Genomic DNA, 57,671 nt, shown 5'->3' with positions numbered 1-57,671 from the left:
TCTCGCGGGGGCCCGCCCCGATCGTCCGACGGCGCTGCCGCTCGGGCCGACGACGGCCGCGGGCGACGCCCCGCTCGAGCACCGGCCGGGCACGGCCTCCCCCGTCATGACGGGGGCCGCGATCCCGCGGGGCGCTGACGCGGTCGTGCCGGTCGAGGCGACGCTGCCGCCGCAGTTCCCCCGGCTCCGCCGCGCGGGCGAGCTCGAGGACGGGGCGGACGCCGACCTCGGCTCGACGGGTTTCGCCGGCCCCGTCGCCGCCGGCGCGTTCGTGCGCAGGCGGGGCAGCGACCTGCCCGAGGGGGCCGAGATCGTCGCGGTCGGCACGCGTCTGACCCCGGCCCGCATCGGGGCGCTCGCCTCCGCCGGGGTGGTCGGGATCGCGGTGCGACGCCGCGTCAAGGTGCTGCTGTGCTCGACGGGCGACGAACTGGCGGGCGACGCGCAGGCGAGCGGCGAGCCGGCGAGCGGCGAGCCGGCGGGCGACGCGCAGGCGCTGCGCCCCGGTCGGATCCACGACGCCAACGGTCCGATGCTCGCCGCCGCGCTGCGCGGGGCGGGCGCCGAGGTGCACTCCGTGCGCACGGGCGATGGCGCGGCGGAGATGCTGACGGCGCTCGCGCGCGAGGGAGCCTGGGCCGACGTCGTCGTCACCTCGGGCGGCATCAGCGCGGGCGCCTACGAGGTGGTGCGCGACGCGCTCGGCGACCGCGGGGTCGGGTTCCACCGCCTCGCGATGCAGCCGGGGGGTCCGCAGGGGCTCGGGGTGCTGCGCCTCGACGGCACCGGTGCTCACGAGGGCGATGCTCACGACGGCGTGCTCGGCGAGCGGGGCGAGCAGGGTGAGCGGGGCGAGCAGGGTGAGCGGGGCGAGCGGGGTACTCCGATCCTCTGCTTCCCCGGCAATCCCGTGAGCGCCATGCTCTCCGCGGAGCTGTTCCTGCTGCCGCTGCTGCGCGCGTACGCGGGCCTTCCCGCCGAGCGTCCGCGCGAGGAGCGCCTGCTGGCCCACGACGCCGACTCCCCCGCAGACAAGCTGCAGCTCAGGCGCGGCACGATCGCCGACGACGGCCGCATCGTGCTCAGCGGCCCGAGCTCACACCTGCTCGCGGGCCTCGCGAGCGCCGAGGTGATCGCGGAGATCCCCGTCGGCGTCGCGTCGATCCCCGAGAACACCCCCGTCACCGTCTGGAGCATCGATGACTGACCCGGCCGCGGGCGAGCAGCCCGCCCTCACCCACCTGCGCGCCGACGGCAGCGCCCACATGGTCGACGTCACCGAGAAGGCGACCACCAGGCGGACAGCGCGCGCGGAGGCCTTCCTCGTCACCAGCCCCGAGACCGTCGGGCAGCTCGTGGAGGGCACGCTGCCCAAGGGCGAGGCCCTCGGCACGGCGCGCGTCGCGGGCATCATGGCCGCCAAGCGCACCTGGGAGCTGATCCCGCTCTGCCACCCGCTGCCGCTGAGCAGGGTCGCCGTCGATTTCGAGCCGCTCGGGGATCGGGTCCGGATCGTCGCCTCGGTCACGACGAAGGGTGTCACGGGCGTCGAGATGGAGGCGCTCACCGCGGCGAGCGTCGCCGCGCTGACCCTCTACGACATGATCAAGGCGGTCGACCGCCACGCCGAGATCACGGGCACCCGGGTGCTCGCGAAATCGGGCGGCAAGAGCGGCGACTGGACGATCGAGTGAGCGGACACGGCGATCCGGAGCCGCACGCCGGGGCAGCCGAGCACGGTCGCTCGGGAACCCGAGGCGGCACCGGGCGTCGGGCCGTCGTGATTGTCGCCTCCACGAGCGCTGCGGCCGGCCGGTCGGTCGACGGCACCGGTCCGGTCATTCGCGACTGGCTCGTGGAGCGGGGGTTCACCTGCGCGGAGCCGGTCGTGGTCGCCGACGGAGCGCCCGTCGGCGAGGCGCTGCGCGCCGCGATCGAGGCGGGGCAGGAGGTCGTCGTCACGACGGGCGGCACGGGCGTCTCGCCGAGCGACACGACCCCCGAGCAGACGGCGCCGCTGCTGGACGTCCAACTGCCCGGGATCGTGGAGGAGCTGCGCCGCCGCGGAACGACGCACACTCCGACGGCGCTGCTGACCCGCGGCTGCGCCGGCTTCGCGGGCGCGGCGTTCGTGGTGAACCTTCCGGGATCCCCCGGCGGCGTGCGCGACGGCCTGGCCGTGCTCGATCCCGTCCTCGATCACCTGCTCGAGCAGCGCGCGGGCGGCACGCGGCACTGACGCGCGGCGCCGCTGAGGCGCCACGAACCGCCGAGCGTCAGGCCGCGACCATCGAGGGGGTGATCGAGGTGACGGCCCCGACGGGCGCCTCGATCGTCAGCGCCTCCTCGGCGAACGCCGCCGAGACGAGGATCGGCAGGTGATCCGACGTGCCGCGGTCGAGCGTGCGCACGCTCGAGATGGCGAGACCCGCGGAGGTGGCGAAGTCGAAGTGCCCGCGGAACATCTTGTACCGGGTGTAGGTGCGCTTGTCGCTGAGGCTCAGGTCGTAGCCCGCCGTCCGCATCTCGGTGTCGAGGCGCCCCTTGAAGACCGGATAGTTGTAGTCGCCGACCATGAGCGCCGGCAGGTGCGGCCCGATCTGGCGCAGCTCGCCGAGGGCGGCGTGGATCTGGTGGCGGCGCAGCGAGTTGAGCGCGGTCAGCGGCGCCGCGTGGAAGGAGGCGGCCACGAAGTCGCGCCCCGTCTCCTGATCGTGCAGTCTGGCGCCGAGCAGGCGCTCGTGCGCCGGGGCGAGCAGCCGATCGTGCAGCGACTTCTTGAGCTGGAACGCGTGGGCGGAGCGAGCGATGAAGCGATCCTCGCGCACGTACATCGCCAGCCCGAGGCGGTTGCGCTCGGTCGCGTGCACGAGACGCATGTGCCCGAGGTGCGACGGCAGGGCGACCGAGTCGGCCTCCTGCAGGCAGAGGATGTCCGCCGCGTGGGCCTCGGCCAGGGCGTCGAGCTCGCTGACGGCCCGGTTCTTCCTCAGGTTGTAGCTGATGATCTTCATTCGCCACCTCTCGGATTCTGCCGCACCGATACCCTTCGCCGACGCAACAGTGACAGCGTACGCCCGAGTGCTGGAAACCGGAACCGCTCCCTCCTGAAAGGAGGGGATTCACACGTCCGCCGGAGGAAAGCCACGGCGAACCCGGTCAGGCGAAGCTCAGCGCGGCGGCCTCCTCGGCGAGGGCGGTGCGCACCGCGGCGAGCGCGGGGTGGCCGCCGCTCGCCGCCCGCGCGGCCGTGAAGATGCGGCGGCGGGGCGCGCCCTCGAGCTCGACGAGGCGCATCCGGTGCTCGGCCCCGACGTGGACGAGGCCCGGCAGCAGCGCGACCGCGTTGCCCGACTCGATGAGGCGCACATGGGCCTGGAGGTCGGCCGTCTCGTAGCGCACGTCGGGCTCGAATCCCGCGCTGCGGCACGCCTGTTCGGCCCAGTGCCGGGTGGCGGCGCCGTGGGGTTCCATGACCCACGGCAGCTCCGCGGCATCGGCGAGGGTGCGCACGGCGTCGAAGCGGTCGTCGGATCCCGAGCCTCCCGTGCCGGGCACCGGCAGGCCGAGCCTGATGGGGTCGCGGGTCAGCGGTTCGCGGTCGAGGCCGGCGAAGTGCTCGGTCGAGTGCCCCGGATACTGCTCGGCGATGACGAGGTCGAAGCCCCGGGCCCAGGTCTCCCGGAGCGCGGCCCCCGGCTCGTGCTGCACCACCTCGACCCGCAGCCGCGGGTACTCCTCGCGCAGCCTCCGCAGGGCCCGGGGCACGATCGCGAGCATCGCCGTCTGGAACGCGGCGACCCTGATCGTTCCCGTCACCTCGGCGCGCACGCGGTGCAGCGCCGCCTCGGCGCGCTCGAGGCCGGCGAGCAGCTCCTCGGTCTCCGCGACGAGCGCCTCCCCGGCGGGGGTCAGCTCGAGGGCCCGGCCCACCCTGCGCAGCAGCGGCACGCCGGCCTCGCGCTCGAGGATCCCGAGCTGCTGCGACACGGCGGAGGGGCTGTAGTTGAGCGCCTCGGCCACGGCGGCGACGGTGCCCCGCGCCCCGAGCTCCCAGAGCAGGCGCAACCGCTTCATCTCGAGCACGGACTCCTCCCATCATGAAGTTCTCCTTCATGATATTCGGAAATAACCATCGCTTTACTTCACGCTTCCGAGGATCGACACTGGCCTCATACGCATCACGGCCGCGCCCCGCGCCGGCCCCGCCGCCCGACGCAGCGCGAAAGGTTCAGAACATGAGCGCACCCGCAGAGTCCACTCCCACCCGCCCCCAGGATCTCGCCGAGCAGGCCGTCGCACTCGTGCGGCGCTGGCTCGCGGAGGCCGCCGAGTTCCCGGTCGACGCCTCCGCAGCCCGCCTCGCGGGGGTGCTGAAGGACCCGAACGGCCTCGACTTCACCGTGGGCTTCGTCGACGGCGTCGTGCGCCCCGAGGATCTGGGCGCCGCGGCCAAGAAGCTGCAGGAGCTCGTCCCGCTCACGCCCGGCTTCCTGCCCGGCCCCATGCGGGGCGCCATCGGCCTCGGCGGCGCCGTCGCGAGGCCGCTGCCCGGCGTCGTCGTGCCGATCGCGCGCCGGGTGCTGCGCCAGATGGTCAGCCACCTCATCATCGACGCGAGCGACGCGAAGCTCGGCCCCGCCATCGCGAAGATCAAGCGGGACGACGTGCGTCTCAACATCAACCTCCTGGGCGAGGCGATCCTGGGCGAGCACGAGGCCGAGCGCCGACTCGCCGGCACGCACCGCCTGCTCGCGCGCGACGACGTCGACTACGTCTCGATCAAGGTGTCGTCGACCGTCGCCCCGCACAACCACTGGGCGTTCGACGAGGCGGTCGCCCACATCGAGCGGCAGCTCGTGCCCCTCTTCGAGCGGGCCGCGGGCGCGAGCCCGCAGAAGTTCATCAACCTCGACATGGAGGAGTACAAGGACCTCGACCTCACCATCGCGGTGTTCACCGCGATCCTCGACCGCCCCGAGTTCCTGCATCTCGAAGCCGGCATCGTGCTGCAGGCGTACCTCCCCGACGCCCTCGCGGCGATGATGCGGCTGCAGGAGTGGTCGGCGGCCCGAGTCGCGCGCGGCGGGGCGCCCATCAAGGTGCGGGTCGTGAAGGGCGCGAACCTGCCGATGGAGCACGTCGACGCCGCGATCCACGGCTGGCCCGCAGCGACCTGGGGCACGAAGCAGGAATCGGACACGAGCTACAAGGCCGTGCTCGACTACGCGCTGGATCCCGAGCGGGTGCGGAACGTGCGCATCGGCGTCGCCGGCCACAACCTCTTCGACGTCGCGCTCGCCTGGCTGCTCGCGAAGGCGCGCGGGGCGCAGCACGGGGTCGAGTTCGAGATGCTGCTCGGCATGGCGACGGGCCAGGCGGAGGCGGTGAAGCGCGAGGTCGGCTCGCTGCTGCTCTACACACCGGTCGTGCATCCCGAGGAGTTCGACGTCGCGATCGCGTACCTGATCCGCCGGCTCGAGGAGGGGGCGAGCCAGGAGAACTTCATGTCGGCCGTCTTCGAGATGGGCGACAGCACCGCGCTGTTCGAGCGCGAGAAGCAGCGCTTCCTCGCATCCCTCGACGACCTCGAGGCCATCACGGGCGACGGCTCCGTCTCCTCGTACCGCGTGCCCGCCCCGAATCGGCGGCAGGATCGCCGCACCGTCGAGGGAACGGACGCCGCAACCGGAACCCGGTCCGGAGGCGAGGCCGCCGCCGCGACCGGAGCCGAGGCGCGCGTGGACGCCCTCGTCGAGTCCGGGCGATCCGGCGCCTTCGACAACACCCCCGATACCGATCCCGATCTGCCGGGCAACCGGGAGTGGGGCCGCGCGATCGCCGGCCGCATGGTCGGTTCGAGGCTGGGCGCCGACCTCGTCGAGTCGTCGCGCATCGGCGACGAGCGGGCGCTCGACGAGACGGTGGAGCGCGGGATCGCGGCCGCGGAGGCGTGGCAGGCGCTGGGGGCCGACGCGCGGGCGCGCATCCTCTACCGCGCGGGCGAGCGGCTCGAGGCGCACCGCGCGGATCTGCTCGAGGTCATGGGCTCGGAGTGCGGCAAGACGCTCGACCAGGGGGACCCGGAGGTCTCCGAGGCCATCGATTTCGCGAACTACTACGCGATGCTCGGGCAGCTGCTCGAGCAGGTCGACGGCGCGACCGCCAGGCCCGTGCGCCTGACGGCGGTGATCCCGCCGTGGAACTTCCCCGTCGCGATCCCGGCCGGCGGAGTGCTCTCCGCCCTCGCCGCCGGATCGCCGGTGATCATCAAGCCGGCCTCGAGTTCCGCGCGCTCCGGCGCGGTGATGGTCGAGGCCCTGTGGGAGGCCGGCGTGCCGCGCGACGTGCTGCAGTTCGTCCAGTTCTCGGATCGCGAGCTCGGTTCGAGGCTCGTGGCCGACCCGCGGGTCGACCGGCTGATCCTGACGGGCGCCTACGAGACCGCGGTGAGCTTCCGCGAGCTACGGGAGGACCTGCCGATCCTCGCCGAGACGAGCGGCAAGAACGCGATCATCGTCACCCCGAACGCCGACCTCGACCTCGCGGCGAGAGACGTCGCGCAGTCGGCCTTCGGTCACGCGGGGCAGAAGTGCTCCGCCGCCTCGCTCGTGATCCTGGTCGGGTCCGTCGCGTCCTCGAAGCGCTTCCGCGGCCAGCTGCTCGACGCGGTCCGGTCGCTGAGGGTCGGCACCCCGGAGCACCTCGAGACGCAGATGGGCCCCGTCATCGCGGCCCCCGACGGCAAGCTGCTGCGCGGGCTCACGACGCTCGGCCCCGGCGAGAGCTGGCTCGTCGAGCCGGCACCGCTCGAGAGTGACAGCCCGCTCGCGCGCGACGGGAAGGGCGGCAACAAGCTCTGGAGCCCCGGCATCCGCGACGGCGTGCGACGCGGATCCGAGTACCACCTCACCGAGTACTTCGGCCCGATCCTCGGCGTCATGACCGCCGACACCCTCGACGAGGCGATCGACATGGTGAACGAGATCGACTACGGGCTGACGAGCGGCCTCCACTCGCTCGACCGCGACGAGGTGGCGCGCTGGCTCTCGCGCATCGAGGCCGGCAACCTCTACGTCAACCGCGGCATCACCGGCGCGATCGTGCGCAGGCAGTCGTTCGGCGGCTGGAAGAAGTCGGCGATCGGCGCGGGTACGAAGGCCGGCGGCCCGAACTACCTGCACGGCCTCGTCGACTGGGCCGATGCCCCCGCGACGGCCGAGCTGCGGGCACCGCGCCACCGGGCCGCGGGTCTCCTCGTGGCCGCCCAGCGGGCGGGCGTGAGCGGCGAGGAGCTCGAATGGCTGCGCGCGGCCCTCGGATCGGACGCCCTGGCCTGGGAGGACGAGTTCGGGATCGCCCGCGATGCGTCGCAGCTCGGCGTCGAGCGCAACCTGCTGCGCTACCTGCCCCTGCCGGTGACGATCCGGATCGCCGCCGACGCGCCCCTTCACCACGCCGTGCGCGCGATCGCCGCCGGTCTCGCCGCCCAGGGATCGCCGGTCGTGAGCACGCCGGTGGCACTCCCGAAGCCCCTTCTCGACGCGCTCGCGACGGCGCGGGTGCCCGTGCACTTCGAGGACGAGGCGGCCTGGCGCGAGCGGCTCGCCGCGCTCGCCGCGCAGGAGGGGCCCCGCGCGAGCGCCCGCGTGCGCGTCGTCGCCGGCGCCTCCCGGCCCGAGCAGGTCGCCGCCGTCTTCGCGGCGACGAGCGGCAAGCCCGACGTGGCCGTCTACGGAGGCGAGGTCGTCTCGGCGGGCCGCGTCGAGATGCTGCCCCACCTGCACGAGCAGGCCGTGTCGATCACGGCCCACCGGTTCGGCACGCCGAACCACCTCTCCGAGGGGGTGATCTAGCCCCTCATGCCTCCGCCCTGTGCCAGGGTGGAGGCATGATCCCGGTTCACCCCGTCTCCGGCGGCCCCGCGCCGCTTCGCCGCGGCCCCGCCCGGCTCCCCGCAGCCCCGGCTGCTCAGCACCGTACCTCTCAGGAAGGACAATGATGTCCGACAGCGTCTATCTCTACATCGCGCTCGGCGTGTACTTCGCCGCCATGCTCCTCATCGGCTACCTCGCGTACCGCCGCACCTCGGGCCACGAGGGCTACATGCTCGCGGGCCGCGGGCTGCCGCCGTGGGTCGCCGCGCTCAGCGCCGGCGCATCCGACATGTCGGGCTGGCTCATCATGGGCCTGCCGGGCGCCGTCTACCTCGCCGGCCTCATCGAGGCGTGGATCGCCATCGGGCTGACCCTCGGCGCCTACCTCAACTGGCTCGTGGTGGCCCCCCGCCTGCGCGCCTACACGCAGGTGTCGAGGAACTCGATCACCCTGCCGAGCTTCTTCGAGAACCGCACCCGGGACAAGACGCGGCTGCTGCGCATCGTCTCGAGCGTCATCATCCTGGTCTTCTTCACGCTCTACGTCTCCTCCGGCATGGTCGCGGGCGGGGTCTTCTTCCAGAGCGCCTTCGACGGCGACTACATCTGGGGCATGGTGCTCGTCACGGTGGTCACGCTCGGCTACACCCTCTTCGGCGGCTTCCTCGGAGCCTCGCTCACCGATGTCGTGCAGGGCCTCATGCTGGTCATCGCGGTCGTCATCGTGCCGGTCGCGGCGGTCGTCTCGGTCGGCGGAGTCGGAGAGGCGATGTCGCTCGTGCGCGATCTCGACCCCAGTCACTTCGACCTGTTCGGCGGCACCGGCCTCACCTCGGTCACCATCATCGGGGTGCTCTCGGGCCTCGCCTGGGGTCTCGGCTACTTCGGCCAACCGCACATCGTGGTGCGGTTCATGGCGCTGCGCACGCCTCAGGAGGCGAAGAGCGCGCGCCGCATCGGCGTGACCTGGCAGGTGATCTCGCTGGCCGGCGCCGTTTTCTCGGGTCTCGTCGGCGTCGCCTACGTGTCGCAGAACGATATCGATCTCGCGGATCCCGAGACGATCGTGCTCATGATGTCGCAGGCGCTGCTGCACCCCCTCGTCGCCGGGCTCGTGCTCGCGGCGGTGCTCGCCGCCATCATGAGCACCTTCTCGAGCCAGCTCATCGTCTGCTCCTCGGCCCTCGTCGAGGATCTCTACAAGGTCGTGCGCAAGACGCCGCCGTCCGAGAGGTCGCTCGTCATGCTGGGACGCGCCTGCGTGCTCGCGGTCGCCGTCGTCGCAGCGCTGCTCGCGATCAACCCGAACGACTCCATCCTGGGCCTCGTCAGCTTCGCCTGGGCCGGCTTCGGCGCCTCCTTCGGGCCGATCGTCCTGCTGAGCCTGTACTGGCGCAAGCTCACCAACTGGGGTGCGCTCGCGGCGATGGTCGTCGGCTCGTTGACCGTCTTCCTGTGGAGCGCCCCCGAGGGTGGCATCTTCGATCTCTACGAGCTGCTGCCCGGGTTCGTTTTCGCGGGCCTCGCGGCGATCGTCGTCAGTCTCGCCACCTACAACCGCAACGAGGAGATCGAGGACGAATTCACCGCCACGGGCACGATGCTCGTCGTCGAGAAGCGCTAGGGCGGGGAGCCGGGGTCGGCTCCCCGCCCCCGGCGTCGGGCTGCACTGCCGCGACCGCGGAAGCCGGCGGAGCCGGTCGCCGGAGCCGCTCGGCGGAGCCGGTCGGCGGAGCTGGTTGGCGGATCCGCTCGGCGGAGCTGGTCGGCGGAGCTGGTTGGCGGAGCCGGTTGGCGGATCCGCTCGGCGGCTCGACCGCGAGGGCTCAGAACGGCGGCGGCGCGGGCTCGCGTCGAGGCGGAGCGGGGCCTCGCGGCTCGACCGTCGTTCTCGGCCTCGCGGCATTCCCGGTCGGCTCCCGTCCCCCGGTGCCGCTTCGCCTCGATCCGGGAGTCGCTCCCGCTTCGGGCGCTTCCCGGACGGCCCGGAACATCACTCGCGACACCGGGGTGTCCCGAAGCCTCCTCCGCAGGCTCGACGTCCACTCGAGCGCACCGCCCGGAGATTGCGCGACCGTCATCCCGGTGCGGTGCTTCAGCACGTGATGCCGGCGGCAGAGCACCGCCAGGTTCTTCGTCGAGGTCGCGCCACCCTGTGCCGCGTCGACCGTGTGGTCGAGGTCTGCGCGGTGCGCGACCACGGTGCAGCCGGGGAACCGGCACTGCGTGTCCCTCGCGATGACGAAGCGGCGGACCTGCGCCGAGGGTCGATAGCGATCCACACCGAGGACGCCGCCGGTGATCGGATGGCAGCTGATGCGATCCCACCCCGCCGAGAGACCGGCCAGCAGACGTGCGGTCGCGGCGTCGATGGGCCCGTAGCCCGCCAGCACGGCCGCGCCCTGCAGGCCTGCGACGCGCAGGTAATGGCGCTCGGATGCGGCATCGCCGCGCTCACCATCTCCACCGCGCGCACCGGCATCGCCGCGCTCATCGGCATCGCCGCATGCACCGACGCCGCCGCGCTCACCATCGCCACCGTGCGCACCGGGATCGTTGTCCCCTGCTTCAGACACGGCGCGCGTGGCGGGCAGGAGGGACAGCACGGGCACCGTGACCTGGACACGAGCCCGGATGCTGCTCAGATCGATCTCGCCGAGGTCGTTGGACGGGGCTCCGTGCAGCAGGATGTCGGCCGCGAGATCGGCCCGGATGTGGTCCAGCGGCCGAACGCCCGGCACGTCGACCCCGGTATCCCGGGTCGCGGCACGCTTCGCCTCCGCCGCGGACGCGCGTTCGGCGTCCTGCACGAGCCGAGCCTGCTGGCAGAGCCGATCATAGATCGCGTGCGCGCTGCTCGCGTCCATGATCGCCTTCAGTTCCGCCATCCCATCGTCAACGGGCGTCACCGAGATGAGGCGCCGCTCTCTGGCCGTCTGATGACGTTCCTCGAACGTGGTCGCCGCGTACTTGTCCGCGAGGATCTTCGCGATGCGGCGGGTCCGGTTCGGCGACTCCCGAACCGCATAGGCGAGCGCCTCCGCCTCATACGCTCGTCGCGCACCGGCGTCTCGGATCACCGCTCCCGCATCCGCGATTCCGGTCGTGTGGCCCAGCGCGATCCGGCCCGCCGCAAGGGCGGCATGCGTCACCGGGTAGTCGGTCATGACCCGGTCGGCATGATCGATCTGCCTCGCGACCGCGCGATCCGAGACCCCGAGAGCGAAGGCGACCTCTGCTTCTGCAGCACGGTGCACGACACCGTCGTGCTCGTATCCGAGCCGACGCCCCTCCGAAGCCGCCTCGGCGCGAGCCGCATCGGCCTCCTGGTGCGCGATCTCCCGGACGCGCGCCAAGCCCGCCATTCGCCGCGCCTCGAGCCGGCGGATCTGACGATCGATATCGACGAGTTCCGTCACCGCCGCACCCAGCAGCCGGTGCTGCTCGGTGCCGGAACGGAAAGGGATGCTCATGTCCGAAGTATGGACCGGACCACTGACATTCGCCCCGCCCGGAGCCGCGGAATCACGCCGATCTCGGAGGACGTGAGAGAAGTGTTTTCCGGTGAATTTTGGAGGAGGAATCACTTGGCTGCGCGTCCGCGATGTGCATCTGTGGATAAGCTCCGGTTATGCACAGGAGCTGGACCTCACCGTCCCGCAGCATAGGCTCGACCCGGATCGAGGACAGGGTCGAAGCGCGTTCAGGTCGGGTGGGACAGGCTGACGGGCGGAGCGGACCGACGGACCGGTCGGAACGGCCGGTCGGCACGGGCGGAGCGGACCGACGGGCCGGCCGGACGGGACGGGCGGAACGGTCGGGCGGACGGGACGTCCACGACAGCCGACAGCTGACAACCGACAGCCGACCGCCGGCCGCCGACAGCTCGTCCCTAGCCGAACGCCAGCACGGCGACGCCCCAGAGGCCGAAACCCGAGACGAGGATCGCGGCGGTGTAGCAGGCGAGTGTGACGACGCGCCTCCGCCTCGTCCGCCGCTCAAGTGAGGGCAGGGCTGGGCGCGGTGCCTGCTCGGCGGCGAGGGGAGACGCCGGGGCCGCCGGAGGGGGGCCCAGCCTGCGCCGGATCCCGTCCGGCTCTTCGGGCCCGCCATCCGCGGGCGGCCGGGCGCCGTACACGACGGGAAGCCCCGGTCGCACCCCGGGTTCGGGCACGGGCGTCGACGCCCAGGGGACATCGCCGGGCACAGCGGGGATGCGCCGCGAGGGATCGAGGCCCTTCCCCGTGCGACGCCCCGTGGACGGCGCCGATCCGGCACCGCTGCGAGTCCCACGGAACGATCCGCCGGCAGCCCGATCATCCGGCTCATCGCCACGCGACCGGTCCGGCTCATCGCCACGCGACCACCGGTCCCGCTTCTCGCCCCGCGGCTCGGAGGGCGCAGCCGCGTCACGGGAACGCGAGGCGACGACGGTGCGGCCGAGCCGGTCCGAGACCACCGTGCGGTCGAGCTCGTCGGCCGACGGGGCCCGCCGCGCCACGACGACGGTCTCGTCGAGCCGCGAGGCCACGACCGTGCGATCCTCCACCGGATCCTCGTCGTCCCCGCCCACCGGGCCCGCATCCCGGCCCACCGGCTCCTCGCCGCCCCGGCTCACCGGTGCCTCCCCGGGAGCGTGCGCTCCAGCGTGTCATCGTCGGCCCCGGTCGGGCCGACGGTGCCCGTCTCCCACGGCCGAGCGCCGGCCCCCTCGCCGCTGCCGCCCGAGACGGTGTCGACGACGATCAAGGAGATGTTGTCCCGGCCGCCCGACTCGCACGCCCGCCGCAGCAGCTCGTCCGCGACGGAGGCCGGCCGCCCGCCGACGGTCAGCACCGCGAGCAGCTCGGCATCGGAGAGCTCGGTGGTGAGACCGTCCGAGCAGATCAGCAGGCGCGCGCCGGTCTGGATCGGGAGCAGCCAGGCGTCGTGCCTCGGGTCCTCGGATCCGAGCGCGCGGGTGATGACGTTGCGGGGGGTCGTGTCGGCATCGGTGATGCCCCTCGCCAGCAGTTCCTCCCGCAGCGAGTGGTCCGCGGTCAACTGCGTCAGCTCGGTGCCGCGGTGCAGGTACACCCGCGAGTCGCCGACGTTCAGCACGTACCAGAACGGCTCGCCCTCGTGCTCGACGCGCACCACCCCGGTGAGGGTGCACCCCGCGCCGCGAGCCGAGTGCCGGGCGATGTCCGCCACCGCGTAGCGCGCGTTCTCGATCGCGGTCTCGACCTCACCGAGGCCGAGCGGTCCCGCACCGGCGGCCAGGAGCTCGACGAACACGTCGATCGCCGCCCGACTGGCTCGGTCTCCCGCCTCGTGCCCGCCCATGCCGTCGGCCACGAGAAAGCACGGATCCTGCGCGAGCACGGCGTCCTCGTTCACCTCGCGGCGCAGCCCGGGATCGGTGCGCGAGGCGTAGTCGAGCACCGGGGCCGTCGCTGCCGCGGTCATCAGCGCGCGTCACCGGCCCTTCGCAGGGCGACCTCGAGGGTGCCGATGATCATCTGCTCGGTCGCGAGAACCGCCTGCCCGGGCACCGCCTCGATCTCCTCGCCGCTTTCCGCGACCAGGACGAGCCCGTTGGTCGAGCCGAGATCCTCGATGGTCCAGCTCTCGCCGTCGAAGCGCATGCGCGCGTGCGACTTGGAGAGCGTCCTGGTCGGATCGGGGATCGCCAGCACCGTCGAGCCGGCGACAGCCTGCGGTTTGCGTCCGACGACGACGTCGCCGCCGGGGAGCGGGATCTCCTCGCCGTCGGGCAGCACGAGCACCCAGTTCTGCCGGGGCGGGCGCGCCGCGACGACGGTGCGGTCGAGGTCGTCCTCCCGGGCGAACAGCTCGTCGATCGAGGAGGGGGCGGGCGCCGCAGACTCGGGATCCCGGCGCGCCTCGGAGTGCACGGCCCGGTCGTCCCGCTCGACCGGCGCCTCGGCCCGCTTCGGCACCGGCGCCTCGGCCGGCTTCGGCGCGGGCGCCTCGGCCTGCTTCGACACCGGCGCCTCGGCCGCGGCGGGAACCGCCGGTCGCCGGGGCGCGGCGGGACCGGTGTGGCGCGGCGGGGAGGTCGTCGTGTGACGGGAAGCAGCCGGGCCGGTGTGCTGGGGCACGGCCGCCGGGTGCACCGGAGGCACCGGCGGCGTCTGCGCGGCCCCTGATGGCGCCCCGGGCGCCGCAGTAGCCCCGGTCGCCCCGGTCGCCGTGGGAGGCGCGGGGGGCGCCGGGGGCAGCGGAGGCTGCGACGCGGAAGTCGCGGCGGGCTCGGGCGCTGGAGCAGCGGCGGGCTCAGGGGCCGGAGGCGGCGCGAGCTCGGACCAGGCCGCTGGGCGCGGCGCCGGGGCCGGGGCGAGCGGGGCCGCGGGCGGCGCCTGCAGATCCTCCGAGGCGAGGCGCTCGAACTCCCGCTCGGTCGTGGAGCTCAGGCCCCACCGGTCCGTCGGCGTCGGCTCCTCGAAGACGGCCGGCTCGGCGACCGTCTCCCAGGGCAGCGGGGCAGGCCGCGCGGGCTGCTCCGAGGGCTGGGGCGGGAGCGGCGCCGGCTGCTGCGAAGCCGGCTGCTGCGCGGCCGGCTGCTGCGGAGCGAGATGCTGCGGCGGGACCGGCGGCAGGGCGTGGGCCGGTGCAGGCGCCGGAGGCGCCGGAGGGGCGCCGTACCCCTGCTGCGCCTGGGCGGCGGCACCCGGACCTGCGGCATACCCGCCGCCGGAGCCGCCGTACCCCCCGGTGCCGCCGTACCCCCCGGAGCCGCCGACGCCGGCGGGCTGCCGGAGCGGCGCCGTCTCGGCGAAGGAGTTGGCCGCGAGCGTGGCCCACAGGGGCGGGATGAAGGCGCCGAGCACCGTGTATCCCGCGCCGAGGCCGGCCTCGGTGTTGATGCGGTGGATCGCGATGACGCCGAAGACGAAGGGCACGACCCCGAGCCCGGGCACGAGCACCAGCAGGCTCACCCAGCCGGGGAGGCCGGTGCGGTTCATGAGCTGCCACAGGTTCCAGATCGGGATCCAGCCGTGCGAAGCGGGCAGCCCGATCCGGGGGAACAGGCGCGCCATGGCCCAGAGGTACCAGACGAAGAATGCCAGGCCGACCACGCCCCAGATCCCGATGAGTGTCAGGAGCGGCCCGCTCATGTTTCCGAACATCGTGTGTCTTCCTTACCCGTTCCGCGGGGCATCCGCCCCAGCTGATTGTCTGCTACTTCTGCGCCCCGCGCCAAACCGTGCGCCCCGCCCCGGACCGCTCGCCGGGACCGTCCCCCTCGCCGGGACCGAGCCGTCCGAGCCGCCCGAGCCGCCCGCGCCGCCCGCGCGCCCGGAGGCCGTAGGAGCGCAGGGAGTACGCCTCGCGCATACGCTGCCCGCGCGTGCGACCGGCGGCGCGCTCGGTCCGGTCGGCATCGGCCGCCGCCCAGAGCAGGTCGGCGTCGGCGTCAGTGATCCCGCCCGGCGAGAACACGGCCCGGTCGGTCTCCGCCGCCGCCCAGACCGCGGCGCGCGTGCCCAGCGCGAGCGCGACGTCGCGCCGACTGCCGCCCTCGGGCACGTCCACGCCCGCATCCCGCGCCCGATCGACCATCTCGTCCCACGCGCCGAGCGCCCGGAGCTCTGCCTGGGGCTCCGCGCGCCGCCCGCGGGCCCTGGCGCGCTTGGCGAGCGGGAGGAACACCACCGGAAGCGCCAGCAGGGCGAGCGCCGCCAGCGAGAGCCCCGCGATGCGCAGCACGGGCCAGATCCAGGCCGCCACGGGCTCCTCCTCGGGCTCCTGCGGGTCTCCGTCGGAGTCGCCGAGCCCGAGCGGCGGGTCGACCTCGTGCGCGTCGCGCTCCTCGGGAACCGTGGGGAACTCGGGCAGCTGCTCGCCCTCCTCGGGGGTGGTGGGCCGGATCTCCGCCTGCGGCGTGACGTCGACGGGCACCCAGTCGCCGCCCTCGCCGCGGAGCTCCACCCACGCGGCGACGTTCTCGCCGGAGCACTCCCCGTCGCAGGCGGGGACGCCGGGCACCCCGTCGCCGAGCCGCACCCCGACGACGACGCGCGACTCGAAGCCGACCGCGCGCGCCACGAGCGCGGCGGCGGCGGCGAACTGCTCATCATCGCCGACGCCCGCGACCAGCATCGCGTCGCCCGCGTTCTCTCCGGCCGCCCGCTGCTGCGCGTTGAGCTGCCCGAACAGCTCCTCGAGACGCGTCACCGAGTGCCCGCCGGCGCTCGGCTCGAACACGGTGCCGTACTCCTCGGAGAGGCGCTGGAGCCAGAGGCGCTGCCCCTCGCCGGCGCTGAGCGAGTGGCTGAGGTACCCGCGATCCCGCAGGCGCTGGATGAGCTCGAGCACGCCCTCGCCCGAGGCCGGCAGCCCCTGCGCCTCGATCCAGCGCGCGAGCTCCGGGGTCTGCTCGAGATCAACGAGCGGCGCATTCGACGCCGGTCGCTCGGACAGGCGGCCGGGGTCGGCGGCGCTCACGACCGCCGTGTAGGCGTCGCCCCGGGCGAGCCCGCCGCCGTCGGGCACGACGATGGCGGCGTCCGTCTCGCGGTTCACGTAGAACGCGTCGGCGAGCTCGGATGCGCGCGGGCCCGAGAACGAGGGCCGGTCTCCGAGCCGGGCGGAGGGGGCCCAGATGTCGGAGTAGCCCTCCGCGACCTCGACGGTCAGGCGGCTCTCGTCGGGGATCCGGTCGCCGCTCGGGAAGCGGCTGAAACGGCCCCCGGCGTCCGCTCCGACGTGGAAGTCGACCCCGTCGTAGACGTCGAGCACGGCGAGTCTGAGCCGCTGCGGCAGCCGCCCCTCGGCGCTCACTTCGAAGAGCGGCCGGTCGAGGGCGTCGTCCCGCTTCGCGTTGCGGTACGCGGCGAGGGGGCTCGGCCGCTCCCGGACCACGATCTCCGGATCGACCCGATCGCGCGGCACCTCGCGGCGGTCGGGGGTGAGCGAGGGCGCGAGCAGCGCTCCCGCGACGAGGGTCGCGGCGAGGGTGCCCGCCGCGATCCCTGCGCGGGCGAACCGGCCGCGGGCGACGGGGGAGCCCGAGGCCGCGCGACCGCGCCGCAGCGCCGCCCGGCGCTCGGCGCCCGCCGTCCACGCCACCCAGACCGCTCCGAGCAGCCCCGCCAGCAGCCACGCGCCCAGCTCCCGGGGCGCGACGAGCGAGACCGGACCGAGGCGCAGCGGGTCGCTCACGGCGGAGGATCCGAAGACGGTGCCGAACGCGACGGGGGCGAGCAGCGGGATCGCGGCGAGCGACGCCCACCTGCCGGGACGGAGCGCGATCGTCGTCGCGAGGAGACCCGTCAGCGAGAAGACCAGGTAGGCGGGCACCAGCACCGTCTGGTAGGTGCCCACCGGCAGCGTGAGCGTGAGCAGCTGCTTCCAGCCGAGCGCGACCGCCGCGACGCCGTCGACGAACCCCCGCCCGAGCCCCGGGAGCCCGCCGTCCATCGCGGAGGGCACCGCCACCGGCACCAGCGTCACGAGGAACGCCGCGAGCCACACCGCGACCAGCACGGGCGGCGACCATCTCCACCGGGCGCGCGCCCACCCCAGGCCCGCCCCGAGGAGGAGTCCGGCGACGGCGACCGCCCACAGCCAGGGAGTGCGGTAGATCGGCCAGGCGGCGAGCGCGCCCAGCGAGATCGCCGCACCCGCGGCCGCCACGGCGCCGACGAGGCGCGAGACCTGCGTCACAGTCCGCTCCTGACCATGAGCTGCGGCAGGTCGCCGAGGGCGCCGACCGTGAACGTGGTGAGCGGGTCGACGCGCTGCGCCCGGGGCTCGGCGTACAGCTCGCAGCGCACCACGAGAACGTGCACGTCGGGAGTGAAGGCGACGGCCGCGCGGCGGATCCGCTGCAGGTCGGGCACCGATCCCGTGACGATCGCCACGATCGACAGCGGCCGCCGGGACTCCGCGAGGCCCCGGGCGAGCGCCTCGAACGGGCGGCCGTCGAGCGCCGGCTCGAGTTCGGCCCACGCGTCGAGCAGCTGCTTCGGATCGCGCGACGGCAGCTCCTCGAGCCCGTCGATGCTCGGGCGCACACGGCCGGGCGCCCACGCGGACGCGACGTAGCGCCCGCGTCCCTCCCGCACGGCCTGCACGGAGATCGACGCCGCGGCGCTCACGCCGAGCTCGAACTCCTCGTCGCTCGCGTACTCCTCGGGGCGGGCGTCGAAGAGCACGGCGACGCGGGCCGTCTGCGACTCCTCGTACTGCCGCACCATGAGCGTGCCCGTCTTCGCCGTCGACTTCCAGTGCACGTGGCGCAGCGCGTCACCGGGGGCGTACTCGCGCACCGCGTGGAACGAGAGATCGGAGTCGGTGAGGCGCCGGCTCGCCGCGCCCTCGAGGTCGCGCACGAGCCCGGCCGAGCTCGGCGGCAGCGGGGCGGTCACCGGGTGCACGTGCACGAGGTGCCGATCGCGCCAGGTGACCTCGCGCCGCAGGAGGTTCAGGGGGTCGCGGCGCGCAACCGTGAGCGGACCCACCGGGATCACCCCGCGCGTGCGGGCCGGGATCGAGAGCGGCAGCTCGGTGGCGCGGTTCGGCCCGATCAGCGGGATCGTCAGCTCGCGCAGGGCGTCGCCCACGGGCAGTTCGGCGAGCGCGGGCAGGGCGGGCCGCGAGCTCGCGTTCCCCACCCCGATCCTCACGTCCACCTCGCCGCCGGCGACCACCTGCTTGCGGTCGAGCCGGATCCTGATCTCGTAGGCGCGGGTGCCGAGCAGGAAGGGCAGGCCGATGAGCAGGGCGGCCCCGCACGCCACGGCGACGAACCAGCCCTCGACCCACCCGAGCGCCGCACCGCACGCCGCACCGATCGCGCTCACGGCGATCACGAACCAGCCGAGCGGGGTGACGGCCTGGACCGCGCCCGCCCACGCGCGCCGGACACCGCGCCGGGTGCTCCGCCACCACCGGCGCGCCTGCACGCGGCGCAGCTCGAGACCCCCGAGCGCGCGGGCGGTGCGAGTCGTGTCGCTCAGCCGCGTCGAGGTCCCCGTGCGCCAGGTGCGGCTGTGGGTGCGTTCGGTGTTCACTCGGTGCCGTTCTCCCTCGGCACGTCCACGTCGAGCAGCACCTGGCCGATGACCTGCTCGGCCGTCACCCCGTCGAACTCGGCCTCCGGCTCCAGCACGAGACGGTGCGACAGCACGGGCAGCGCGAGGTCGCGCACGTCGTCGGGGGTGACGTAGGCGCGGGCGTTCGCGAGCGCCCAGGCGGAGGCCATCCGCACGAGCGAGAGGGCGCCGCGCACGCTGGCCCCGAGCCGCACCTCGCTGGCGCGCCGGGTGGCCTCGACGAGGCGGGTGACGTAATCGGCGATGAGCGGGCTCACGTGCACCGACCTGGCGAACTCCTGCATCTGCAGCAGGGTGCCGGTGTTGACCACGGGCTCGATCTCCGGATCCGCCCCGCGCTGCAGGATGCGCATCATCGCCGCACCGTCGGGGTACCCGATCGAGGTCTTGATCATGAAGCGGTCGAGCTGGGCCTCGGGCAGCCGGTAGGTGCCCGCCTGCTCCACCGGGTTCTGCGTGGCGATCACCATGAACGGGCTTCCCACGGGGTGGCTCTGGCCGTCGACCGTGACCTGCCGCTCCTCCATCACCTCGAGCAGGGCGGACTGGGTCTTCGGGCTGGCTCGGTTGATCTCGTCGGCGAGCACGACGTTCGCGAAGATCGGCCCGGCGTGGAACTCGAACACCCCCTGCTTCTGGTCGTAGACGGTGATGCCGGTGACGTCGCCGGGCAGCAGGTCGGGGGTGAACTGGATGCGCGACGAGGTGCCCTGGATCACCTGCGCGAGGCTGCGCGCGAGCGCCGTCTTCCCGGTGCCCGGCACATCCTCGAGCAGCACGTGCCCGCCGGCCATCGAGGTCGCGAGCACCAGCTCGATCACGCGGCGCTTGCCCTGGATCGCCTGCTCCACGGCGTCGGCGGCGGTGCGCAGCGCCTCCCCCGCCCAGCGGGCGCGCTCATCGGTGAGGGGGGTCTGCGGCTCCGTGGTCATATCGGCTCCTCGTGTCGGTGGTGCGGGTGATGCGTCGTCGGTGCGGTGCTGCGCTGGTCCGGGATCCCGGCCCCGCGCTCACGGGCCCGGTGGCGGTTCGGGGTTCGGATCGGGCTGCGCGCACACGGGGGCGCTCAGCGGCTGGAGGGCCGCATAGGATCCGGTCCAGGCGATCGTGAGCACCCCGGCGGCGTGGTCCCAGGAGGGCGAGGCGCTGGACCGCGCACCGGCGGAGACGCGACTCAGCAGATCGGCCTGGCTCGCATCCGACGCGATGCAGCCCTGCAGGTCGACCGTGACCGGCGACGGCGCGTTGCCGGTCACCGCCACCGGCTCGGAGCATACGCCCTTGGCGGTGCACTGCCGCACCGTCGCGGTGTGCTCCCGCTCGGGGCCGAGCTGGGGGAAGTTCTGCCCGACATTCGTCCCGTCGACGACGTACTCGAGCTTCAGACCGGGCTCGGCGATCACGCTCGGACCGGAGACGTATCGGTACTCGGCCGAGGATCCCGGAACCGTCAGCGGGTTCGCCGCCACCGTCCACCCCGCGTTCACGGTGGGCGCGGGCGGGGTGCCGCCCACGTTCACCGTGGTCTGCGCGGGCTGCGCGGTCCCCCACTCGTTGCGGGCGCAGGCCGTGACGGTCTCGGTCGTGTACTTCTCTCCGGTGTCCGAGTAGCTTCCGCTCGTGCCGTCGTGCTGCGCCGGCGAGCAGTTGCCGCTGCCGACCCGGAAGCCGTGGCTCACCTCGCCGCCCCCGTTCGCGTTCACGTTCACGGTGACATCGACGCGGTTGCCGCCCGCGGGGGAGCTCGCGCTGACCGAGACGCTCGGCAGTCCGCCCACGCGCACGGAACCGCTCCGCCCGGCCCCCTCCGAGGGCGCGCCCGACGGCGGATCGTGACGGCTGACCGGCACGACCGTGTATTCGGAGGCTCCGACGGGAAGCCCCGCGACGTCCACGGTCGCGCTCCGGCCGTTGGCCCGCCGCTCGCCTGCTGCGGTGACGATCCGGAACCCCGAGGTGTCGTCACCGCCGCGGATCTCGAACCGCACCGTTCCGGTGCTCGTCGACTCCGCCGAGATCTGCGTCGGGTCGACGCTCGGGGCGTCCGGGGTCTTGTAGGCCCACGCGGTCACCGAGTTCGCGGTCGGGTCGGACGCGCCCACGGCGTTGACGGCCCGGGCCCGGAAGCCGTGCTTCTCGCCGGGGGTGAGGCCGCGCACCGTGCAGCGGTACGTCGCCCCCGAAGCAGAGCAGTCCTCCGATCCGGGCCCGCCCTCGATCCGCACGCCCGTCACGTCGGGGTGCGCGGGCTGACCGCTCAGCTGCACCTCGAGCGTCACGCTGTTCGCCGTGTATCCGACGGCGGCGATGCTGGCCGGCGGCCGCGGCACGCCCTGCGCATCGAGCTCGATCGAGCCCGTGCCCGTGCGCCCCTGGGCGTCCCGCACGGTGAAGCTCGCCGTGCATCGCCCGCCGGGGCCGCGGGGGTCGGGCCATCCGACGGAGACCGAGTCGCCCGAGGCGCGGAAGGTGCCGAAGCGGCAGCCGCCGCCGTCCACTCCGGTGAGCTCGAGGCCGCCGCCGGTCTTCCCGGAGAACGGGTCGTGCTCCCCGGGGGCGCCGATCACGCGCGCACTGCAGTCGGAGCCGACGGTGCACTGCAGGGCGACCGTGGCGCCCCGGGGCGTGTCGCGCGGCGCCTGACCGACGCGCAGCGTCAGCGGCGCACGGCTCTCGCCGGCCCCCGTCACCGAGACGGTCACCGCCTCCTGCGCGCCCGGAGCGGCGTCGGCTCGCGCCCGCACTTGCAGGCTCGCGCCCGACTGCGCCACCTCGAAGCTCCGAGCGCCCCCCGAGATCGAGAAGCTCAGCGTTCCGGCCCGCCCCTCGCGCCCGCCCTGCCAGCGCACCATGTCGGCGAGATCCACCGTCTGCGCCTCGCCCGGGGCGACCGTGCGGGTCACCCCCGCGAGCTCGACGACGGGCTCCCTCGGCACGATCTGGATGGGCAGCGCCAGCTGCGTCCACGCCCGCTGCTCCGTCAGCCGCACCGAGATCACGCAGGAGTCGGTCCACGGCGCCTCCTTGCCCGCCGTGTAGCGCAGCGCGCCGGCTCCCGTCGCCGAGCAGCTCGCCTGCGAGCGCTGCACCGGGAACGGCCCCTCGCGCAGTTCGACGCGGTCGCCGACGGCGAGGTCGAGGACGTCGGCGACGTCCACCTGCGCACTCCGGTCCTCGTCGACCGATATCGGCGCGAGGCCCGGCTGCAACGTCAGGCGCAGCTCGTCGAGCGGCGGCACCACGAGGAAGCCGAAGCTCTCGACCTCCGCGCCCATCGCGTCGGTGCCCGCGAGCCGGAACGGCACGAGGTCGCCCTCGGCCCGGTAGCTGCCGACGATGCGCGAGCCGTCCACGCTGTAGCGATCCGCCGCCGACCCCCACAGCGACAGCTGCAGCGAGGAGACGTCGCCGGAGGCCCAGTGCACGCGGTCGGTCACGACGTCGACGCCCCCGCGGGCGAGCTCCGCGCGATCCCGGGCCGAGAGCACCGTGTCGCGCACCGTCGGGGCCTGCTGGCCGACCCGGTCTGAGACCTGCACGACGATCAGCCCGTCCGAGGTGCTCGAGCTCTCGGAGGAGCGCACGGTGTACCGGTAGGACACGGTTCCGGGGTCGTCGCCTCCCGCCACCAGCACCCGCCCCTGCTGCATCCGGGAGAGGTCGAGCCGCCCCGCGAGCTCGCGGTACCGGTCGGACGACTGGCCTCCGGGCACGTTCGGCACCACCTCGACGAGCTCGAGCTCGCCGCGCGCCGGGTCGACGTCGTTGTCGAGCGGCCGCACCACCGCCGGCTCGGCGACGCCGCGCGCGAGCCGGACGTAGTCGCTGTAGGCGACCGGGGCGCCCCCGCCGTCGGACGCCTCGGTCACGATGATCCTGAGCCGTCCCCGGCCCTCGCCGCCGAAGCCGTCGCGCACCGTGTAGTCCACGAGGCTCGTACCCGGCTCGGCCGATCTGCCGGCCTCCACCTGCACGGAGTCGCTGCGGGGGGCGAGCGTCGCGCTCAGCTTCGGATCGTCGGGCGAGTCGACGCCCACGAGCCGCACGCGGTCCCCGTCGGGATCGACGCCCGACAGCGGCACCTGCGCCGTCGCCTGCTCTCCGGGCGCGAGCCGCACGGTGACGGACGCGGGCTGCGGATCGCGGTTGCCGTCCTTCGGCAGCACCGTCACCCGGACGTGGCCGACGTCCCCCGACTCGGGCGAACTCGCCCCGTACGCCGTGTAGCTCAGCGTGTAGGTGCCGGGCTCGGCGGGCGCCAGGTAGCGCAGCGTCTTGCCCGACGCGAAGGCGAGCTCGCCCTTCGTTCCCGGGGCCCCGATCTCGGGGTGCAGCACCAGGCGCTCGCCGGGCTCGGAGACGTCGTTGTCGAGCACCGCGATGTCGACCACCGACCCCGCGCGCACGGTCGCCGTGTCCGCGACCGCGATCACCCCGCCGTCGGCGTTCTCGGGCACCTGGAACACCGTGAGCCGGCCCTGCGAGGTCGCGCCCTCCTCCGCGACGACCACCTCCGCCGCGCCGATGCGGCCGGGTGCGCCGTCCGGAGTGCTGCCCGAGACGCGGATGCGCGAGTGATCGATCACGTCGGCCCGCATCTCGCCGTCCACGACGCTCGCCGAGCGCACCACCAGCGAGCGGCCGTTCGCGCCGGGGATCGCGTCGAGCACCTCCACGGTCGTGTCGGAGAGCGGCCGTACGAAGGCGCGCAGCGGCGGCAATCCGAGCGGCGGCCTCGAGTCGACCGCCGTGACCCGCAGGGTCCCCGTGGTCTCGGCCTCCGTCCCCGTGTCGCGCACGGTGACGGTGAGCACGGTGCTGCCGGGTTCCGAGGCGGTCACCTCGATCGTGCCGGCGCCCTGGTTCACCCGGGCGTCGAGGGCGCCGTCCTGCGCGACGGCGTCGACGAGCGCGTAGGAGCCCGAGCCGCCGCTCACCCGCCCGAGCGGGCGGAGGGTCGTCGTTTCGTTCGTCGCGACGGTGCTCGCGATGGGCGAGAGCTCCATCAGCGCGCCGGCGCGCACCCGCACGTGCAGTTCGCGCTCCCGCGTCTCGCCGCGGGCGTCCCGCACGGCGATCACGACGGAGACCTCGCCCTCGCCCGCGTTGGGGTCGGTGTGGCGCAGCGCGAAGCGGCCGTCGGAGGTGACGAGCGCGCGCACCGGATCCGCCGGATCCACCGGCGTGGCCGAGACGAGCATCATGGGGTCGCCCTCGGGATCGACCCACCCCTCGAGGATCGGCAGCACGAGCGTCCCCCCTGGTGTGATCTCCGGGGACGGCCAGGCCCGCTGGCAGCCCTCGACGGGGCACCACTCGGGGGCCGTGTCGACGTCGTCGGCCACGGCGGTGAGCGTCACCGTCGCCGGCTCCGAGACCGCGGTGCCGTCGGTGATGCGGTAGGAGAACGAGGCGGTCCCGGTCGCCGACGCGGTGGGCGTCACCGTCAGGCCCTGGCCGTCGGCGAGCATCTCCACGGCGCCGAACTCGGCGGGGAGCCCCGCTCCCAGCTCCTCGGGCACGATCGTCAGCGCATCGCGGCGATTCGGGTCGTAGTCGTTCAGCAGCACGGGCAGCGGCGCCGGCTCGCCCGGGCGCACCCCGAAGGCGTCGTCCATCGCGACCGGCGGCTCCTGCTCGGTCACGTCCTGCACGACGACCGTGCCCTGCTCCTGCTTCGGAGGATCGACCAGCGTCCACTGCTCGACGGGGATGAGCCTGCCGTCGGGCACGGTCCACATCATGCCGGTGCGCGTCTCGGCGACCACGGCCCGGCTGCCGTTGCTCCGGATCACGGGCTCGAACTCGCCCATGTCCTCGACGGTGTCGTCGAGCTCCAGCGGCAGGGTCTCCCCGCCGGCCCCGTCCTCGCCGGACGACCAGAGCGTGCCACCGGAGGGACCGATCCACGCCGCGTGCATGCGGTCCCCGACGGCCACCGGTTGCGCCGGCAGCCCCTCGGCCTCGGCGATCCGCTCGGCCGAGCCGCTCTTGCCCACGGCCCAGAGGCCCGTCGAGTCGGCGATCAGCGCGCGCGGCGCGCCTCCGCCGGTTCCGGCGCTCGAGGCCTGCAGCCTGGCGCCGCCCGCGGTGTCGAGTTCGACGGTCTCCTCGCGGCCCTCGATCCAGACCCTCCCGCTCTCGGCGTCGAGGAGCACCCACTCGCCGGCCACGCCGGCCAGCTGGATCCCGTCGGCCGGGACGTCCGGCGTCTCGCTCGCGCCGCCGACGAACGCCCCGGCGCCGCCCTCGGCCGTCGCGTCGAACCAGCGGACGGCCCGCTCCTCGCTCGAGAAGAGGGCCACCAGACCGGCGTCGTCGACGGCGACCGCGTCGGCGCGATAGGGCCCGCCCGGTTGCGGACCGTCGGCGCCGTCGCCCTCGTCCGCGCCCTCCGCCTCGCCGCTCGCGTCGGGTTCGGCCGTCTCTGCGGCCTCGTCGCCCCGCTGCGCCTCGAGCGGGTCGAGGAGCAGCGGCTCGGTGAGGCCCGGGCCCGCACCGGAGGTGCCGTCGCCGGTCTCGAAGCGGCTCAGGTAGACCGATCCCGACTCGGTGCGGAAGACCACGACCCCGCCGGCGGACACGACGTCGCGGGTGCCCTCGGGCGTGCGCATCGCCCCCGGCCCCTCGTCCCCGGCGGCCGGCCCCGGCGCGTCCACCGTGGGATCGGCGACCGTGCCATCGACCGCCGATCCACCCGCCGCGTCGTCCGGCGCGCCCGGCGCGCCGCCGACCGCATCCCCGCCCGCACCGTCCGTCTCGGCGACGAGGTCGCCGGGCAGGCGCGGGTCGATCGTCCAGGCCTGCCCGTTGCCGTTGCTCAGCAGCACTCCGCCGGAGCTCGACTGCACCAGCCCGCTGGGGTTGTCGATCCGGCGCACCGTGTCGATCTCTCCGGTCTCCGTGTTGACCCGGGCGTACTGGCCGCTCGACCGCACCGTCCAGACCGAGGCCTCCTCGCGGGGCGTCTCGCGCGCGTCGTAGCCGCTCGCCACGACCGCGATCGTCGCGATCACCGCGACGGCGAGGCCGCCCGCGATCCAGCTGACGGTGCGGGATCTGCGGGACTCCCCCGGCCCGCTCCGCACGGCGCTCCTCCTCACAGCCCACCGCCCAGGACCAGCACCGCGAGCGCGATCGCGCCGATGGCCGCGACCGCGATGCCCGCGCCGATGAGCCCGGCCCGCAGCGGGCTCGGGCCCGGGGCGTCGATCACGAGGCCGTCGCGGTCGGTGCCGCGATCCCGCGCGAGATGATCGGCCCGCTTCTGCGCCCGGCTGCTCCGCTGCACCGAGGAGACGACCGGCCCCCGCACCCGGTCGTCGTGCGCGGCCGGGGTCACCCAGCCGGCCGAGACGACGTCGAGCGGGGTCACGTCCAGCCCGTAGTGGCGCTGCAACTGCTGCAGCGCCAGGCCGAACTCCCGCATCGACGGGAATCGATCCCGCGGCGACCGGCTCATGGCGCGGGCGAGCACGGCGTCGAGCGCCTCGTAGCCGGGCGACGCCGACAGGGGCGCGTACCGCGCCTTCTCGATGCGGGCGCTCATCTTCGCCTGCGTGTTCTGCACGCGATCGCCGCTCTCGAACGGGGAGCGGCCGGCGGCGAAGGTGTACAGCGTCGCGCCGAGCGACCACACCTCGCTCGCGATCGTGCCGCTGGCCTCGCCCGTGATGATCTCCGGCGCCGCCCACGGGATCGACATGGCCTGGGAGGCGCCCTCGCCGTGCACGCGGCCGCGCAGCGACGCGATCCCGAAATCGGCGAGGGCCGGTCTGCCCGTCGTCGAGATCAGCACGTTGGACGGCTTGATGTCGCGGTGCAGCACGCCGGCCTGGTGGGCCGTCTCGAGGGCGCCGGCCAGTCGCACCCCGGCGTCGAGCACCTCGGCCACGGGCGCCGGGCGTCCCTTCGTGCGGGCCCGCATCGAATCGGGGCAGTACTCCATGGCGAGGTAGGGCCGGCCGTCCGAGGAGACGCTCGCCTGGAAGATCGAGACGATGGAGGGGTGGCTCGACAGGCGCGCCATCGTGTCGGCCTCCGCCTCGAACACCGACCGGTCGGTCGGGGTCGACAGATCCTCCTCGAGCACCTTCACCGCGACCACTCGCCGCGGCATGTCCTGCTCGTACAGGTAGACGCGGGCGAAACCGCCCGAGCCGAGAGGCCGGACGTACCCGAATCCCGAGATCAGCGGCGGCTGCTCCGCCGCTCGCTCACCCATCTCCGAGCCCCCGCTCCGGCGTCGCGCGGCACCCGGGGCGCCGGGATCCGGGATCCCGTCCGACCGGTGTGCTGGAGGCGCAGAGTGTGGGCACGAGATCAATCCTAGATTCATCTCAGCTCGTTTTCAGCACCGGCGAACCCGCCGCGCGCACGACGAAGGCCCCCGCGCCGGAGCGCGGGGGCCTTCGCCCGGTGATCTACTCGATCAGAGGCCTGCGACGTCGAGCGGGATGCCCGGGCCGAAGGTCGTCGAGACGGCGCCCTTCAGCACGTACTTGCCCTTCGAGGAGGAGGGCTTCAGACGCCCGATCTCCTCGAGCACCGAGGCGATGTTCTCGCTCAGCTGCTCGGCCGAGAACGAGGCCTTGCCGACGATGAAGTGCACGTTGGCGTGCTTGTCGACGCGGAACTCGATCTTGCCGCCCTTGATGTCGGTCACGGCCTTCGCCGGATCCGGCGTGACGGTGCCGGTCTTCGGGTTCGGCATCAGACCGCGGGGGCCGAGCACCTTGCCCAGACGGCCGACCTTGCCCATGAGGTCGGGGGTCGCGACCGCCGAGTCGAAGTCGGTGTAGCCGGCGGCCACCTTCTCGATGAGCTCGTCGCCGCCGACCTCGTCGGCGCCCGCGGCGAGCGCCGCCTCGGCCGCGGGGCCGTTCGCGAACACGATGACGCGGGCGGTCTTGCCGGTGCCGTGGGGCAGGCTGACGGTGCCGCGCACCATCTGGTCCGCCTTGCGGGGGTCCACGCCGAGCTTGACGGCGACCTCGACGGTCGAGTCGGTCTTGGCCGAACCGGTCTCCTTCGCCAGGGCGACGGCCTCAGCGGGAGTGTAGAACTTGCCTGCCTCGATCTTCGCGGCAGCGGCGCGGTACGCCTTTGACTTCTGTGCCATATCCGTACCCCTTACTCGACCGTGATGCCCATGGAGCGAGCGGTGCCCGCGATGATCTTCGCCGCCTGATCCAGGTCGTTCGCGTTGAGATCGGCCTGCTTCTGCTCGGCGATCGCGCGGACCTGCTCGGCGGTCACCTTGGCGACCTTGACGGTGTGCGGGGTGCCCGAGCCCTTCTGCACGCCGGCGGCCTTCTTGAGCAGCTCGGCGGCCGGCGGGGTCTTCAGGACGAAGGTGAACGAACGGTCCTCGTAGACGGTGATCTCCACCGGAACGACGTTGCCGCGCTGGGATTCCGTGGCCGCGTTGTAGGCCTTGCAGAACTCCATGATGTTGACGCCGTGCTGACCCAGCGCAGGACCCACGGGGGGTGCGGGGTTGGCGGCGCCGGCTGCGATCTGAAGCTTGATCAGACCGGTAACCTTCTTGGCCTTTGCCATGATTGTTTCCTTTCTCGAACTCGCGCTGACGCGCTTGTTCTCCCGCTTCTCCGGCCGTTCCGGAGCGCGGTGCCCGTCCGCGCCGTCGCGGCCGCACCCGCGAGGGGCGCGCCGGAAGACGCAAACCATGCAAGTGTACTCGATCCGAGACGGTTCCGCACCTCACGGCGTCCGGAGCCCGGAAGCCGCGGGCGGCGCAACGCGAAGCGCCCCGTCGCCGCGTGGGCGGCCGGGGCGCTTCGAGAAGTCTCGCGAGAGGGGCGAACCTCAGACCATCTTGGTGACCTGGTCGAAGCTGAGCTCGACCGGGGTCTCGCGCTCGAAGAGGGAGACCAGCACGGTCAGCTTGCCGCTGGCCGCGTTGATCTCGCTGATCGTGCCCGGCAGGCCCTCGAAGGAGCCCGACTTGATCGTGATGGTCTCGCCGATCTCGAAATCGATCTCGATCTGGCCCTGCGCGGCGGCCGTCGCCGCGGCCTTCGACTTCGCGGTGGCGACCGGCTCGAGCTCGACGGTGCTCTTCAGCATCTCGAAGGCCTCCTTGAAGCGCAGCGGCACCGGGTTGTGCGCGTTGCCGACGAAGCCGGTGACGCCCGGGGTGTGGCGCACGACGGACCAGGAGTTCTCGTTGAGGTTCATGCGGACCAGCACGTAGCCGGGAATGCGCACGCGGGTGACCATCTTGCGCTGGCCGTTCTTGACCTCCATGACGTCTTCCATGGGGACCTGGATCTCGTAGATGTCGTCGACCGCGCCCATCGTCTCGCGACGGTTCCAGAGGTTCGACTTCACCTTGCGCTCGTAGCCGGCGTAGCTGTGCACGACGTACCACTTGCCGGGCTTCGCACGCAGCTCGCGCTTGAAGGCCGCGTAGGGATCCTCGGAGGCGGCCTCCTCCTCGGTCTCCTCGTCGACGATCGCACTCGCGGCGGCCTCGGCCTCCTCGCTGCTGTCGATGTCGAGGGCGTCCTCCACGGCGGCGTCCGCCACCGGATCGCCCGACTGCGCCAGCGCGTCGAGCGCCGCGTCGAGGTCGGCCTCGGGGGTGTTGCTGTTCTCGCTGGTCATCTGACTCTTACTCTCCTTGCAGGAACTGAGGGGTCGGGCGGCCGGCTCGTTAGCCGGGTGTGCCGAAGAGGAACACCGTGACCCAGCCGAAGGCCTGGTCGAGCACCCACACCAGAGCCATCATGATGACGACGAAGGCCAGCACCACCAGCGTGAAGTTGACGAGTTCCTTGCGGGTCGGCGTGACGACCTTCTTCAGCTCGGCGATGACCTGCTGGATGAACAGGACCACCCGCCCGAACCAGGACTTCTTCGCGGCGCGATCAGCCTTGGCGCGCTCGACCAGACCGCCGCCGGTCTCGTCGATCTCGTTGCTGCTCACGGGCTTCGTCCTTTCAATCTCCCCCGGGTGCGGAACACCCGCGGGGTGTGGCAGGGCGGACAGGACTCGAACCTGCAACCTGCGGTTTTGGAGACCGCTGCGCTACCAATTGCGCCACCGCCCTATGGGCTGCCCCGACCAGCCTCTCCCGCTGCACACGATCCTCGAGATCGCCTTCAGGCATAGGAAATTCTGGCGGAAGTCAACTACCTCCCGAAGTCTACGGGATCGAGGACGGCTTGTCGAACCGGCCCTCATCCGACGCCCGTCGACGATCCCGCCTCCGTCTCGGAGTTCCCGGCCTCGTGCCCTACGCTGGAGGCGTGACTGAGCTCCCCCGTCTTTCGAAGAAGATCGCGTCCATCGCCGAATCCGCGACCCTCAAGGTCGATGCGAAGGCGAAAGCCCTCCAGGCCGAGGGCCGCCCCGTCATCAGCTACGCCGCCGGCGAGCCCGACTTCCCGACCCCCGAGCACATCGTGGACGCGGCGCGGGCCGCGCTCGACGACCCGAGGAACTTCCGCTACACCGCCGCCGCCGGGCTTCCCGAGCTGCGCGAGGCGGTCGCCGCGAAGACCGCTCGCGACTCCGGCTGGGAGGTGCCCGCGTCGCAGGTGATCGTCACCAACGGCGGCAAGCAGGCCGTGTACCAGGCGTTCCAGGTGCTGCTCGATCCGGGCGACGAGGTGCTGCTGCCCGCGCCGTACTGGACCACCTACCCCGAGGCGATCCAGCTGGCCGACGGCAAGGCCGTCGAGGTCTTCGCCGGGGCGGATCAGGGCTACAAGGTGACCGTCGACCAGCTCGAGGCCGCCCGCACCCCGCGCACCAAGGTGCTGCTGTTCGTCTCGCCCTCGAACCCGACCGGCGCCGTCTACTCCCCCGAGGAGACGAGGGCGATCGGCGAGTGGGCCGAGGCCAACGGCCTGTGGGTCGTCGCAGACGAGATCTACCAGAACCTCGTGTACGACGGCGTGAAGGCGCTGTCGATCGTCGAGGCGGTGCCCGCGCTGCAGGATCGCGCGATCCTCGTGAACGGCGTCGCGAAGACCTACGCGATGACCGGCTGGCGCCTGGGCTGGATGGTCGGCCCGGCCGACGTGATCAAGGGCGCCGCGAACCTGCAGTCCCACCTCACGTCGAACATCAACAACATCGCCCAGCGCGCGGCGATCGCGGCGCTCACCGGCCCGCAGCAGCCGATCGAGGACATGCGCCGGGCCTTCGACCGCAGACGCAGGCTGATCGTCGAGGAGCTGAACCTGGTGCCGGGCTTCAACTGCCCGACCCCCGAGGGCGCGTTCTACGCCTACGTCGACGTCACGGGCGCGCTCGGCAAGGCCTACCGGGGCGTCACCCCGACCACCTCGCTGGAGCTCGCCGACCTCATCCTCTCAGAGGCGGAGGTCGCGGCGGTGCCCGGCGAGGCGTTCGGCCCGAGCGGCTACCTGCGGTTCAGCTACGCGCTCGGCGACGAGGCGCTGGTCGAGGGGATCCGCCGCATCCAGGCGCTGCTCTCGGAGTAGCAGGCGGGGCGCCCCGCCTGCCCGGGGCGGGGGCCGCACGCCCCCGACCCGGCTATCGCAGCAGCAGGCCGACCCCGAGGAGGGCGAGCACCCCGAAGAGGGTGCCCCACAGCGCGATCGACACGATCTGCCAGAGGATCACGGCGTTCTTCGAGGCGCCGAAGCCGACCATCGCCGCCGACGTGATCTGGCTGGGGAGGAACGTCTGCCCCAGCAGCGAGACGCCGGGCACCCCGAACCGGTCGAACATGCGGCGCAGGCGCTGCCGCTTCGGCGTCTCCGCCGCGTCGGACGTACCGCGCACCTGCCGCACCCGCTGCCGCGTCGCGTGCGTGCCCAACACGAAGATCAGCATCGAGGCGACGTTGCCGACCACGGCCGCGCCGACCGCGACGACCGGGTGCAGGCCGATCGCCACGCCGATGGCCGCGCCGAAGTAGGACTCCACGAACGGGATCATCGCCACCAGGGCCACCGCCAGCCCCTGCGCCCACTCGGGGAACCCTCCGGCGAACTCCTGCAGCTGCTCGATCATGCGCTTCTCCCCTTGCCCGGTCGTCGGTGTCGTCCGGACGCCCTCGCGTCCGTCCCGTCCACGCTATCGACGCGCCCGTCCGCCGCAGATCCGCCCTGCGGATGAGATCGCCCGGCGACGGCTCCGCCGCGCGGAGGAGATCCTCACCCCTCGCCCGGGCGCACCGCCCCCGTCTCATACGCGAGGACGATGAGCGCCGCGCGATCCCGGGCGCCGAGCTTCGCGAGCAGGCGGCTGACGTACGTGCGCGCGGTCGCCGGGCTGAGATACAGCTCCCGCGCGATCTCCTCGTTCGACAGGCCCCGCCCGACGAGCGCGAGCACCTCCGCCTCGCGCTCCGTCAGCTCGGCGGGCAGCGGCTCGGAGCTTCCGCCGCGGCCCGCCGCCGCCCGCATCACCCTCGCGGTGACCGCCGGATCCAGCAGCGCCTCCCCCGCCGCGACGGTGCGGATCGCGCGTCGCAGGTCCGCGGGCGAGACGTCCTTGAGCAGGTACCCGGCGGCGCCCGAGCGGAGCGCGGCGAACACGTCGTCGTCATCGTCGAAGGTGGTCAGCACGAGCACCCGCGGCGCCGCGGCCTCGCAGGATCCCGACGCCTCGCCCTGCCCGGAACCCGCACCGGCGATGCGACGCGTCGCCTCGACGCCGCCCATGACGGGCATGCGCAGATCCATCAGCACGACGTCGGGTCGCAGCATCCGGGAGAGCTCGACGGCGGCCCGCCCGTCCTCGGCCTCCCCCACCACCGAGATGTCGCCGTCGCGCTCGGCGAGGGCGCGCAGGCCGGCGCGCACCAGTTCCTGGTCGTCGGCCAGCAGGATCCTGATCACGGCTCGCTCCCGGTGTCCCGCGGGAGCGCGGCAGGGCCGGGGCCGGGATCCCGCTCCGCGCCGTCGCGCACCCGATCCGCCGCGTCTGCGCGTGGCGGCTCCGCGGTTCCGAGCGGCAGCTCCGCGCGCACCGCGCTGCCCCGGCCGGGCTCCGGCGCGAAGCGCGCGCTCCCGCCGACGAGCGCGGCGCGCTCGCGCATGCCGGCGAGGCCGTGACCGCCCTCGAGGGCTCCGGGTTCCGCGCCCACGCCATCGTCCGCGACGAGCAGCAGCAGAGTGCCGCGCTCGGCATCGATCGCGGTGCCCTCTCCGACGCCCGCATCGCCCCTCGGCTCGACGCGGGCGTCGATCCTCACCGTCGACGCCGAGGCGTGCCGCAGCACGTTGGTGACGGCCTCCGTGAGGATCCGCCCGGCCGCCTCCGCCACCAGCGGAGGGAGGGGCGGGAGGGATCGCAGCCGGCTCTCATCGAGGCTCACCCGCAGCCCGGCATCCTCCGCGGTCCGCGCGAGAGCGGCGATGCCGAGCGGATCGCGGCCGTCGGATCTCAGCAGCCGGACCGCACCCCGCAGCTCGCGGAGCGTCTCCGCGTTGGCGGCGCGGACGCGCTCGAGGGCGGCGCGGACGGGCGCCAGCTCCGGCGCGGCGCCCAGCGCCTCCTCGGCGACCGAGGCGTGCAGGGCCGCGACGGCGAGCTGATGACCGACGGTGTCGTGGAGGTCGCGCGCGATCCTCAGCCGCTCCTCCTGCACCCGGCGCTCCGCCAGGTGGGCCTGCTCGGCGCCGACGAGCCCGGCGATGAGCTCGGCCTGCCCGCGCGCCTCGCGCGCGAAGCGCACGGCCGTCCCGAAGGCGATGGCCGCCGCCGCGAGCGCGAGCTCGGTCACGTACTCGTACCCGGTGAAGCGGGCCGCGGGGTCGGCATCGGCCAGCCGGAAGTAGGTGGCCACGCCGAGCAGGATCACGGCCCCGCCCACCGCCCACGCGATTCGCCCGCGGCACGCCGCGAGATACAGCGCGCCGACCGCCGGCAGCACCATCCCGAGCGGCGGGAAGCCGGCCGCGTAGTAGGCGAAGATGCCGAGGATCGTGAGCGCGAGGGACACCCGAGGGACCGCCGCGCCCAGCAGGGCGAGCGCGCCGAAGCCGACCACGGCGAGGAAGGCCCCCGGCGAGGTCGGCTGCGCGGGATCGGCCAGCACCACGACGCAGAGCGCGAGCACGACGGCGCAGGCGAGCACGGCCTCGACGAGCCGGGACCGCCGCTGCGGGCCACGGGCGGACTCGCCGCTCGTCGTGCTGCCGGCCGTCGTGCTGTCGCCCGTCAGAGCGCCGCCCGTCGTGCTGCCGTCCGTCATGGTGCCAGCCTAGACGCGGGATCCGGAGGGCGGACCGCGATTCGGGCCGTGCCGGCCAGGTGTCGCCCGGGGACGACACGCGATTGTCGCCCCCGGGCGACATCGGAGACGCCCCGCGGCCGATGCGCCCGTCCCGCCGCGCGAGCACGCTGGAACCATGCATTCGAACGAGCACGATCCCCGACCGCGTCCGACCGCCGAGACCTCCGAGGCCCCGCCCACCCCACCGGCCCCATCGGCCCCGCTCCGAGCGGGCGGGCGCCTCAGCTGGCCCCTCATCGCCGGCCTGTCGGCGCTCGCACTGCTGTGGCCGCTCGCCGAGCTCACCGGCATGCCGGCCGGATTCGGCCGCGCGGCCGTGATCCTCTCCGTCACGACCGTCTGCTGGGTCGGCATCGTGGGTTTCGGCCGCTTCCCGCGCCCCGTGCTCACGCTCACGCTGGTCGGCCTCGGCTCCGGCATCCTCTCCCACGCTCTGGCGCTCGCGTTCGGCGGCGGGCCGGCCCCGATCTGGGCGGTGCCGGTGTCGCTCGGCCTGCAGGCCGGGTGGGGCGCCCTGGCGGGCCTCCTCGCCTGGGCGATCCAGGCGGGCCTCGCGGGGCGCGGGCGCCGGTGAAGATCCACCGTGCTGCGGCTCACGGCGCTGCGGGCCGAGCGACCACCGGCGCGACGGCCCGCGCAGGGGCGGCGTCGCGCACCGGCGCGGCGCTCCTCGTCCCCGCCCTCGCGCTCGGCCTGCTCGGGTGCGGTGCGATCCCGGGCGCCGGATCGCCCGCGGTGCCCGTCGTCGAGCAGGAGTTCTCGCAGCCCCTCGCGATCCCGCCGCTCGCTCCCTCGCGGATCGAGGACGGCGTGCGCGTGTTCTCGCTCACGGCGCAGGAGGGCGAGCGGTCCTTCGCCCCCGCCACCGAGCCCGGCGCCGCGACCCGCACCTGGGGCTTCGACGGCGAGTTCCTGGGTCCGACGCTGCGGGCCCAGCGCGGCGAGCGCGTCGCCGTCGAGGTCGAGAACCGGCTCGACGAGCGCACGAGCGTGCACTGGCACGGCATGCACCTGCCCGCCGCAATGGACGGCGGGCCGCATCAGGAGGTCGAGCCCGGCGGCTCCTGGCGCCCCGAGTGGTCGATCGACCAGCCCGCCGCGACCCTCTGGTACCACCCGCACCCGCACGGCGAGACGGAGGCGCACGTGCACCGGGGCCTCGCGGGCCTGTTCATCCTGGACGACGACGCGTCGGCCGCCGCCGCGCTGCCGAGCGAGTACGGGGTGGACGACGTCCCCCTCATCGTGCAGGATCGATCCTTCGACGAGGAGGGCCAGTTCGTCCTCGATCAGGACGGGGCGGAGCCCGGCGAGCTCGGCGACACCGTCATGGCGAACGGGACCGTCGGCGCCGTCCACGAGGTGACGACCGAGCGGATCCGGCTGCGGCTGCTGAACGGCTCCACCGCCCGCACCTACCGGTTCGCGGTGCCGGGCCATGAGCTCACGATGATCGCGGGAGACGGCGGGTTCCTCGACGCGCCGCTCCCGCTCGAGTCGCTGCGGCTCGCGCCGGGAGAGCGCGCGGAGGTGCTGCTGCGGATGGCGCCCGGCGAGACCGCCAGGCTGCGGTCGGAGGAGGTCGATCTGGGCGGGGTGCTGCTGCCGGGGGCGAACGGCGGCGGCGACGCCTTCGACGTGCTCGAGCTCCGCGCGGCAGACTCCCTCGCGCCGTCGCCGGAGCCCGCGTGGCCCACCGCCGCCGATGCGGAGGCCGATGCGCTGCACGAGGAGGACGCCGTCACCACCCGCGAGTTCGAGCTGAACGGACGGGAGATCAACGGCGAGCGCATGGACATGGGCAGGATCGACGAGGTCGTGCGGGTCGGCGACACCGAGATCTGGGAGGTGCGCAGCACGCAGGCGATCCCGCACAGCTTCCACGTCCACGACGTGCAGTTCCGCGTGCTGAGCGTGGACGGCTCGCCCCCGCCTCCCGAGCTCGCGGGGCCGAAGGACACCGTCTATCTGGAGCCGCAGCGCCGGTACCGCCTGCTCATGCGGTTCGAGGACTACGCCGATCCGGACACGCCCTACATGTACCACTGCCACATGCTGCTGCACGAGGACGAGGGCATGATGGGGCAGTTCACGGTGGTCGAGCCGGCCGACGGGCCGTCCGAGCCGGGGCGGGGAGGCGCGCAGGAGCACGACCCCGGGAGCGGAGGCACGCAGGAGCACGCGCCGGGGCACGCCCACGGCGAGCACTGACGCGCCGGGGCGTCAGAACGCGTGGAGCACCTGATCCAGCACCCGCTCGATCGGCTGGTCCGGGCGGAAGAGCAACCAGTCGAGGCACGCGCCCGCGAGGGCCCCGAAGAAGGCCGCGCCGGCGATCTCGGTGATCTCCTCGCCGGAGCGCCCGCTCGCGCCGGCGCCGCCGGCCGCGTCTCGCAGCGCATCGCGGAAGCGCACCACGACCGACGAACGGGCGAGCTCCATGGCGTCGGCCCACGCCCGGTCGGTGCGGAACACCTCGGAGGCCATGAGCTTCGCGAGGTCGAGGTTGCCGCGCAGCGTCTCGAGCGTCGCCGCGGCGACGGAGCGCAGCGCCTCATCGGGCGCGGCGCCCCTCCGCGCCTCGTCGATCGCGGCCGCGAGCCGCTCGAAGCCGCCGCGGATCACCTCCTCGAAGATCGCGTCCTTCGACGCGAAGTTGTAGTAGAGGCTGCCCTTGGCCACCCCGGCCGCCTCCGCGATCTGATCCATGGAGGCCCCGCTGATCCCGTGCCGGGCGGCGACCCGCACCGCCGCGTCGGTGATCAGCTGCCTGGTGTTCGCGCGTGCCATGGATCCATCATCGCCTAGATCGCGAGCTCGGGGTGCAGTCGCGACAGGGTCCACACCTTCTGCCGCCGGGCCCCGGCCGCGCTGACCGCGAGCGACACGACCAGGATCCCGCCCATCACCGCGAGCGCCGTCCAGAACCGGGCGTCGATGCCGCCGCCCACCAGCTGCCGCAGGCCGTCGACCACGTATGAGGCCGGCATGAACGGGTGCAGGATCTGGAAGAACCTCGGCGTCGTCTCGACCGGGTACGTGCCTCCGGACGAGGAGAGCTGCAGCATCAGCAGCACGAGGCTCACCACCCGGCCCGCCGCCGTGCCGAGCAGCACGATGAACATCTGCTGCAGCGCGAGGAACGCGAAGGTCGTCAGCAGCATGAACAGCGTCATGCCCACCCAGTGCTCGGGCTGCAGCCCGATCCCGTAGACCAGCACGAGCATCATGATGACGGTCTGCCCCACGCCGATGATCGCGGCCGGCCAGAATCCCGTGAGCACGGTGCGCAGGCCGCTCGCATTCGTCGCCAGCGGCCGCTTCGGCAGCGCGTGGAGGATCAGCCACGTGATGAGCGCCCCGACGAAGGTGGCGAGGGCGATGAAGAACGGGGCGAAGCCGCCGCCGAAGCCCTGCACCGGGTTCTCCGTGGTCTCGTCGAGCTGCACGGGCGCCGCCATGGTCTCCGCGATCTTCGCCGTCTGCCCGCGCTCGAAGGAGGGCGCCTCGTCCGCCCCTTCGGCGAGCTTCGTCGCGAACTCGCTCGATCCGTCGTGCAGCTCGGCGGCGCCCTGCGCGAGCTGAGCGGATCCGTCGTCAGCCCGCTGCGCGCCGTCGTCCAGGCGCGTCGCCCCGGAGGCGAGGTCGCCCGCGCCCGCCGCCAGGCGGTCCGCCCCGGCGGATGCGGCGCTCACACCCTGCGCGAGCTCGGCGCTGCCGCTCGCGAGCTGCTGCGCCCCGCCGGAGAGCCGGGAGACGCCGCCCGCGAGCTCCTGCGACTTCGCCGCGGCCTCGGCGGTCTTCGACGCCAGGGTCGCGGCCCCGTCGCGCACCTCGACGGTGCCGTCCCGCAGCCCGGCGGCTCCCGAGCTCACTTCGGAGACGCCCTGCGCGAGCTCCCGGGACGACTGGGCGGCGGTACCGAGGCCGGTGCTGAGCTCCGAGGAGCCCGCGGCGAGCTGCGCGAGCGAGGCGCCCTGCTGCTGCAGTGCGGCGTCCAACTCGGCGAGCGTCATGCCGGGGTTCGCCGCCGCGAGCTGCGCGATGGCCCCCGTGCCCTGCGCCACCCGCGCGGAGCCGGCGTTCAGCGCTTCGAGGCCGTCGGCGAGCTGCGACGATCCGGCGGCCGCCCGCTCGGCGCCGGCGGCGAGCTGACCGCCGCCGGTTGCGGCGGCCGAGGCTCCGTCCGCCAGATCCTGCGCACCCGCGCTCAGCTGGCCGAGCCCGTCGGCGAGCCGGGCCGAGCCCGAGACCGCGGCGCCCGACCGCTCGGCGAGTTCGGCGCTGCCCGCGGCGAGACGATCGCCGCCGTCGCGAGCGGAGCCCAGGCCGGTGGCGAGCTGCGAGGTGCCGTCCACGAGCTCGGGCGCCCGGGAGACGAGCTGGGAGGTGCCCTCCGCGAGCTCGCCGAGCCCGGCGCTCAACCGAGCGCTGGCGCCCTGGAGCTTCGCGGCACCGTCGTCGAGGGTGGTCGCCGCGTCGGCGGCGTCGCGCGTGCCGTCGCTGAGCTTCTCGACACCGACGAGGATCTTGTCGGCCGCCGTCTGCGTGGTCGTCTCGGCGACGGCGTCGCGCAGCTGCACCATCGCCTGCTTGCCGAGCGTGGAGGCGAGGAAGGAGTTGGCGTCGTTGTAGACGACGTCGATCCGGCCGGCCCTCGGGTCGTCCTGCAGGCCGGCGAGGGTCTCCGAGAAGTCCTGCGGGATCGTCACCGAGAAGTAGACCTCCCCGTCGGCGACGTCTGCGGCCGCCTGATCCGCGTCGAGCTGCCTCCAGTCGAGATCCCGCCCGTCGAGCAGCTGCTCGACGACATCGTCGCCCGCGGTGAGCCGCTCGCCGTCGGGGCCCTCCGCGGCCTCGTCGAGGTTGACGATGCCGACGGGCAGCTTGTCCATGTGGTCGGTGGGCGCCCAGAAGGCCCAGAGGTAGAGGGCGCCGTAGATGAGCGGGATGACCAGCAGCACCGCGAGCGCGACCTTGGGCAGCACGCCCCTGCGGAAGCGCGCGAGTTCGGTTCCTGTGGAGAGAAAAGACATGGTGATCCGTGTTCCTGCGTTCGGTTCGAGTGGTGGCCGGGCGGCTCGCGTTCGCGTTCGCTTCGGCTATGCGATCGGGATCGGCGCTCCGGCCCCTGCCGGGGGCCGGCAGGCGCCGGCAGCCGGCGCTTCAGCCGGTGCCGACAGGGCGAGCACCTCGGGAGCGCCGCGGGAGAAGAGGCCCGCGTCGCCGGGGTTGCTGGTCGAGACCGCGATCCGGATCCCCTGCTCCGCGAGCGCCTGCAGGCGCTCCGCGACGACGGCCCGGTCCTCGTCGTTCGACAGCTGGTCGAGATCGTCGATCACGAGCATGCGCGGATCCTCGACGAGGGCGAGGGCGATCCGCAGCAGCAGCTCGTCGGACGGACGGAGCTCTCGCACCAGGTCGCCGGGTGCGGGCCTCGGCAGACCGCCGAAGGCCGGTGCCAGCAGTTCGTCGGCGAGATCGGGCGTCACCCGGGGAGCCCGCCGGTACCAGGGCAGCGCCCAGGCGACCCGCTCGCGCAGCGTCGCACCGACGGAGACGGCCGGCTCGAGGTCGTCGATGCCGGCGAAGCCCGCGATCCCGACCCGTCGACGGATCGCCGCCGGCGCGGTCTCGCCGAGAACGGCGAGCCGCCCCGAGCCGAGGCGCATGCGCCCGGCGAGGCAGAGCAGCAGAGAGGTGCGGCCGCTGCCGCGAGCCCCGGTGACGAGCGTGACGGGCCGCTCGCTCAGCAGGGTGATCGGACCGAACACGGTCCCGCGGGAGCCCTCGAGATAGGCGCCCTCGATCTCGATGCCGCCCCTTCCCGGTTCTGCGACCTGCGTACCCACGGTGCTCCTCGATTCTTTCGCCCGAACTGCTGTACTGACTAGTCAGTCTAAATTGAGGAGCAGTCATTGTCAACACAGTCGGGTGGCGCGGTCGGGTCGCACGGTTCGGGGCGGGAGGTTCGGGTCGCATGGTTCGCCTCGCGCGGCTGAGGTCACGCAGTCGCGGTCAGCGCGGTCGGGTCGCGCGGTTCACCCGGCTTCGGTCCCCCGGGCGGGTGGGCGGGCGAGGACGAGCGGGTGGGCGAGGGGCCGGCGGGGGACCGGGGCCGCGGCGGCCCGACAGAAGCGGCCTCGGAGAAACGGAAAGCGGGGGCCCGCGCGTCTCCGCACGAACCCCCGCCGCATTCCGGCACCGCTGCGCCGGAGCCCCCTCTACGCGGCGTCGCCGCGGCCGATCGCCTCCGCCTCTTCCACCGCGGTCTCGTGCGGGGTGCCGATCCGGCGGAGGGCGCCGCCCGCGAGCGCGAGCAGCACGATCGAGACGACCAGCGCCCCGGCGCCCGCCCAGTAGGGCATGGCGACGCCGAACGCCCCGGCGATGGGGCCGGCGACAGCCGGGGCGATGGCGCCCCCGATGAAGCGCAGGCCCGAGTACGCCGAGGATGCGACGTTGCGCGGCAGATCGGTGGCCTCCATGACCGCCTCCGTGAGCGCCGTGTTCATCACGCCGAGCAGCAGGCCGCTCACCACCACCACGACGATCAGACCGGGAAGCGAGTGCACGAACGCACCGAGCAGCACCAGGCAGATCCCGAGCCCCGTGAGCATCGTGAAGAGCACGGGCCGCAGCCCGAAGCGCCGCGTGAGCACGGGCGCGACGAGCACGGAGGTGATGGCGAGCGCGACGCCCCATCCGAAGAACACCAGGCCGAGCTCATGGGCGCCGAACGACTCGGCGCCCGCCGCCTTCGCCGCCGCCTCCATGGGGTACGGGCTGTAGGCGAGCAGCACGAAGAACCCGAAGTTGTAGAAGAAGGCGACGGCGCCGAGGGCGAGCAGCGCCGGGTGGCGCAGCGCCCGGAAGGCGGCGAAGAGGGGCATGCGCTCGCGGGGCGCCCGGGGCTCGCCCTTCGGCGCGCGGAGCATCACCAGGATCGCGATGAGCGCGACGGCCATCAACGCCGCGGTGCCGAAGAACGGACCGCGCCACGAGATCGAGCCGAGGGCGCCGCCCACGAGCGGCCCGACGGCCATGCCCGCCCCCAGCGCCGCCTCGTAGAGGACGATCGCCTGCCGGGAACCGCCGGAGGCCGCCCCCACGATCGCCGCGAGGGCCGTCGAGATGAACAGTGCGTTGCCGAGGCCCCATCCCGCGCGGAATCCGATGATCTCGCCCACCGTTCCCGAGGCGCCCGCGAGCGCCGCGAAGACCACGACGAGCACGAGGCCCGCCACCAGCGTCCAGCGCACCCCGATCATGCTCGACACCCAGCTCGTGAAGAACATGGCGATGCCCGTGATGAAGAGGTAGCTGGTGAAGAGCAGCATCGTCTGGCTCGCGCTCGCCCCCAGCTCGTGGCTGATCGCCGGCAGGATCGGATCGACGAGACCGATGCCCATGAACGAGACGGCGCAGGCGAAGGCGATGGCCCACACCGACGTGGGCTGGCGCAGGATCGAGGGTGGCCGATCGGCGGCGCGCTCGGCGGCGCGCTCAGCGGCGCGCGCTGCGTCGGCCGCGGGGATCGCGGGGCTCGATGCGGTGTCGGGCTGGGGTTCGGCTGTCGTAGACGTCGTCTGCTCCTTCTGGTCGTGGTTCATCGCTCGACGGCGTCGCCGACGAGCCGGCCCATCAGCTCGGCCGCGCGCGCCAGCGTCGCACGGTCGAACTCGGTGAGCTCCGCGAGCAGCGGGCTCACGAGCCCCGCCGCCGCGCGGCGGTACTCGTCGAGCGCCGAGCGCCCCTCCTCGGTGATGCCGACCAGCGATGCGCGGCCGTCCTCCGGATCGGGGCGCCGCCGCACCCAGCCCTCGCCCTCGAGTCGCTGCACGAGCCCCGTCATCGAGGGCTGGGCGACGCGCTGCTGCTGGGCGAGCTCGCTCACGCGCGCGGAGCCGCCCTGCTCGAGTTCGGAGAGCACTCGCCAGGCGATGGCCGAGTAGGCGATGCCGGGCACCCGCCCGAAGACCTGCGCGAACCTCCCGGCGGTGCGGGTGAGATCCAGAGCGAGGCGATCCACCTCGCGCGCGCGCTCCGGCTTCTGCTCTTCCATAATGGTCGATCCTATCACAATTTACATCGTTATGCTATGTACATCGCCTCGCGCTCCCGGTGCGGGCGCCTCCCGCGCTCGCCGCTCTCGTCGCGCTCGTCGCTCTCGTCGCGCTCGCCGCTCTCGTCGCGCTCGCATCCCCCGGGCATGCGAACGGCCCCGCCCCGCTCGAGAGGTCGAGCGGGACGGGGCCGTATGCGGCCGCGCCGAGGCGGCGCCGGAGCTACTCGCCGGTGTAGTAGCCGTCGGCGACGGTGAGCGCCTCGTCCATGATGTCGAGGGCCTTCACCAGATCCTCCTCGGACACGATGAGCGGCGGCGCGATCTGCAGGCGGTTGAAGTGCACGAACGGCGACAGGCCGGCGTCCTTGCACGCCGCGACCACGGCGTTCATCGGGGCGGCGGCGTCGCCCGCGGCGTTGAACGGCACCAGCGGCTCGCGAGTCTCGCGGTCGAGCACGAGCTCGAGCGCCCAGAAGAGGCCCCTGCCGCGGAACTCGCCGACCGACGGGTGCTTCTCGGCGAACTCCGCGAGGCGGGGGGCGATGACGCGCTCGCCCAGGTCGCGCACGCGCTCGAGGATGCCCTCCTCCTCGAAGATGTCGAAGGTCGCGATGCCCGCGGCGCAGGCGAGGGGGTGACCCGAGTAGGTGAGGCCGCCGGGGAAGGGGCGCTCGACGAAGGTGTCGTGGATCGCCTCCGAGATCACGACGCCGCCCAGCGGCACGTAGCCCGAGTTGACACCCTTCGCGAAGGTGACGAGGTCGGGGGTGATGTCGAACGCCTGGTAGGCGAACCACTCGCCGACGCGGCCGAAGCCGACCATGACCTCGTCGCAGATCATCATGATGCCGTACTTGTCGCACAGCTCGCGGACACCGGCCAGGTAGCCCGGGGTCGGGACGAGCACGCCGTTCGTGCCGGTGATCGTCTCGAGGATGATCGCCGCGATCGTGTTCGGGCCCTCGAGCTGGATCGTGTGCTCCAGGTGCTCGAGCGCGCGCTCGGTCTCCTGCTCCGGCGTCTCCGAGTAGAACTCGGAGCGGTACTGGTAGGGGCCGAAGAAGTGCACGATGTTCGCGTCGATCACGCCGTTCGTCCAGCGGCGGGGGTCACCGGTCATGGTGATCGCGGTCGCGGTCGAGCCGTGGTACGAGCGGTAGCGCGCGAGCACCTTCTGACGTCCGGTGTGGTGACGCGCCATGCGGATCGCGTACTCGTTCGCGTCGGCGCCGCCGTTGGTGAAGAACACCGAGCGGGCACCCTCGAAGGAGTGCTCGACGATGCGCTTGGCGAGCTCGCCGCGCGCGTCGTTCGCCATGGAGGGTTGGATCGTGGCGAGACGCCCCGCCTGATCCTGGATCGCCTTCACGAGACCGGGGTGCTGGTGACCGAGGTTGAGGTTGACGAGCTGCGAGGAGAAGTCGAGGTACTCGTTGCCGTCGTAATCCCAGAAGCGCACGCCCTCTCCCTTGGCGACGGGGAGCGGGTTGATCTTGCCCTGCGCCGACCAGGAGTGGAAGACGTACTGGCGGTCGTTGTCGCGGACCTCGGCCTGCGCCTCGGCGTCGCCGAAGCTGCGGCCCTCGCCGTTGAGATCGATGTAGTCAGCCATCGTTCGTTTCTTTCTGTACACGGGAGGCGGGGCTCCCTGAGCTGTATCCAAGGGCGCGACCCCCGCCCCCGTCGATGCATCTCGGGGAGCGGAGGCCGCGCAGGTCGGACCGGGGTCCTAGCTGTTGCTCGGGAAGCCGAGATCGACCTTCGAGGTCGCGGGGTCGGGCCAGCGGGTGGTCACGACCTTGCTGCGGGTGTAGAAGTGGATCGACTCGGGGCCGTAGATGTGGGAGTCGCCGAACAGCGAGTCCTTCCAGCCGCCGAAGGAGAAGGAGCCGACGGGCACGGGCACGGGCACGTTGATGCCGACCATGCCGGCCTGCACGTCGAACTCGAACTCGCGGGCCACGCCGCCGTCGCGGGTGTAGATCGCGGTGCCGTTGCCGAACTGGTGCTCGTTGATGAGCTCGAGGCCCTCCTCGTAGGTGTCGACGCGCACGACGGCGAGAACCGGCCCGAAGATCTCCTCGAGGTAGACCTTGCTGTCGGTCTTCACGTTGTCGAGCAGCGTCATACCGGTGAAGAAGCCGTTGCCCTCGAACTTCGCCTCGCGGCCGTCGACGACCACGGTCGCACCCTCGGCCTCGGCGCCGGCCACGTAGGACTCGACGCGCTCCTTGGCCTCGCGGGTGATGAGCGGGCCCATCTCCGAGGCGGGGTCGGTGCCGTCGCCGATCACGAGCTTCTCCATGCGCTCCTTGATGGCGGGGACGATCTTGTCGCCGACCTCGCCGACCGCGACGAGCACGGACACGGCCATGCAGCGCTCGCCGGCCGAGCCGTAGGCGGCCGAGACGGCGGCGTCGGCGGCCATCTCGATGTCGGCGTCGGGCAGCACCAGCATGTGGTTCTTCGCGCCGCCGAGCGCCTGGACGCGCTTGCCGTTGGCCGAGGCGCGCTCGTAGATGTAACGGGCGATCGGGGTCGAGCCCACGAAGGAGACGGCCTTCACGTCGGGGGCGTCGAGCAGGGTGTCGACCGCGGTCTTGTCGCCGTTGACGACGTTGAGCACGCCGTCGGGCAGACCGGCCTCGCGGAAGAGGTCGGCGATGAAGATCGACGCCGAGGGATCCCGCTCGGAGGGCTTCAGGACGACGGTGTTGCCGCAGGCGATCGCCGAGGCGATCATCCACAGCGGCACCATGGCCGGGAAGTTGAAGGGGGTGATCGCCGCGACGACGCCGACGGGCTGCTTGACCGAGTGCACGTCGATGCCGGTCGAGACCTGCTCGTCGCGCTCGCCCTTGAGGAGGTGCAGGAGGCCTGCGGCGAACTCGACGTTCTCGAGGCCGCGGGCGATCTCGCCGGCGGCATCGGAGAGGACCTTGCCGTGCTCGCTGGTGATGATGGCGGCGAGCTCGGGCGTGCGCTGCTTGATGAGCTGGCGCACGTTGAAGAACACGTCGGCGCGCTTGGTCAGGCTGGTGCGGCGCCACTTCGGCAGCGCGGCCTTGGCCGCGGCGATCGCCTGCTCGACGGTCTCGACCGAGGCGATGGACAGCTCGTGCTGCTCCTCGCCGGTGGCCGGGTTGTAGACGGGCTGGGTGCGCTCTGCGGCGTCGACCTTCTCGCCGTTGATGATGTGCGGGATGCGTGCCATCCGTATCAGTCCTCTCCCACTGGGTGTCGGTTCTCGTCGCCCTCGGACTGCCCCTCGAGCGAGGAGCGAGCCATCGGGCAAAGTGTTCGGGACCGAAAGATCCCGTTCCGCAGCAAGTATTTCAGGGAAGCAGGCGCCTCGCACCAGTCAATGCATCCCTACTTCCGCGTGTCGCCGGACAGACTGTATGATCGAGGGGAAACGCCCGCGGCGCCTTGCTGAGGATGTCCGCGGCAGCATCGGCCGACGGCGCTCGAGAGGATCGGAGGACACCGTGACCGAGCAGGAGGAGCACGACCCGCTGCCGTCGGTGGGCGAGGTGCTCGAGCTCCCCGAGCTCGCCGCCGGCCGACCCGAGCTCGTGGCCGGGGAGCGGGGGCTCGACCGGTCGGTGCGCTGGGCCCACGTGCTCGCCGACAGCGCGGCGGCCGCCCTGCTCGACGGGGGCGAGCTCATCCTCATGACGGGCACCGGCTGGCGACGCGATCCCGAGGAGGTGGAGGCCGTCTCGGAGGCCCTCGTCGCAGCGGGCATCGCCGCGGTGGTGCTCGAGCTCGGCGCCGGCTTCACCCGTGCGCCGGAGGCGCTCCTGCGCAGCTGCGAGCGCGCCGGGGTGCCGCTCGTCGTGCTGCACCGCGCGGTGCGCTTCGTGCAGATCACGCAGCGGGTGCACCAGCGCATCCTCGCGGCCCAGAACGAGACCCTCGCGGCGCGAGCCGAGGTCCACGCGATGCTCACCGAGCTCGGCCTCAACCGCAGCCCCGTCGACTACGTCGTCGAGCGCCTCGCCCAGACCCTCGGCGCCCCCGTCGTGCTCGAGGATCCGGCGCACCAGGTCGTCGCATGGTCGGGGGCGGGATCCGGAGCCGATCCCGCCGAGGTGCTCGCGCCGTGGGCGCGCGCCGACGGGCGCGAGCTCACCCTGCCCGAGGGGTGGGTGCGCGTGCCCGTCGAGGCGCAGGGCAGCCGCTGGGGCCAGCTGACCGCCCTGCCCGGCGCCCCCCACGCCGCGGGCCGCCGCACCGTGCTCGAGCTGGGGGCGTTCGCCCTGGCGCTCGGCCGGCTCGCCGACGCGGGCGGCGAGCAGTGGCTGCGCCTCACCTCGAAGCGGCTGTTCGACGTGCTGCTCAGCGGCCGCTACCGCGGCGACACCGAGCTCGCCACGCAGCTCGCCGCGAGCGGCCTGCCGGTCGAGGACCGGATCCTGGTGGGGGCGACGCTGCGCGGCACCGGTGACTTCGGCGCTCACGGCACGCTCGAGCGGGCGATCCTGGAGACCGCGCTCCGCCGTGCGGTGGCGCCCGAGGGCCGCGTGCTCCTCGCGGTCGACGAGGCCGGGGGAGATCCGGAGCGCGCCGAGCCGGGGCGGCCGATCCTGCTCGCCCTGCTGTCGTTCCCGGAGGGCGACCCGCGCATCGATCCCGCCGCCGACGACGCGGTGGCGCCGCCGCTGGCGACCCGGCTCGCGAAGGAGCTGGAGATGCTGGTGCCCTCGACCACACCCGCCGCCTGGCGGGCGCATCTCAGCCTCGGCGTTCCCGGCCGCCGCATGCGCGCGCTCGTGACGTCGCTCGAGCTGGTGCGCTCCGCGGGCCGGCTCCCCGCCGCGGCCGAGACCGGGCGGGTCACCGTGCAGCAGGCGGCGCGCCAGCCGCTCGCCTATCTGGTGCGGGGGCTCTCCTCGTCCCCCGAAGTGCAGGAGTTCGCCTCCGACGCCCTCGGTCCGCTGATCGCCCACGACCGGGAGCACCAGGGCGACCTGCTGCGGGTGCTGGAGGCGTACACCGCGCACCCGACGAACCGCTCGCTGGCTGCGCAGCGCGCGCGGCTCTCGCGCTCGGTGTTCTACCAGCGCCTCGCCCTCATCGAGGATCTGCTCGGCGTCGACCTCGCCGACGGGGCCACGATCGCCACGCTCGCGGTGGCGCTGCTCGCCCGCCGATCGGGGCCCTAGCCTTCAGCCCTTCAGACCGGGGAAGTCCTCCTCGCGCCACTCGCTCGCGATCCGCTCGCCCGCGGCGTGCGCCTCCTCCTCTCGGCGGCGCAGCTCGACGCGGCGGATCTTGCCCGAGATCGTCTTCGGCAGCTCGAAGAACTCGACGCGGCGCACGCGCATGTACGGGGGCAGGGCGACGCGGGCGTGGGCGAGGATCTCCCGGGCGGTCTCCGCGTTCTGCGCGACGCCGGCGGCGAGCGCGACATAGGCCTTGGTGATGTTCAGCTTGGTCTCGTCCGGGGCGCCGACGACCGCGGCCTCGGCCACGAAGGCGTGCTCGATCAGGGCGCTCTCCACCTCGAACGGCGAGACCTTGAAGTCGCTCGACTTGAAGATGTCGTCGGTGCGGCCGATGAAGGCGAGCACCCCGTCCTCGCCGCGCTGCGCCACGTCCCCGGTGTGGAAGCGGCCGCCGGCCATGGCCTTCGCCGTCGCCTCCGGGTCGCCGAAGTAGCCCGGCATGAGATTCACGGGCCGCGCCGCTGCCGCGCCGCCCTCCGCGGCGCCGAGGCGCAGGCAGATCTCGCCCTCGTCGCGCTCCTCCCCCGTGATCGGGTCGACGAGCACCGCGTCCACGCCGGGCAGCGGCCGGCCCATCGCGCCCGCGACGAGGGGGTCGCCGGGCATGGTCGCGATGAGCGCCGTGGTCTCGGTCTGGCCGTAGCCGTCGCGGATCTGCAGGCCCCACCACTCCTCGATGCGGGCGATGACCTCGGGGTTGAGCGGCTCCCCGGCCGAGATCACCTCGCGCAGCGCCCGCGGCTTGCGCTCGAGCCGGCTCTGGATCAGCATGCGCCACACCGTGGGCGGGGCGCAGAAGGTCGTGACGCCGACGCGGTCGAGCTCGGAGACGAGGCGCTCGGCGTCGAACCTGGCGGAGTTGGCGACGAAGACGGTCGCGCCGACGTGCCACGGCCCGAAGAAGCTCGACCAGGCGTGCTTCGCCCAGCCGGGCGCGCTGATCACCGAGTGGACGTCGCCGGGGCGCACGCCGATCCACGACATCGTGGTGAGGTGGCCGAGCGGGTAGCTGGTGTGCGAGTGCACGACGATCTTCGGCAGGCTCGTCGTCCCAGAGGTGAAGTAGAGCAGCGCCGGGTCGTCGCTCGACGTGCGCTTCGCCACGGGCGCGACGGAGGCCGCGCTCGACTCCTCGTACCGCAGCCAGTCGTAGAGCAGCGCGCGCTGATCCCGGGTCCCGGCGTCGAGGCCGACGCCGATGCCGCGGTAGTCGCCCGGCACCTCGGCGAACTTGGCCGCGTCCTCGGGCGCGGCGAAGACGAGGTCGACGCTGCCGCGCGCCACCCGGTCGCTGAGCTCCTGCGCCCCGAGCACGACCGAGGTCGGCAGGATCACGACGCCGATCTTCATGGCGGCGAGCATGATCTCCCAGAGCTCGACCCGGTTGCCGAGCATCAGCATCGCGACGTCGCCGCGCTTCGCGCCGTTCGCGAGGAGCCAGTTCGCGACCTGGTCGGAGCGGCGCTTCAGCTCGGCGAAGCTGCGCGTGAGCTCCCGGCCGTCCTCCTCGGCGATGTGCAGCGCCGTGGTGTCGTTGCCCTCGGCGAGCGCGTCGAAGACGTCGTGCGCCCAGTTGAACTCGGCCCCCACGTCGGGCCAGCGGAACTCGGCCCGGGCGCGGGCGGGATCCCCCGCGAGCTCGAGCAGCTGATCACGTGCGGCGAGGAACGCCTGCGTTGCGTCTGAGTGGCTCATCGTCCCATTCTGCCGGATCGCCGGGCGGCGCCGCGGGCGAGCCCCGACCGCCGCCGCGGGCGGGGCCAGGCCTGCACTGCGGGAGAGCCCGGGGCCGGGCCTCCGGCTACGCGCAGGGGCCCGTGGAGACCGGTGCGCGCATCTCGGGGGCCGCGGCGAGCACGGGCGCGAGCTCCTCCATCGACAGGGCGAAGCCGACGTCGGCGCGGGTGTCCGACCGGGCGAAGATCATGCCGGCGACCGCTCCGTCGGCGGTGAGCAGCGGGCCGCCCGAGTTGCCGGGCTCGACGTGGCCCGCGATCGTCGTCACGGAGCGGGTCACCGAGGAGCCGCCGTAGATGTCGGGGACGGCCATGCTGCCCGTGGAGACCACGGCGGCGCTGCGCGACACGAAGGGGCCGCCGTAGGGGTAGCCCTGGAAGAAGGCCGTCGTGCCCGCCGCCTGGTTCGCGCTGAACGGCAGGGCCGCCGCCCCCAGCCCCTCGGCGGAGAGGACGGCGATGTCGTCGTCCGGGTCGAAGTAGACGACGGCGGCGGAGAGCGGGAACTCGCCGGGCGCCTCCACGACGACCTCCCGGGCCCCCGCGACGACGTGCGCGTTGGTCATGACGAGGCCGTCGCCGATCACGAATCCGCTGCCCGAGCTGAGCGCGCTGCACCCCGGCGAGTTCGCCGTGATCCGCGGCACCGAGGCGGAGGCGGCTCGCAGGGCCGCCGTCTCCGCGTCCGCGTCCGGGATCTCGGCTTCGACGCCCGCTCCGGCGGCCTCGAGCACCGTGGGGATCCCGTCCTCGATCACGATGGAGCGGATCCGCGAGAGCGCCCCCAGCACCGGCTCGGGGGTGTGGGTCTGCAGCAGTCGCAGGATCGAGGACGACGCGACCGCCTGACTCGCTCCAGGGATCCCGAGCGATCCCGCGCTCATCGCCAGGATCAGCACGGTGGCGACGGTGACGGTGAGGCTCGCAGCCCCGCCGAGCAGCCGGTCCAGCGGTCCGAGCTTGAGCCGGTGCACCGGCCTGCGGATCGCGCGGGCGACGCTCTCCCCGATCGAGACGCCGACGGCGACGAGGAGCAGTCCGGCGAGCAGCGCGGCCGCCACGTTCCAGCTCGCAACGGGCTCCCACGCCGAGACGAGGGGCATGCAGATCAGGGCCGCGGCGCCGCCCGCGATGAGCCCCGCGACGGCGCCGAGCGTGCGGAGGAAGCCTCTCGAGAGCCCGGCGAGCACGGCGGCGAGCGCCACGAGAACGACGGTGACGTCGAGGACCAGGCCGAGGGACATGCGCTCACACTACGGGCGCGAGCCGGGAGGAAGGTCGATGAACGCTGGGACGGGTCAGTCGCGGACGGCCGCGCCGCCCGCGGCGCCGGCTCTGCGGCGCACAACGACGGTCGCCTGCACGACGACCGCGGCCCACATGAGCGTGCCGAAGGCCAGCGCGATCCCGCCCTCCGCATTGCTTCCCGGCATCGACATGATCGCCCAGGAGCCGAGCACCACCTGCGCCGCCCCGGCGATCGGGATCGCGGCGAACGAGACCGTCGCGAGCGATGCACCGGCTCGGCGGCGCAAGCGGAGCGCGAAGACGGTCACGGCGATCGACGCGGCCGCGAGCAGCGCGGTGAGCCCCATGACCGCCGCGTAGGGCGCTCGGTGCTCGACGCGGTACCGCTCGTAGGCGCCCTCCTCGACGTTCGCGAAGGCGCCCGGGTCGAAGTTCAGCACCGCGCCGAGATCGCCGCTCAGGGAGAGCTCGTGCTTGCCCAGCCAGTCGTTGGTCTCGGGATCCACCGCGAACGCCTCCTCCTCGCCCGTCTCGTCCCCGGTTCCCGCCTCCGGCGCCTCGCGCGACTCGACGGCATCGGCGTCGATCGTTACCGTCAGCGAGCCGTCGTCGCCCACCGTCTCGGAACCGATCCTCAGATCGTAGGCCGGGCTCCCGAGGCCCTCGACGCGGTGGTCGTACACCCGTTCCTCGTACGTCCACGGACCGAAGGAGTTGCCGTCCTCGTAGCGCACCCGCTCGAGGTCGCCGTCGTAGTCGATCCAGCCGCCCGAGCGGATCTCGGCCGCGACGTCGGGAGCGACGGTCAGCTGCACCCGGAGGGGGCGCACCGAGGCCGTGTCGCCGAAGGGATCGGCCGCGTCGGCGTAGTAGGTGTCGTCCCAGAAACCGAGCACGCCCGCCCAGCGCATCTGCTGCACGCCGTCGCGTCCGCTCGGCGCCTCCACGACCGGGCTCCGCAGCGAGTAGGCGATCTCGACCTCGGAGAGGCCGTCGAGCACCGTCGACAGCTGCGTGGTCATCGCGCGGGTCTGCTCGCCCCGGATCTCCCGGAACGGCACCTCCGCGCCGTCGATCCGCACCGACTCGATCTCGAGGCCGAGATCCTGCCCCAGCCGCTCGCTCGGCCACTCCCTGACGAGCTGCGGCACCGATCCGCCGCCGGGGGTGAAGCGCACCGCGTCGCGCTCGAGGACCTCGAGCCGGGCGTCGCCGCTCTCGTCCCGCGTGAGCTCGGCCTCGATCTCGAATCCCTCGATCTGCGACCAGATCGCGCCCGGCATCTCGTGGGTCGAGGGCCAGGTGAGGAACCGCGTCTCGCCGTAGGGCGCCGGCCGTGTCGACACGGTGACGATCGATCCCGCGAGCACCGCCACCGCGGCGAGCAGGGCGAGCACCGCGGGCAGGGAGACGAAGTGCTCGGTGCGCCACGCGCGTCCGAGCCGGCGGTCCCCCGCCTCGCGCCCCGCGTGCTCGGCGATGCGGCGCCCCGCCCGCCCGGGCCGCTCGAAGAGCACCGCGTAGGGCAGCAGCGGGTCGTCGACCGGCCCGCGATCGAGCAGCCTGGTCGCCCTCGCCCAGACGTCGATGCCCTTGAGCTGCTGCACCGCGAGCGCGCCCGCCCTCGTGAGGGGCCTCGGTCGCAGCACCGCCCAGACGGCGGCGAGCGCCAGGACGGTCGAGGCGAGCACGAAGAGCGCCGGCCACCACACGATCGTGAGGATCACCTGGTGCGAGAGCTGTCGCAGCAGCCCCCACTGCAGGAGCATGATCGCGAGCGATCCGAAGAGGAAGGTGTCGCGGACGTAGCTGTCGGGCACCCAGCGGAGCTTCTGCTCGACCGGGGCGTCGCGCCGCGACCACGCGCTCCGCCGCCGGGCGACGCTCGCGAAGGTGCCGATCCGCCCGGCGCGCATGCCGGCGCGCGCGACGGCGGCGAGCCACGCCGACCGCGCCGGCCCGGTCGACGCGCGGTTCCCCGGCGCGCTCCGACGCTTCCTCCCGAACCTCCTCCCGGGCTTCCGCCGCGCGCCGAAGCTCGCCGGCGTCCCGGGCCGCCTCGACAGCTCGTCGACCAGCTCCGCGTGCCGCGGCTTGCCCAGCAGCTGGGCCGCCTGCACGGGCGAGAGCCCGTCGGGCGCCTCGGACCGGGGGAGGTACCAGTCCTCGCCCGCGCTGTCCGCCCAGACCACGCGCCGGGCCGCGAGCGCGAAGAGCAGGAGCACCGCGAGCAGGGCCAGCGGGATCAGCGGCCCCCAGGTCTGGAGCCAGAACAGCGGCGTGGTGGGCGGCTGCGCGAACGTGCCCGCCGCGAAGCTCGCGCTGACGTTGAGCTCGGCGTGCGGGGGCAGGGTGTCGTCGTTGCTGAAGGAGTACCGCACGCCCGCGGCGGTCTCCTCCTCGGGTTCGAGCCACTCGTTGCCGCTCAGGAGCAGCCAGCCGACGTAGGCGTGCGGCGGACGCACGAGCGCCTCGTCGAGCTCGGGCGCCAGCGTGAGCGACACCTCGACCCCCTGGGTGGCCTGGGGCCAGGATGGTCCGAGGATCGGCCACGACCAGCGATCGACCTCCGCACCCGTCGCGGTGTCGGCCTCGGTGGCGACCAGGTCGTGCATCTCGTAGGAGATCTCGATCTCCCGCTCCCCCTCGAGGTCCGCCCCGTCGGCGCGGGAGATCGCGACCCGGGTGACCGTCGCGCCCCGATCCACGTCGACCTCGGCCGGGGTCCCGTCGATCGTGGCCTCGTGCAGCTCGAAGCGGGAGTCGTGCCCCTGGAACTCCGTCACGAAGGCCCGCTCGATCCCCGGCTCGGACCCGTTCACGAAGTGGGCCGTGTACCGCTCCGAGACCTGCGCGGCGAAGCCGCCGTCGCCGTCGCGGGTGACGGCGTAGTCGATCGTCGCGTCTCGAGCGATCCAGTCGACCTCGCTGACCTCCGCGGCGTCGATGACCTCGTCGAAGTCGAGGGGCTTGTTGATGACGGGCCCGAAGAGCAGGAAGAGGCCGACGAGCGCCACGAGCGCCCAGCCGAAGCCGGTTCCGAACCGGATCGAGCTGTCGCCGCGGGCGCGCAGTCGCGCCTCGACGGCGGTGAGCACCCGCGCGAGCCACCGGAACAGCGGCGTGTGCTCGGGCTGCGGGTCGGGGATCCGCCCCGAGTTCAGCAGCTCCGGATCCGAGCCCGCCAGGTCGAAGAAGTCGGGCGACGGCAGCGGCGGCTCGGAACGCATCAGCTGCGGAACACGGTGTGCAGGGCCGGGTCGCCGATCGTCTCGCGACCGCCGAGCCCGTCGATCTCGAAGAGCACCGAGACGCCGGCGACCTCGTAGCCGAGCCGCTCGAGCAGTCGGCGCGACGCCACCAGCGTGCCGCCCGTCGCGAGCACGTCGTCGAGCAGCAGCACCCGCGTGCCGCCCGGCAGGTCGTCGTGCGCCTCGACCGTGGCGGTGCCGTACTCCAGGGCGTAGTCCTCGGCGGCGGCCGGGCGCGGCAGCTTGCCGGCCTTGCGCACCGGGATCAGGCCGGCGCCCGACGCGATCGCCGCCGCGCCCGCGAGCAGGAACCCGCGGGCCTCCACCCCCGCGACGGCGTCGAAGCGGCCCGCGAACGGGGCGACGAGCGCCTCCGCGGTCGCCCGCAACGCCGCGGCGTCGGCCAGCAGCGGGGTGATGTCGCGGAAGAGCACACCCGGCTTGGGGTGATCCGGGATCGAGCGGATGAGCGACTCGGCGCGGCGCAGTTCCGCCGAAGCCTCCGGGATGCGCGACACACTGACTCCATATCCGTCCGGGATCTCGGGCACCCGCACAGGATACCGCGCGGCCGGGTCGACGGGGCCGCGCCCGCCGGGGGCTCCCCCTCGCACGCACGCGAAACGCCCGGCCGCTCCGGCTCCCCGTACTGATTTTTGTTTTCCCCGGAGTTGCGGTAATGTCTTCCTGGTTGGGAAACCAACGGGCGCCCCTAGCTCAGCTGGATAGAGCATCTGACTACGGATCAGAAGGTCGGGGGTTCGAATCCCTCGGGGCGCGCCATGTGATGAGTCGGGGCATATGTCTCGGATGAGTCACGACATGCGACACAGTGAGCGGGAGTCAGGCCATCGGCCGGGCTCCCGCTGCTGGTTTCTCCAGCAGGCGCGGATCGATCGTCTTCCGGCGCTGGGCGCTGGGCGCTGGGCGCAGTCGCCAGTGGATGTCTGTTTCGCGAGCGGATGGCTGATTCGCGGGGAGACGGGCGTCCTCTCGCGAAGAACCCGTCCGCTCGCCAGCGGATGGGGCGCACGCTCGCGCCCGAAGGCGCGGCGGCTCGAGCGCCCCACGCTCTCCGATGGGCACGTGACCCGCGGCGCTCGCGGGGTTACAGTCGGTGCATGCACACCAAGAACGTGGACGGCGTCGAATACACCCTCACCCGTCGGGACGCCCCCGAGAACGACCTCGCGAACTGGTACTGGCTCGGAGAGGACGGCTCGACCCTCGAGCTCGAGGAGGCCGAGACGCGGGCGCTGCGGATCAGCGACGTCATCCGGGACGATCAACCCTCCTGAGATCCGACCCGCATACCCCTCCGCCGCCTTCGACGTCAAGGGGGAGACGGCGGGCGCGGCCGCCGGGTAGCGTGAGTCACGTCCCGCACGGGGACTCACCCGGAAACGGACGTCTCCGGCGCGGGGCGCCAAGCAGCTACCGCGTCAAGCTGTGCGCCCCTCCCCGGCTCCGGCCCGGGAGGGGCGCTTGCCGCGTGCGCGGGGGAGAGCCCGGCCGCCCGCACCCTCACCCGACGGTCCTCGCGCTCGCGCCCGGCCATCTGAGCGCCGGGGCGCGCGACCGCCCATCAGGATTCGCGAGCGCCTACTCGAGATTGTCGACGGGCTCCCCGCCGGCGCCCTCGTGGGCGTCGCTCTGCCGCTCGCCCTCGGAGCCCGCACCATTCTCGGTCTGATCCGCACGGTTCTCGGCCTGATCCGCCTCAGTCCGGCGCTCCTCGGCCCGACGCTCAGCGGGCCGATTGACCGTATCCTCGCTCCCGTCGGAAGCGTCACCCAGAAGACTCATCGCTCTCTCCCTCCGCTACGTGCCGCGACGTTCGCGGACACCGCCAGCATGCGCGACGGCCCGCCACCGGGAACAGGGGGTGGCCCGCGCCGCCGCGAGCTCGTATGCTGCCGCGCGCTACCCGGCCACGCGGAGACGTCGAGACGCGGAGGCGGAGACAGAGACCGAGACGCCGAGACCGAGACGCCGAGAGCGCCGCGGCCATCGGCCGGGCGCTCTCGGATCGCAGGAGCGGGTGGTCTGGAGACCCGCGTTACCGCTGGACTCCGGCCAGCTCCTCGTCCCCGGCCGCGCGGCCATCCGCCGCGGCGGCCGCCACTCGGCCCTCCGACGGAGTCTCCGCCCGACCGTCCACCGCGACCGCCGCTCGGTTGCCCGCCGTCTCGGTCTCGACGTCGTCGTTGTCGAAGGCGACGCCCTGACGCGGCGCGTTGTAGAGGCCGAGGTCGAGGATCCCCTCGCGCTTGGCGACGATGGTCGGCACCAGCGCCTGCCCGGCCACGTTCACCGCGGTGCGGCCCATGTCGATGATGGGGTCGACGGCGAGCAGCAGGCCCACGCCCTCGAGGGGCAGTCCGACGGTCGACAGCGTGAGCGTGAGCATCACGGTCGCCCCCGTCGTGCCGGCGGTCGCGGCCGAGCCGACCACCGACACCAGCACGATGAGGAGGTACTGCACGACGGACAGCTCGAGCCCGAAGAACTGCGCGATGAAGATCGCCGCGACCGCCGGGTAGATGGCCGCGCAGCCGTCCATCTTCGTCGTCGCGCCGAGCGGCACCGCGAAGGAGGCGTAGCCGCGGGGAACACCGAGGTTGCGCTCCGTGACCCGCTCGGTGAGCGGCAGCGTGCCGATCGAGGAGCGGCTGACGAAGCCGAGCTGCACCGCGGGCCACACGCCGGAGAAGTACTGGCGCACCGACAGGCCGTGCACCTTCACGAGCACGGGGTAGACGACGAAGAGCACGAGCGCGAGGCCGATGTAGAGCACCCCGACGAACCAGGTCAGCGATCCCATCTTCTCCCAGCCGTACTCGACGACGGCGTTGCCGATCAGCCCGAGCGTGCCGAGCGGGGCGAGGCGGATGATCCACCACAGCACCTTCTGGATCACGGAGAGCGCCGAGTCGGTGAGCCGGATGAAGGGCTCGGCCTTCTCCCCGACCTTGAGCGCGGCGATGCCGATGACCGCCGAGATCACGATGACCTGCAGCACGTTGAAGCCGGGCGACGCCGAGACGGCCCCCGCATCGTCGACCGAGGCGCTGACGGTGAGGCCGAGGAAGTTGCCCGGCACGAGCCCCGTCAGGAAGTTCCACCAGGTCCCCACCGTGGAGGGGTCGCCGGGTGCGAGCTCGGTCTGCGACGCGGCAGCGCCCGGGCGCAGCGCGACGCCGAGGACGATGCCGATGATCACGGCGATGAGGGCGGTGATGGCGAACCAGAGCAGCGTCTGCCAGGCGAGGCGCGCGGCGTTCGTCACCTTCCGGAGCCCCACGATGCTCGACACGATCGCGGTGAAGATGAGGGGCACCACCGCGGCGCGCAGCAGCGAGACGTAGCTCGAGCCGATCACGTCGAGCGTGGCGTGGAGGCCGTTCGGCTGATCCTCGGCGTCGGACCCGATGCTCAGCGCGACGGCGCCGAGCACGAGGCCGAGGACGAGGCCCGCGAGGATCTGCCAGCCGAAGGAGGTGGTCCACTGGGGGAGGCGGCGCCGCGCGGGCGCAGCTGTCGTTGTCGACATGGAGGATGTCGTCCTTTCAGAGCGGGAGCGCGCGGATCCGGCCGCGCGGGTGACCGTGGAAGCATAGCAAACAATTCACCTCGGCTTATGCTTCACATTACGACTCGTTTCAGCGCGACTCCGCACCGGCACCCATCCCCGCCTGGGCGGACGCTCCATGAAATCTCAAATCTTCAAGTACAACTTGCTTTGTAACGGAACGATAACGCATACTGGAACGCGTGCGTTCTTTCGGGCGCCGCTTTCTGTTCATCTATCGTTCTGGAGAATCGCGAGTGCAGTTTCCTGCCAAGACGTTCATCGTGACCCTCGTCTCCGCGGTGACGTTCGCCTTCGGCGCCGCACCGGCCACGGCCGCAGCTCCGACCGAAGACTTCTCCCCCGGCTCCGCCTCGGTGCTCC

At 73.2% G+C, this 57,671-nt stretch carries 42 protein-coding genes and 2 tRNA genes (2 of these 44 cut by a window edge); 12 read left to right on the top strand and 32 right to left on the bottom strand.

Features of this window, described 5'->3' with window-relative positions; translation table 11 throughout:
• The 3 genes in view from JD276_RS16250 to JD276_RS00970 are tightly spaced (each overlapping or abutting the next) and all read left to right on the top strand, a layout consistent with a single transcriptional unit that may run on beyond the window.
• On the top strand, positions 1 to 1,207 hold the 3' portion of the coding sequence (locus JD276_RS16250) for a molybdopterin molybdotransferase MoeA (protein WP_307866377.1). Its footprint begins 242 nt before the window's first position; 1,207 of the gene's 1,449 nt are visible here — the last part of the coding sequence; its start codon lies off the left edge, out of view; its stop codon occupies positions 1,205 to 1,207.
• Positions 1,200 to 1,694, top strand: a complete 495-nt coding sequence (gene moaC, locus JD276_RS00975; RefSeq protein ID WP_200112854.1) for a cyclic pyranopterin monophosphate synthase MoaC — start codon at positions 1,200 to 1,202, stop codon at positions 1,692 to 1,694. The genes JD276_RS16250 and moaC overlap by 8 nt, the downstream gene beginning before the upstream one ends.
• Positions 1,691 to 2,239 carry a molybdopterin-binding protein gene (locus tag JD276_RS00970; protein WP_200112852.1) on the top strand — a complete coding sequence of 183 codons (549 nt, stop codon included), beginning with the start codon at positions 1,691 to 1,693 and terminating at the stop codon, positions 2,237 to 2,239. The genes moaC and JD276_RS00970 overlap by 4 nt, the downstream gene beginning before the upstream one ends.
• 37 nt (positions 2,240 to 2,276) lie before the next feature.
• On the opposite strand, the gene JD276_RS00965 is transcribed toward JD276_RS00970, so the two are convergent.
• Complete coding sequence (locus tag JD276_RS00965; RefSeq protein WP_200112850.1) at positions 2,277 to 3,014, bottom strand: endonuclease/exonuclease/phosphatase family protein; 738 nt, start codon at positions 3,012 to 3,014, stop codon at positions 2,277 to 2,279.
• A 145-nt stretch (positions 3,015 to 3,159) separates the two neighbouring features.
• Positions 3,160 to 4,086: a LysR family transcriptional regulator gene (locus JD276_RS00960; protein WP_200112848.1), complete on the bottom strand. Its 927-nt coding sequence runs from the start codon at positions 4,084 to 4,086 to the stop codon at positions 3,160 to 3,162.
• Between the two features lie 152 nt (positions 4,087 to 4,238).
• On the opposite strand from JD276_RS00960, the gene JD276_RS00955 reads away from it, so the two are divergent.
• Positions 4,239 to 7,856, top strand: a complete 3,618-nt coding sequence (locus tag JD276_RS00955) for a proline dehydrogenase family protein (protein WP_200112846.1) — start codon at positions 4,239 to 4,241, stop codon at positions 7,854 to 7,856.
• A gap of 145 nt (positions 7,857 to 8,001) precedes the next feature.
• Positions 8,002 to 9,501 (top strand): sodium/proline symporter PutP, encoded by a 1,500-nt coding sequence (gene putP / locus JD276_RS00950; protein ID WP_200113415.1) that lies wholly within the window; start codon positions 8,002 to 8,004, stop codon positions 9,499 to 9,501.
• 202 nt (positions 9,502 to 9,703) lie between these two features.
• Here the strand turns inward: putP and JD276_RS00945 are convergent, their stop codons facing one another.
• The 14 genes from JD276_RS00945 to JD276_RS00880 all read right to left on the bottom strand — a co-directional run bounded on the left by JD276_RS00945 (position 9,704) and on the right by JD276_RS00880 (position 30,015).
• Positions 9,704 to 11,350: an HNH endonuclease signature motif containing protein gene (locus JD276_RS00945; protein WP_200112844.1), complete on the bottom strand. Its 1,647-nt coding sequence runs from the start codon at positions 11,348 to 11,350 to the stop codon at positions 9,704 to 9,706.
• A 419-nt stretch (positions 11,351 to 11,769) separates the two neighbouring features.
• Positions 11,770 to 12,495 carry a hypothetical protein gene (locus tag JD276_RS00940; protein ID WP_200112842.1) on the bottom strand — a complete coding sequence of 242 codons (726 nt, stop codon included), beginning with the start codon at positions 12,493 to 12,495 and terminating at the stop codon, positions 11,770 to 11,772.
• The gene (locus JD276_RS00935; protein WP_200112840.1) at positions 12,492 to 13,325 is read right to left on the bottom strand and encodes a PP2C family protein-serine/threonine phosphatase; all 834 of its coding nucleotides are present in this window, start codon (positions 13,323 to 13,325) and stop codon (positions 12,492 to 12,494) included. Before JD276_RS00935 ends, JD276_RS00940 begins: the two co-directional genes overlap by 4 nt.
• Positions 13,325 to 14,998 carry an FHA domain-containing protein gene (locus tag JD276_RS00930; RefSeq protein WP_200112838.1) on the bottom strand — a complete coding sequence of 558 codons (1,674 nt, stop codon included), beginning with the start codon at positions 14,996 to 14,998 and terminating at the stop codon, positions 13,325 to 13,327. Before JD276_RS00930 ends, JD276_RS00935 begins: the two co-directional genes overlap by 1 nt.
• Before the next feature lie 64 nt (positions 14,999 to 15,062).
• On the bottom strand, positions 15,063 to 17,549 hold the full coding sequence (locus JD276_RS00925; protein WP_200112836.1) for a transglutaminase domain-containing protein: 2,487 nt from the start codon (positions 17,547 to 17,549) through the stop codon (positions 15,063 to 15,065).
• Positions 17,546 to 18,898 (bottom strand): DUF58 domain-containing protein, encoded by a 1,353-nt coding sequence (locus tag JD276_RS00920; protein WP_200112834.1) that lies wholly within the window; start codon positions 18,896 to 18,898, stop codon positions 17,546 to 17,548. The genes JD276_RS00925 and JD276_RS00920 overlap by 4 nt, the downstream gene beginning before the upstream one ends.
• Entirely contained in the window at positions 18,895 to 19,872 is a 978-nt protein-coding gene (locus JD276_RS00915; RefSeq protein WP_200112832.1) for an AAA family ATPase, read from the bottom strand. The genes JD276_RS00920 and JD276_RS00915 overlap by 4 nt, the downstream gene beginning before the upstream one ends.
• 78 nt (positions 19,873 to 19,950) lie before the next feature.
• Positions 19,951 to 26,028, bottom strand: coding sequence for an Ig-like domain-containing protein (locus tag JD276_RS00910; protein WP_307866376.1), 6,078 nt, complete (start codon positions 26,026 to 26,028; stop codon positions 19,951 to 19,953).
• Between the two features lie 11 nt (positions 26,029 to 26,039).
• On the bottom strand, positions 26,040 to 27,164 hold the full coding sequence (locus JD276_RS00905) for a serine/threonine-protein kinase (protein ID WP_200112830.1): 1,125 nt from the start codon (positions 27,162 to 27,164) through the stop codon (positions 26,040 to 26,042).
• Positions 27,165 to 27,371: 207 nt separating this feature from the next.
• On the bottom strand, positions 27,372 to 28,061 hold the full coding sequence (gene rplA, locus JD276_RS00900; RefSeq protein WP_200112828.1) for a 50S ribosomal protein L1: 690 nt from the start codon (positions 28,059 to 28,061) through the stop codon (positions 27,372 to 27,374).
• Positions 28,062 to 28,072: 11 nt separating this feature from the next.
• Positions 28,073 to 28,501, bottom strand: coding sequence for a 50S ribosomal protein L11 (gene rplK, locus JD276_RS00895; protein ID WP_200112826.1), 429 nt, complete (start codon positions 28,499 to 28,501; stop codon positions 28,073 to 28,075).
• 267 nt (positions 28,502 to 28,768) lie between these two features.
• On the bottom strand, positions 28,769 to 29,569 hold the full coding sequence (gene nusG, locus JD276_RS00890) for a transcription termination/antitermination protein NusG (protein ID WP_200112824.1): 801 nt from the start codon (positions 29,567 to 29,569) through the stop codon (positions 28,769 to 28,771).
• 49 nt (positions 29,570 to 29,618) lie between these two features.
• Positions 29,619 to 29,891, bottom strand: a complete 273-nt coding sequence (gene secE / locus JD276_RS00885) for a preprotein translocase subunit SecE (RefSeq protein ID WP_200112822.1) — start codon at positions 29,889 to 29,891, stop codon at positions 29,619 to 29,621.
• Between the two features lie 48 nt (positions 29,892 to 29,939).
• Positions 29,940 to 30,015 (bottom strand) — tRNA-Trp (locus JD276_RS00880).
• Positions 30,016 to 30,214: 199 nt separating this feature from the next.
• Between JD276_RS00880 and JD276_RS00875 the strand changes: the two genes are divergently transcribed.
• A complete protein-coding gene (locus tag JD276_RS00875) occupies positions 30,215 to 31,417 on the top strand; it encodes a pyridoxal phosphate-dependent aminotransferase (RefSeq protein WP_200112820.1) in 1,203 nt (400 codons plus the stop codon).
• Positions 31,418 to 31,469: 52 nt separating this feature from the next.
• On the opposite strand, the gene JD276_RS00870 is transcribed toward JD276_RS00875, so the two are convergent.
• The 3 genes from JD276_RS00870 to JD276_RS15740 form a co-directional block, all read right to left on the bottom strand.
• Positions 31,470 to 31,952 carry a hypothetical protein gene (locus JD276_RS00870; RefSeq protein ID WP_200112818.1) on the bottom strand — a complete coding sequence of 161 codons (483 nt, stop codon included), beginning with the start codon at positions 31,950 to 31,952 and terminating at the stop codon, positions 31,470 to 31,472.
• 143 nt (positions 31,953 to 32,095) lie between these two features.
• Entirely contained in the window at positions 32,096 to 32,782 is a 687-nt protein-coding gene (locus JD276_RS00865; RefSeq protein WP_200112815.1) for a response regulator transcription factor, read from the bottom strand.
• The gene (locus JD276_RS15740; RefSeq protein WP_233615158.1) at positions 32,779 to 34,140 is read right to left on the bottom strand and encodes a sensor histidine kinase; all 1,362 of its coding nucleotides are present in this window, start codon (positions 34,138 to 34,140) and stop codon (positions 32,779 to 32,781) included. Before JD276_RS15740 ends, JD276_RS00865 begins: the two co-directional genes overlap by 4 nt.
• A 157-nt stretch (positions 34,141 to 34,297) precedes the next feature.
• On the opposite strand from JD276_RS15740, the gene JD276_RS15735 reads away from it, so the two are divergent.
• Together JD276_RS15735 and JD276_RS15730 are read left to right on the top strand one after the other, a co-directional pair.
• Positions 34,298 to 34,756, top strand: coding sequence for a hypothetical protein (locus tag JD276_RS15735; RefSeq protein ID WP_233615157.1), 459 nt, complete (start codon positions 34,298 to 34,300; stop codon positions 34,754 to 34,756).
• Complete coding sequence (locus JD276_RS15730) at positions 34,753 to 36,393, top strand: multicopper oxidase family protein (protein ID WP_307866375.1); 1,641 nt, start codon at positions 34,753 to 34,755, stop codon at positions 36,391 to 36,393. Before JD276_RS15735 ends, JD276_RS15730 begins: the two co-directional genes overlap by 4 nt.
• Positions 36,394 to 36,405: 12 nt before the next feature.
• Here JD276_RS15730 and JD276_RS00850 read toward each other — a convergent pair whose 3' ends face one another.
• The 7 genes from JD276_RS00850 to JD276_RS00820 form a co-directional block, all read right to left on the bottom strand.
• Positions 36,406 to 36,972 (bottom strand): TetR/AcrR family transcriptional regulator, encoded by a 567-nt coding sequence (locus JD276_RS00850; RefSeq protein ID WP_200112810.1) that lies wholly within the window; start codon positions 36,970 to 36,972, stop codon positions 36,406 to 36,408.
• Between the two features lie 14 nt (positions 36,973 to 36,986).
• On the bottom strand, positions 36,987 to 39,218 hold the full coding sequence (locus JD276_RS00845; RefSeq protein ID WP_200112808.1) for a YhgE/Pip domain-containing protein: 2,232 nt from the start codon (positions 39,216 to 39,218) through the stop codon (positions 36,987 to 36,989).
• Between the two features lie 66 nt (positions 39,219 to 39,284).
• On the bottom strand, positions 39,285 to 40,034 hold the full coding sequence (locus JD276_RS00840; protein ID WP_200112806.1) for an ATP-binding cassette domain-containing protein: 750 nt from the start codon (positions 40,032 to 40,034) through the stop codon (positions 39,285 to 39,287).
• A 372-nt stretch (positions 40,035 to 40,406) separates the two neighbouring features.
• The gene (locus JD276_RS00835) at positions 40,407 to 41,795 is read right to left on the bottom strand and encodes an MFS transporter (RefSeq protein ID WP_200112803.1); all 1,389 of its coding nucleotides are present in this window, start codon (positions 41,793 to 41,795) and stop codon (positions 40,407 to 40,409) included.
• Complete coding sequence (locus tag JD276_RS00830; RefSeq protein ID WP_200112801.1) at positions 41,792 to 42,247, bottom strand: MarR family winged helix-turn-helix transcriptional regulator; 456 nt, start codon at positions 42,245 to 42,247, stop codon at positions 41,792 to 41,794. The genes JD276_RS00835 and JD276_RS00830 overlap by 4 nt, the downstream gene beginning before the upstream one ends.
• 223 nt (positions 42,248 to 42,470) lie before the next feature.
• Positions 42,471 to 43,862, bottom strand: a complete 1,392-nt coding sequence (locus JD276_RS00825; protein ID WP_200112799.1) for an aspartate aminotransferase family protein — start codon at positions 43,860 to 43,862, stop codon at positions 42,471 to 42,473.
• Between the two features lie 117 nt (positions 43,863 to 43,979).
• A complete protein-coding gene (locus tag JD276_RS00820) occupies positions 43,980 to 45,464 on the bottom strand; it encodes a CoA-acylating methylmalonate-semialdehyde dehydrogenase (RefSeq protein ID WP_200112797.1) in 1,485 nt (494 codons plus the stop codon).
• A 274-nt stretch (positions 45,465 to 45,738) separates the two neighbouring features.
• On the opposite strand from JD276_RS00820, the gene JD276_RS00815 reads away from it, so the two are divergent.
• Entirely contained in the window at positions 45,739 to 47,418 is a 1,680-nt protein-coding gene (locus JD276_RS00815) for a PucR family transcriptional regulator (RefSeq protein WP_307866374.1), read from the top strand.
• 3 nt (positions 47,419 to 47,421) lie between these two features.
• Here JD276_RS00815 and JD276_RS00810 read toward each other — a convergent pair whose 3' ends face one another.
• The 4 genes from JD276_RS00810 to JD276_RS00795 all read right to left on the bottom strand — a co-directional run bounded on the left by JD276_RS00810 (position 47,422) and on the right by JD276_RS00795 (position 54,234).
• Positions 47,422 to 49,176 carry an AMP-binding protein gene (locus JD276_RS00810; protein ID WP_200112793.1) on the bottom strand — a complete coding sequence of 585 codons (1,755 nt, stop codon included), beginning with the start codon at positions 49,174 to 49,176 and terminating at the stop codon, positions 47,422 to 47,424.
• A 106-nt stretch (positions 49,177 to 49,282) separates the two neighbouring features.
• Positions 49,283 to 50,461 (bottom strand): MarP family serine protease, encoded by a 1,179-nt coding sequence (locus JD276_RS00805; protein WP_200112791.1) that lies wholly within the window; start codon positions 50,459 to 50,461, stop codon positions 49,283 to 49,285.
• 54 nt (positions 50,462 to 50,515) lie between these two features.
• Positions 50,516 to 53,695, bottom strand: coding sequence for a DUF2207 domain-containing protein (locus JD276_RS00800; RefSeq protein WP_200112789.1), 3,180 nt, complete (start codon positions 53,693 to 53,695; stop codon positions 50,516 to 50,518).
• Positions 53,695 to 54,234 carry an adenine phosphoribosyltransferase gene (locus JD276_RS00795; RefSeq protein WP_200112787.1) on the bottom strand — a complete coding sequence of 180 codons (540 nt, stop codon included), beginning with the start codon at positions 54,232 to 54,234 and terminating at the stop codon, positions 53,695 to 53,697. The genes JD276_RS00800 and JD276_RS00795 overlap by 1 nt, the downstream gene beginning before the upstream one ends.
• Before the next feature lie 188 nt (positions 54,235 to 54,422).
• Here JD276_RS00795 and JD276_RS00790 point away from each other — a divergent pair.
• Positions 54,423 to 54,499 (top strand) — tRNA-Arg (locus JD276_RS00790).
• Positions 54,500 to 54,837: 338 nt separating this feature from the next.
• Positions 54,838 to 55,014, top strand: coding sequence for a hypothetical protein (locus tag JD276_RS00785; protein ID WP_200112785.1), 177 nt, complete (start codon positions 54,838 to 54,840; stop codon positions 55,012 to 55,014).
• A 304-nt stretch (positions 55,015 to 55,318) separates the two neighbouring features.
• Here the strand turns inward: JD276_RS00785 and JD276_RS00780 are convergent, their stop codons facing one another.
• Positions 55,319 to 55,522 carry a hypothetical protein gene (locus tag JD276_RS00780; protein ID WP_200112783.1) on the bottom strand — a complete coding sequence of 68 codons (204 nt, stop codon included), beginning with the start codon at positions 55,520 to 55,522 and terminating at the stop codon, positions 55,319 to 55,321.
• Between the two features lie 253 nt (positions 55,523 to 55,775).
• Positions 55,776 to 57,269: a dicarboxylate/amino acid:cation symporter gene (locus JD276_RS00775; RefSeq protein ID WP_200112781.1), complete on the bottom strand. Its 1,494-nt coding sequence runs from the start codon at positions 57,267 to 57,269 to the stop codon at positions 55,776 to 55,778.
• Positions 57,270 to 57,544: 275 nt separating this feature from the next.
• Between JD276_RS00775 and JD276_RS00770 the strand changes: the two genes are divergently transcribed.
• On the top strand, positions 57,545 to 57,671 hold the 5' portion of the coding sequence (locus JD276_RS00770; protein ID WP_200112778.1) for a CHAP domain-containing protein. It continues 515 nt past the right edge of the window; 127 of the gene's 642 nt are visible here — the first part of the coding sequence; it begins with the start codon at positions 57,545 to 57,547; the stop codon falls past the right edge of the window.

It is taken from the genome of Leucobacter chromiisoli (genome assembly GCF_016522505.1).
Classification (GTDB): domain Bacteria; phylum Actinomycetota; class Actinomycetes; order Actinomycetales; family Microbacteriaceae; genus Leucobacter; species Leucobacter chromiisoli.
Note: the sequence above shows the minus strand (reverse complement) of the source record. Positions and strands in the feature narration are given on the sequence as shown.

Coding starts and splice junctions, on each gene's coding strand:
- moaC (WP_200112854.1), top strand. CDS start 1,200: ATGACTGACCCGGCCGCGGGCGAGCAGCCCGCCCTCACCCACCTGCGC.
- JD276_RS00965 (WP_200112850.1), bottom strand. CDS start 3,014: ATGAAGATCATCAGCTACAACCTGAGGAAGAACCGGGCCGTCAGCGAG.
- JD276_RS00955 (WP_200112846.1), top strand. CDS start 4,239: ATGAGCGCACCCGCAGAGTCCACTCCCACCCGCCCCCAGGATCTCGCC.
- putP (WP_200113415.1), top strand. CDS start 8,002: ATGTCCGACAGCGTCTATCTCTACATCGCGCTCGGCGTGTACTTCGCC.
- JD276_RS00945 (WP_200112844.1), bottom strand. CDS start 11,350: ATGAGCATCCCTTTCCGTTCCGGCACCGAGCAGCACCGGCTGCTGGGT.
- JD276_RS00935 (WP_200112840.1), bottom strand. CDS start 13,325: ATGACCGCGGCAGCGACGGCCCCGGTGCTCGACTACGCCTCGCGCACC.
- JD276_RS00930 (WP_200112838.1), bottom strand. CDS start 14,998: ATGAGCGGGCCGCTCCTGACACTCATCGGGATCTGGGGCGTGGTCGGC.
- JD276_RS00915 (WP_200112832.1), bottom strand. CDS start 19,872: ATGACCACGGAGCCGCAGACCCCCCTCACCGATGAGCGCGCCCGCTGG.
- JD276_RS00905 (WP_200112830.1), bottom strand. CDS start 27,164: ATGGGTGAGCGAGCGGCGGAGCAGCCGCCGCTGATCTCGGGATTCGGG.
- rplA (WP_200112828.1), bottom strand. CDS start 28,061: ATGGCACAGAAGTCAAAGGCGTACCGCGCCGCTGCCGCGAAGATCGAG.
- rplK (WP_200112826.1), bottom strand. CDS start 28,501: ATGGCAAAGGCCAAGAAGGTTACCGGTCTGATCAAGCTTCAGATCGCA.
- nusG (WP_200112824.1), bottom strand. CDS start 29,569: ATGACCAGCGAGAACAGCAACACCCCCGAGGCCGACCTCGACGCGGCG.
- JD276_RS00870 (WP_200112818.1), bottom strand. CDS start 31,952: ATGATCGAGCAGCTGCAGGAGTTCGCCGGAGGGTTCCCCGAGTGGGCG.
- JD276_RS15740 (WP_233615158.1), bottom strand. CDS start 34,140: ATGACGGACGGCAGCACGACGGGCGGCGCTCTGACGGGCGACAGCACG.
- JD276_RS15735 (WP_233615157.1), top strand. CDS start 34,298: ATGCATTCGAACGAGCACGATCCCCGACCGCGTCCGACCGCCGAGACC.
- JD276_RS00850 (WP_200112810.1), bottom strand. CDS start 36,972: ATGGCACGCGCGAACACCAGGCAGCTGATCACCGACGCGGCGGTGCGG.
- JD276_RS00845 (WP_200112808.1), bottom strand. CDS start 39,218: ATGTCTTTTCTCTCCACAGGAACCGAACTCGCGCGCTTCCGCAGGGGC.
- JD276_RS00835 (WP_200112803.1), bottom strand. CDS start 41,795: ATGAACCACGACCAGAAGGAGCAGACGACGTCTACGACAGCCGAACCC.
- JD276_RS00830 (WP_200112801.1), bottom strand. CDS start 42,247: ATGGAAGAGCAGAAGCCGGAGCGCGCGCGCGAGGTGGATCGCCTCGCT.
- JD276_RS00825 (WP_200112799.1), bottom strand. CDS start 43,862: ATGGCTGACTACATCGATCTCAACGGCGAGGGCCGCAGCTTCGGCGAC.
- JD276_RS00820 (WP_200112797.1), bottom strand. CDS start 45,464: ATGGCACGCATCCCGCACATCATCAACGGCGAGAAGGTCGACGCCGCA.
- JD276_RS00810 (WP_200112793.1), bottom strand. CDS start 49,176: ATGAGCCACTCAGACGCAACGCAGGCGTTCCTCGCCGCACGTGATCAG.
- JD276_RS00805 (WP_200112791.1), bottom strand. CDS start 50,461: ATGTCCCTCGGCCTGGTCCTCGACGTCACCGTCGTTCTCGTGGCGCTC.
- JD276_RS00800 (WP_200112789.1), bottom strand. CDS start 53,695: ATGCGTTCCGAGCCGCCGCTGCCGTCGCCCGACTTCTTCGACCTGGCG.
- JD276_RS00785 (WP_200112785.1), top strand. CDS start 54,838: ATGCACACCAAGAACGTGGACGGCGTCGAATACACCCTCACCCGTCGG.
- JD276_RS00780 (WP_200112783.1), bottom strand. CDS start 55,522: ATGAGTCTTCTGGGTGACGCTTCCGACGGGAGCGAGGATACGGTCAAT.
- JD276_RS00775 (WP_200112781.1), bottom strand. CDS start 57,269: ATGTCGACAACGACAGCTGCGCCCGCGCGGCGCCGCCTCCCCCAGTGG.